Below are 55,325 nucleotides of genomic sequence, written 5' to 3'. Positions count from 1 at the left end.
GCCGAGTTCGCGGCCGAGCAGATCAAAGCCGTCGAGCAGCGCCGTCACCAGGCGTTCGGACAGCGGCGCGGTGTCGGCCGCGGGCCAGGCCAGCGGTTGGATCGGGTTCGTCGTCGTCATGCTCGTCTCCACAGCCCAATCAGCCCAGCGCGATCGGATCGACCAGCGCATCCAGGTCGAGCAGGGTCAACAGCGAATCGTCGAATGCGACGTGGCCGGTGACGGCCTCGTCGACGCCGGGCGCGGCGACGCGCGGCGGCGGTTTGATGTGCTCGCCTTCCAGCGAATACAGCTGGCCGATGCGGTCCACGCGTAGCGCCAGCGGCTCGCCGGCGGACTCGACCACGATCAGGCAATGACCGTCGCCGCTGCCGGCGTCGCGCGGCGGTGGCTCGATCTGCAGGCGGCCGTGCAGGTCGAGCACCGAGACGATGCGGCCGCGCAGCGCGGCCACGCCGAGTACCAGTCGCGGCGCCCCTGGCACCGGGTCGACACTCGCCGACAAGACCACCTCGCGGACGCAGCCGATGCGCAACGCGAATGCCTGGCTGGCGATCTCGAACCCGACCCAACGGCTCGTCGGCAGCGGCTGGCCGCCGCGTCCCGTCGTGCTGATTGCCGGTTCCATCACGCCCATCGTCTCGCCACTCCCGTTGACCCGCGTCGCTCTACGTCGGTTAACGGTCACGGCGGTCGATTCTTGAGCCGCTTTAGTCGGCCGCTTGTCAGAAAGCGCTTACATCGCCGCTGCCCTCGAAGCGCTATCGGCCGCTGCCGGCATGAATTGACATTCCATATTTCCGATTTCCCGGGCTGGCCCGTTATAGCCATGAGCAAGGCCCACGGGGCTGCGCGACATACGAGCTAAACAGCCATTGGGAGTCGTCGGTGAACAACGTGAATGCGGTACGGGTCGGGGTGTTGGAAATGCGTCAGGCGGTCCGCGAGACTTTCGGGACTCGTCGTTTCAGAGCACTGGCCTGCGCGCCGCTGCTGGCGGGTGCCGGCATGGCGCTGATGGCGTCGGCGCCGGCACGCGCGGCGGACGAGGCGCCGGTCGAAGTGGCTGCCGCATCGCCGGAAGTCGCGGCCGCCGGCGATGTCGCGACCCTGGACGAGGTCATCGTCACCGGCACACGTCGCGCCGGCGGCCTGCAGGTGTCGGAAAGCCCGGCGCCGATCCAGGTGCTCAGCGCGGACACCTTGAAGAGCGCCGGTGCGCCGGACCTGATCGCGTCGATCGCGCAGCTGGTGCCCTCGTTCACCGCCCAGGCTTTCGGCGGTGACCAGGCCAACCAGACGCTGTCGGCCAAGCTGCGTGGCCTGTCGCCCAACCACGCGCTGGTACTGGTCAACGGCAAGCGCCGTCACACCACCGCCAACCTCGCGGTGCTCGGCGGCCCGTACCAGGGCGGCGCCTCGGCCGATCTCAACTTCATCCCGGCCTCGGCGATCGAGCGTATCGAAGTGCTCACCGACGGCGCCGCCGCGCAGTACGGCACCGACGCGATCGCCGGCGTCATCAACATCATCCTGAAGAACGGTGCCGAAGGCGGCTTGCTCGACAGCACTTACGGCAAGTACTACGACGGTGGCGGCGACACCATCGCCCACTCCGGCAACATCGGCTTCGGCAGCGGCCCGGAGGCTTTCGCCAACCTGACCGTCGAAGTGCGCAACAAGCAGCGCAGCGACCGCGGCAACCCGGATCCGCGTGCCACCGATCCGGAAACGATCGCGAGCTATCCCAACAGCAATGTCACGCTCGATCCGAACTACCCCTACGTCAACCACATCCAGGGCGACCCGGAGATCCACACCCAGGTGGGCACCTTCAACGCCGGCTACACCGCCGGGCCGGTGGAGCTGTACAGCTTCGGCAGCTACGGCCGCAAGAAGGCCAACTCCTTCGAGAACTACCGCATGCCGAGCCGCGCCTCGTATACCGACGGTGACGGCAAGACCAGCTACTACTATCCGTTCGGCTTCAACCCGCGCGAAGCCACCGACGAAACCGATCTGGCTTTCACCGGCGGCGCACGCGGCACCGTCAGCGCCTGGAACTGGGACCTGAGCAGCACCTACGGCAAGGACACCGCCAAGATCGCGACGATCAACTCGCTGAACACCGATCTGTATGCCGACACCGGCGCCTCGCCCGAAGACTTCGACGATGGCGCCTATGTCTCCAGCCAGTGGACGACGAGCCTGGACCTGAGCCGCGAATACGAGGTCGGCATGGCCGGCCCGCTGACCACCGCCTTCGGCCTCGAACAGCGCCACGAAATCTACGAGCTGCAACAGGGTGACCCGGCCTCGACCTACAAGTCCGGTGCCTCGTCGTTCCCCGGCATCCAGGCGAGCGACGCCAGCAAGAACTCGCGCGACAACTTCGCCGTGTATGCCGATTTCTCGATCACGCCGGTCGAGAAACTGCTGCTCGACGCCGCTGTTCGCTACGAGCATTTCAGCGACTTCGGCAGCACCACGATCGGCAAGCTGACCGGCCGCTACGACTTCAGCCCGGCGTTCGCGCTGCGCGGCACCGTCAGCACCGGCTTTCGGGCGCCGACGCTGGCCGAGGAGTACTACACCGCGACCAACGTCGGACCGAGTTCCGCCTTCGTGCAGCTCGCACCGAATGCGCCGGCGGCCTCGCTGCTCGGCCTCGGCGACGGCCTGAAAGCCGAGAAGTCGACCAACTTCAGCTTCGGCATGGTGATGCACCCGACGGAGAAGATGACTGCAACGCTGGACGCCTACCAGATCGAAATCCGCGACCGCATCGTCGGCTCCGGCTCGCTGTATAGCGTGTTCCAGGGTACGGACGTGGAAGGCGCCGAGTCGATCTCGGCGGCGATCATCGCCAACGGCAATACGCTGGACCCGACGATCAAGGAAGGCGGCGGCGACATCGGTATCGCGATCTTCGCCAACGGCCTGACCACGCGTACCCGCGGCGCCGATCTCGTGATCAGCTATCCGGGCACCTACGACTTCGGCCGTATCGACTGGAGCGCCTCGGCGAACTACAACCAAACCAAGATCACCAAGATCAACGACAGCCCGGCGGAACTCGGCGGACAGGCGCTGTACAACGAAACCGCGCAGTCCGACATCACCGACGCCTCGCCGAAATTCCGCGTCAACTTCAGCGCCGTGTACAACTTCGACGCGAAGTTCTTCATCACCTTGCGTGAGACGATCTACGGCAAGTCTTCGGAACAGGTCATCGGCGACGACGGCAACTACTACAAGAACCAGATCGACGTGACGCCGATCACCGACCTGGAACTCGCGTTCAAGCCGACACCGGCGCTCAAGCTCAGCATCGGCGCCAACAACCTGTTCAATGTCTATCCGGACAAGCTCAACCCGGATCTGATTCAGACCTACATCGACGCGGTCGACAACGCCGCCGTCACCAAGTACCCGTCGTTCTCACCGTTCGGCTTCAACGGCGGCTACTACTACGGCAAGGTCGCGTATACGTTCTGAGCCCTCGCTGAGGCTGCCCCTGTAGGAGCGGGCTTGCCCGCGATTGAGACTTGAAACGTCACAGTCGCGGGCAAGCCCGCTCCTACAACTGCAGTCCCGGACTGACGAACACGCTGACGGCAAGGTCGCTTATACGATCTAAGCCCTTGCCGATGCTGCTCCAGTAGGAGCGGGCTTGCCCGCGACTGAGGCTTCAAGGTCACCGTCGCGGGCAAGCCCGCTCCTACAACTGCAGTCCCAAACTGACGAACACGCTGCGCGAAATACCCAGGTTGTAAACACCGCTGTCTTCGCCCGGCACCAGCATGCCGTAGTAAGGATGGTCGAGCAGGTTGTAGACGTTGGCCTGCAAGCTGATGCGGCCGCGGCCGAAGTCGGCACTGCGGCCGGTGCCGAGGTTGATCACGCTGTAACCGCCGACGCGTTCGCTGTTGCGGGTGCTGCCATAACGCGGGCCGGTGTATTTGGCATCGACGCTGGCGTAGCCGTCGGCGTTGCGCCACGACAACTCCACCGTCGCCATCCGCTGCGGCGTCGCCGGCACGTCGTTACCGGCGCTTTCGACGGTGCGGCTGCCATGCTGCGCGTCGTAGACCTGATAGTCGTCGAGAAATCGCGAACGATTCAGTGACAGCGTGCTGCCGATGCGCCAGTGCACGGCGGGATTCCAGTACAGCGAGGTCTCGACGCCGATCGTGCGGATCGCGCCGACGTTTTCGTAAGTGTCGACACCGACGATGTCCGGGTCGGTGGCCTGCAGCTCGAGCACGCGGTTGCGATAGTCGATGTGATAAACCGACACCGCCAGCGCCGAATGCGCAGCACGGTAGCGCGCACCCAGATCGATGTTGCTCGATGTCTCCGGTTTCAGGCTCGCATTGAAATTGGACGCAACGAAGGCCAGCCGCGGTGTCGCGCTGAAGTTCTCGGCGTAATTGGCGAACAGCTCGCTGCTGCCGCTGGCGCGCCAGACCAGGCCCACCTGCGGCTGCAACAGATCCTCGTCGCGCTTGCGCCGTGTCTCGCGCCGCTGCAGGTTGAAGTCGCCGTTGTTCAGATAACCGCTGGCCCGGCGATCGACGATCAGGCCCTTGCTGCCGATCGCCAGCGTCGCACGGTCGTCTAGCAAGCCGATGCTGTCCTTTACGTAGAACTGGCGCGTGGTCGTGCGAATGTCGCGGTCGTAGTAGATCGTGATCGGCAGCGCCTCGCGATGCAGATCGCCGTCGCTGTCCATGTCGTACAGCGGCCGGGTCTGGCTGAAGTCGTATTGCTGCAACCAGCCGCCAACGCTGAACTGGTGCGCGCCGATGCTCTGCGAGTAACTCAGCGTGAGGCCGCGACGATTGCCCTGCAGCTGTTCGAGCCGGCCGCTGGCAGCGCTGTCGCTGGACGGCGGCTGTACGTCGCCGCGTTGCGGATCGTCGGCGACTGCCGCGTCGTAGAGCATCTGCGCGGCGGCCGGCGTAATGCCGGCGGTGCCGTAACCGCGCTTGATTTCGTAGTACGGCTGGATCTGCAGATGCGCTTCGCCGGCATGGCCGATGTCGGCGCGCAGCATCAGCAGGTTGTCGGTGCGGCCGTTGCGCCAGTAATCGTAGTAGCGCGCGTCGGCGCTGCCATTGCCGGTCAGCGCCGGTGTGTAGATCAGATCCGGCGTGCCGTCGATTTGGTAGCTGTCGACGTCGTGATCGTCTCGCTTGCCGTACAGCCAGCCGAACATCAGCCGGCCGAAGGAAAGATTCTGCACCGCCTTGAACTGCGCATGCTCGGTCTGCATCGAGGCCAGATCGTTCTGCTGCTGAAAGGCGCGCAGCTTCGACGCGCTGAACATCGCAACCGGCCCGCCGCTCCACAACGGCGCCGTGTCGACCCGACCGTAGACGCGGCTCGTCTGCTCGCTGCCGCCGGAAAAGGAGGCGGCGCTCTGCCAGATGCCGGCCGGGTCCTGCGTCGAATAACGCAGCGAGCCGCCGAGCGCATGAAACGACGGCGTGTCGACATCCGCCGAGCCCTGCGCGACCGCGAGTTCGTCGAGGTTCTCGTTGTCGACGTAACGGTTCGGCGGCGAGTCGCCGCGCGTGTCCGGGGTTTCTTCCAGCGGCACGCCGTCGAGCGTGATCGCGAGCTGGTCGGCAGTGAAGCCGCGAATGCGCAGGCTGGTGCCGAATTCGTAAAGCCCGAAGGGATCGGTGCTCTGCATGTCGACGCCGGGCAGCAGGTTCAGAAAAGCCTGCGGCGCGAAGCCCGGCACCTGCGCGCGAAACCGCGGCTGCGTCAGCTCGTTGGCAGCGCGCACCTGCCCTGCACCATAAACCGACATCGCCAGCAGTTCGATCGGCGTCGTGCTGCCCGCTGTTTCCGTTTCGGTCGGGCGCGGCCCGCGCGTGCTGCGCGTCGTGGTGGCCGGCGCCGGCGGCTCCTCCGCCGCAGACAGCACCAAGGTGTCGCTGCCGATCACGCGCAGATCCAGCGGCGCATCGGCGATCAGCCGGTTCAGCGCCTCGGTGACGGTGTAACGGCCGAGCAGCCTGGGCGCCTGCAAGCGGTTCAAGCTCGCCGCTGGCGCGACGATCTGGACCTGCGCCTGCTGCGACAGCTGGGTCAGCGCGGTGCTCAGCGGCTGCGCCGGAATATCGAAGCTCAGGCGCTGGTCGAGATTGGCCGCATCGGCGCGGCCGCTCAGGCCGCAGCCGATCCACGCGGCGAGCAAGCCCGCCAGCATTCGATTCCACTGCACCACGTACTGGCCTCTGCCGCTCTACGTTCCAGGGCTGGAGCAAGAAGCGTGCAGGTGCGGTGTTGCCCTCACCTTCCGGGAGAGGGTGGCCCAAAGGGCCGGGTCAGGGACTCGACTTTGGCGCCTAACGGAAACGCCCTCACCCGAAGGTGCGAGCCAACCTCTCCCGGAGGGATAGGCAAGATCCGCTTACGGCTTCTTCGGCGGACGCAGCGCGGCGACTTCGGCCGGCGTCAGCTTGTCGGTATACGCGTTGCCGAAATGGCTGCGAATGTAGTTGACGACGTTGGCGACCTGCTCGTCGTCCATGACATCGCCGAACACCGGCATCGCGCCCTGGCCTTTGAGCACCAGCATCGCCGGATACATTTTCGCAGCGAGCCGCGGATCGGCCACCAGCGACGGATAGGTTCCGGCGCCGGTGGCGCCCTTGGCGTCGGCCATGTGGCAGCCCTGGCAGACGTTCTCGTAAATCGACTGGCCGCTGCGCTCCTCGAAGGTATAACCGCGGCTGAAGGAGACGTCGCCGGCAAAGGCACTGCCGCTGGCGATCAGCAAGGCGGCGGACACCAACAGCGGATTGAGTTTGATCATGTCGGGCTCCTCAATGCGTCTGCACGTGCTGGTGCAGGCGCTCGATCGCATTCAGCGACGACAGCAGCGCGCCTTCCTGCCAGGCGTTGACATACGAGGCATGTTCGCCGGCGAGCAGGATGCGGCCGTCGAGCTGGCACAGGTTGTCGTAATGCGCGGCGCGGGTTTCTTCGGTCCAGCTGCCGGCGCAGCCCAGGGTCCAGGGCACGCGATGCCAGCCGACGGCGATGCCGTTATCGAATTCCTTCTTGTACTGCGTGTGGATTTTCGAGCCGTATTCGACGGCCTGCTTGACCCGGTCGGCCGGCGACATGGCGGTGAATTCGTAGGCATTGGGGCCGAACATGTAGCCGCCGAGCAGCACGCCCTTGCCGCTGTTGTGATAGCCGGTGTTCGGATAACCGATCAGCCGGATCGGCATGTCGGTGTAGCTGGTGCCGCCGTAGATGTGGTCGTCTTCTTCCCAGAAACGGCGCTTGAACTGCAGGCCGATCTTGACCGACGCCTCGTAAGGCACCGCCCGGATCGCGGCCGCCATCTTGGCGCCGACCTTGATCTCGATCTGGCTCAGCACCGACAACGGAATCGTGCACAGGCAATAGTCGGCCGTCGCCGTCATCGGCGTGCCGCCGGTCTTGGAATCGACGTAGGTCACGGTGACACCCTTGTCGCTCTGATCGATCTTGGTGACCTTGCTGCGAAAGCGCACCAGATCGCCGATCTCGCGCTGAAACGCCTTGGCGACGCCGTCCATGCCGCCGACCGGCTGGAACAAGGTGGTCTGGAATTCGACCTGCTGGCCGATCGCCAGGTGCTGCCACAGGCGCGAGCGCACCACGTCGCTCGCCGTCATCGGCGTCGACGGAACCGGCGCGCCGCCGATGCCGCCGCCGGGCGGCTTCTCCCAGCCACGGCGCTCGCTGCTTTCCGGGCCGCGCTCGTAGCGATAATCCTTGTCCAGCGCGCCCCAGGTCTTCAGCGCTTCCAGCAGGATTTCCGTGTCTTCCTTGCTGACCGTGTCGTCGAGCTTTTTCTGGCTCGTGCACTTGGCCAGCAGTTCGGCGACATGGCCGTTGAAGTCCGCGTGAATGTTGCGATAGCGCTGCGGCTTGCCGCCGAAGGCATCGGTGCCGTGCAGGTAGGCGTTGTAGTTGACCTGCACGAAGGGCTCGAGCGCGACACCGAACAGCTTGCAGTACGACAGCAGCGCGCGGTGATGGAATGGAATGCGCCACGGACCCGGATTGACGTACAGGCCCGGGTCGAAGCCGCAGGTCTGGGTGGCGCCACCGAGTTCGGTGAAGGTGTCGCCGCCGCGCAGGGTCCAGCAACGGCCACCGACGCGCTCGTTGTACTCGAGGATCTGCACCTTGTAGCCGGCCTTGCGCAGTTCATACGCGGCGACCGAGCCGGCGTGGCCGGCGCCGAGGATCAGCACCGACTTGCCCTTGGCGCCGCCGTCGAGCTTGATCGGCCCCTTGTAGGTGGACTCGGCGACCAGGCCCATGCTGGCCATCGCGCGGTAGCTGGCGCCGCTGCCGGCGACCAGGCCGATCATCGCCAGCAGGTCGCGGCGGCTCATGTTGCTCGGGATCAAAGACTCGCTCATAGGTCGGTTTTTCTGCGCATCCTGGCGTCTGGCTGTTGGAGCGTTAAACGGGCGACGGCTCTAAAACGGAAATGCGACGGCTTCCCTCCCCCGCCTGCGAGGGAGGGCCAGCGTGGGGGCGGAAGTCACGGCGCAACTCTTTAACGACTCGCCCCCATCCCGGCCTTCCCCCGCAAGCGGGGGAAGGAGACAAGCCTATCTCTGCGACAACAGCACGCGGCCGCGATCGTCGCGTAGCGCGCGTACCGGGAACACCGCCTCGATCGCGCGCACCCAGTCGTCCTCGCGCCCCTGCACGACGCTGCCGGTGTAGCGCAGCTTGCCGAGCGCCGGATCGACCAGCACCACCGGATGCTCGGCGTAGCGATTGAGATGGGAGACCACCAGCGCCAGGTCTTCGTCGACGAAGGCCATGCTGCCGCTGCGCCAGGACAGCGCCTGATTCGGATCGGCTGCTCGCACCGCCCAGGCGCCGGCGCCCGCCGCGATCTGGTGGCCGGCCTCGACACGCAGCTGCTGCCTCGCCTGCGCATCATCGGCACCGGCATCGACTTCGCGCACGTCGACGATGCCGTGCACCACCGCGACCTCGACCTGATCGCCACTGCGGCGGATGTTGAACGCGGTGCCGACCGCGGTGACGCGCAGCGGGCCAACCTGCACCACGAACGGCCGCGACGGGTTCGGCGCGACCGTGAAATAGGCTTCGCCGGCGTCCAGCGCCAGGCGGCGTGCCGCTTCGCTGTAGGAAACCGAGACCGAGGACATCGCGCCGAGCGCCAGTTGCGAGCCGTCGTCGAGCTTGAAGTCCTGCTGCTCGGCACGCGCGGTCTGGTAGACACGGGCCGGCGGCGCGGCGGCGCGATTCATCCACCACAGCGAGCCGGCGACCACCAGGCTGGCGGCCAGCGACATCGGCAGCATCCAGCGGCGCGAACGACGCCTCGACGGATCGGCGGAGGCGGCCGGCGCCGGCTCGTCCAGCAGCTCGCGGGTCAGTGCGGCCCGGGTCTCGGCGTCCAGCGTCTGCAAGCGGCCGCCGAGGTTCTCGATGTTTTCAAAGGCTTCTAGATTGGCCGGATCGCTCTGGCACCAGTCCAGCCATTGCGCGATTTCCTCGGGCGCGATGTCGGCTTCGCGCAGCCGCACCCACCACAGGCCGGCCTGCTCGGTACGCGATAAGCGGGTTTGGTCGTTGGTCATCGTCGGCTCCCCCGACGATTGTCCCGCATTTCAGGCCTTGGCGCTCTCGTCCATTCGTTGGTGGCAGGTGGCCATCGCCCGCGCGATGTAGTGGCGGATCATGCGGTCGGTCAGGTTCATCGCCTTGGCGATCTCCTGCACGCTCTGTTCACCGAAGACATGCAGCGCGAACACCCGCCGGCATTTCTCCGGCAGCTCGCGCAGCGCGTCCTTGATCACGCCCAGCTCCTGCTGAGCCAGCACCGCGCGCTCCGGACCGGGCCGGGTCAGCAGGTCCTCGAAGAAACTCTGCGGCGAGTTGCGGTTGAGTACCTGGCGATGACGCAGGCGGTCGATGGCCAGGTTGGACGCGATCGAAAAAAGATGGGCGCGCATGAAGCTCACCGCCGAGGGTTGTTCAAGCTGCAGCAGTCGCACATAGGCTTCCTGCGCCACGTCGTGCGCCTCGGCCTCGGACTGCAGCCGCGCCGCCAGAAAGCCGATCAGCGCGCGGTTGTGTTGTTCGAACAGGCGACGCACCAGCTCGCCCCTTTCGTGATACTCGACGCGCGGCCCGACATGAGCATCGTCAACAGCCTCGCTTGCCTGCTCGCGTAACGCGCAGGCGACATTCATTTGCATGGGTCAGCGCCATCGTTAGCGGATACCTGCACAGGCTCTACGCAAGAACAGCGCCAGCGGCGTGTACGAAAATCCTGCGTTACGTATCCTGAAACGCGGCAGACGAACCTGGTCGTTCCCGCGGGAATGACCAGGTTATCGGCGCCTACGGCGTCGGTGCGGGCGTGCCGGCCGCGGCGACATCCGGCGGGGTGCCGGCCTGCGCCGCGGTTGCGGGTGGCGCGGTTGCGGGTGGCGCGGTTGTGGGTGGCGCGGTTGTGGGCACCGCAGTTGCGGACGCTTCGGCTGCGGGCTTTGCGGCCGGCTTGGCCTCGGCCGCGCCGGCTTCGCTACCGTCGCCGATTTGCTTCAGCGCGTCGCTGTCGCGCGCCAGCACGACGACGACGACGCGGCGATTGCGGTTGCGACCCTCCAGCGTCGCGTTGTCGCCGGCCGGGCGGAATTCGCCGAAGCCGGCGACGCTGAGCTGCGTCGGTTCGATGCCCTGCTTGACGAACAGGTGCACGACGCTGGCCGCGCGCGCCGACGACAGCTCCCAGTTGCTCGGGAACACCGCGTTGCTGATCGGCAGCGAATCGGTGTGACCTTCGACCCGCATCGGGTTCGGAAATTTTTTCAGGATGTCGGCGACCTTGCCGAGCACCGGCCTTGCCTGGTCCGCCAGCTGCGACGAGCCGCTCGGGAACAGGATGTCGGCGCGTATTTCCACTTCCAGCGTCTGCTCGCTGGCGCGCACGCGCACCATGTTCTGCTTGACCAGCGTGCCGAGTGCGTCTTCGATTTCCGCGCCCATTTTCTGCAGCGCGCGACGCTCGTCGGCCGTGCGCCCGGCGCCGCCGCCGGCACTGGCACCGACAGGCTTGGCGTCGGTGATGCCCGGATGCACCGGCATCGGCAGCCGCGCCGGGATCGTCTCGGCTACGGCGACCTTGCGCGGCATCGGCCCGCCGGCGGTCTGCGCCGCACGCTGGCGCATCATGCTCGACCGGCTGTCGGCCTCGTTACCGGTCTGCTTGCCGCCGATCTGCAAGGGCGCGATCGATCGCGGCGCACCGCTGAATTCGGCATTGAGCGAATCGGCGAGCACGCGGTACTTGCCTTCGTTGACCGAGGACACCGCATACATCACCACGAACAAGGCGAGCAGCAGCACCAGCATGTCGCCATAGGGGATCGCCCAGGCTTCATGGTTGACGTGGTCTTCGTGGGGTTTCTTACGGGCCATGGCCTAACTGCCCTCTCCCGCGTGCGGGAGCGGGTGGCGCGCGGCGCCGGGAGAGGGGATGTAAATTGCGGTCCGGCAAGACATCAGTGCAAATAACCCTGCAGCCGCACCTCGATATTGCGCGGGTTGTCGCCCTGGCTGATGCCGATCAGGCCTTCGATGATCATTTCGCGCACGCGGGTCTGGTCACCGATCACCGACTTGAGCTTGGCCGCCATCGGCAGGAAGAACATGTTGGCCGAGCCGATGCCGTAGATCGTCGCGACGAAAGCCGCGGCGATGCCGTGGCCGAGCTTGGTCGGATCGGCCAGGTTGGCCATCACCGCCATCAGGCCCATCACCGCGCCGATGATGCCCAGCGTCGGCGCGTAGATGCCGAAGGCTTCGAACACCTTGGCTCCGGCCAGATCGTGGTGCTCGGAGACCGACAGCTCGACTTCCAGCGTGCCGCGGATGACTTCCGGCTCGGCGCCGTCGACCAGCATCTGCAGGCCCTTCTTGATGAAATGATCGGTCTCGCCTTCGACGCTGGATTCCAGCGCGAGCAGGCCCTGCTTGCGCGCGGCGTTGCTCCACTCGACGATCTTGGCGATCAGCTCGGCGCCGTTGTGTGTCGGCGGCTTGAAGATCCATTTGCCGAGCTTGAGCCCGTGGATGAAGGTCTTCATCGGCATCTGCATCATCACCGACGACGTGGTGCCGATGATGACGATCACGAACGCCGCCGGCGACAGCAGCGCCATCGGGTTCGCGCCTTTCAGGATCGTGCCGACGATCAGCACGACGAAGGCCAGGATCGCCGAAACGATACTCAGAATATCCATCAGCGCAGTCCTGCCGTATGAGCGCGTTCGTAGGCCGAGACCAGGCCCGGCAGTTCCAGGATCAGGGCGATGCGGCCGTCACTGGTGACGGTGCCGCCGGCAACCCCGGCCAGGCCCTTGAGCAAGCGCCCCAGCGATTTGACGACGATTTCCTCGCGGCCCCGCACGCTGCCGACGATCAGGCCGTAGCGTTCGTTGTCGACGTTGACCACGACCACATGACGCGCCATTTCGTCGCCGAGATCTTCCAGCCCCAGCCAACTCGACAGGCGTATCAGGCGCAGCCGTCCGTCGCGATACGCCGAGGTTTCCCAGCCGCTGCCATTGATTTGCACGGCGTCGCGATTCAGGCAGAACACGTCCTCCACCGCCTGCAGCGGGATCGCGAACAGCCGCACTCCGCGCTGCACCATCAGCACCGGCTGGATCGCCAGCGTCAGCGGCAGGCGCATGCGGATCGTGCTGCCCTTGCCCGGCTCGGATTCGATCGACACCACGCCGTTGAGTGCGTGGATGTTGGAGCGCACCACGTCCATGCCGACGCCGCGTCCGCTCAGGTCGGTGACCTGGTCCTTGGTCGAGAAGCCGGCCATGAAGATCAGCTGCAGGCATTCGTCGCGGCTCATGCGCGCGGCATCGGCGGCGTTGATCAGGCCTTTTTCCAGCGCTTTTTCACGCAGCCTGTCGGGATTCATGCCGGCGCCGTCGTCACTGATGGTGACGACGATCTGCCCGCCCATCTGCTCGGCCGACAGCAGCACGCGGCCGGCGGCCGGCTTGCCGGCCTTGAGCCGCAGCTCGGGCATTTCCAGGCCGTGGTCGATGGCATTGCGCACCATATGCATCAGCGGATCGCCAAGCGCTTCGATCAGGGACTTGTCGAGTTCGGTGTCTTCGCCAAAGCGCTCGACCTCGACCTGCTTGCCCAGCTTGCGTGCGGTGTCGCGCGCCAGCTTCGGGAAACGCGAGAACAGTTTGCGGATCGGCTGCATACGCATCCGCGTGACCTGGTTCTGCAGGCCCGAGGTGGTCACGTCGAGTTCGGAGAATGCCTTGCGCAACTCGGCGCTGACGCCGACCGCGCCCAGCGTCTTGATGCGGTTGCGCACCAGCACCAGTTCGCCGAGCAGATCCATGACCTGGTCGAGGCGCTGGGTGTCGACACGGATCGAGGTCTGTTCCGGGTCGGCTTCCGGGCTCCTTCCCCCGCTTGCGGGGGAAGGCTGGGATGGGGGCGTCTGCAACGGCAGCGCCGTGACTTCCGCCCCCACCCCGGCCCCTCCCCCGCACGCGGGGGAGGGAGTTTTCGGTTGTGACTGCAACTGATCCAGCAGCTTCTCGAACTCGTCGTCGCTGAAAGGATCCGCCGGAATACCCGCAGAGGTGACTTCCACCGGTGCGGCATCCACCACGGCCTCGCCGTCGCCCGCCGCCAGAAACTGCAGCACTTCGATCAGCTCGGCGTTGGCCTCGGCCGGTTCGCGGCCGGCGGCGACGGCGCCGAGCATCTCGCGCAGGCCGTCGAGTGCTTCGAGCACCGCATCGAGCACCGAGGGGTCGAGCTTGCAACGGCCGGCGCGCAGCAGGCCGAAGATTTCCTCCGCCGCATGCGCCAGCCTGACCACCGAGTTCAGCTCGAAAAAGCCGGCGCTGCCCTTGATCGTGTGGAAGCCGCGGAACACCGCGTTGAGCAGTTCGCGATCGTCCGGGCTGCGTTCCAGATCGACCAGCTGCTCGGCGAGGCGCGACAGCAGCTCGCGGCTTTCGGTCAGAAAGTCGTCACGCAATTCGCTGTCGAGTTCGATGCCCATTTTTGGTGTCAGCGTTGTTGTCTAGAAACCGAGATCCGCCAACAACGCGTCGGCGTCCTGCTGGCTGGCGGAGACCGCCGCGGCGGGGCCCTTGAGGTCGGCGCGTGCTGACGACGTATCTACCGGCGTTATCGGCGCCCGCGCCTGATTCTTGAGCGACGGACGCGCCAGGTGCACCAGATCGCCGAGTGCGTTTTCGACCTGGCGCACCAGCGCGATGACGCGGCGGATCAGCTGCCCGGACAGGTCCTGATATTCCTGTGCCATCGCCAGCGACATCATGTTGTCGCGCAGCCCGGCGAGTTCGGGGGCGGCGCCGCGGAACTCCGGCATCACGGCGAGCGCGTCGATCACACGGCGGCTGTCATCGACCAGATCCAGCGTGCGATGCGCCGCGTCTTCGGTCATCCGCACGACGTGATCCAGGTGAGTGCAGGCATCCTTGATCTCGCCTTCGGCCAGGCCGACGATGCGGCTGTCCAGATCGAGTCCGCGCAGGGTCTCGCGAAAATCGCGCGCGAGTCGCGCCACGCCCAGCGCCAGCGGCGCCTGGGTGCTGCGCAGCACGCCGGCAACGGCTTCGTCCAGCAGATCGTCGTCACTCGCCTTGATCGCGTCCAGCGCATCCTGCAGGCGCAACGCCAGCTCGGCGCGTTGCGCCGCCTTGTCGGCATGGCTCATCGCAATCTCCTTATGCGGCAGCGGCGGCGCGCTGAAAGATCTTGTCGATCTTCTCTTTCAGCGTGACGGCGGTGAAGGGCTTGATGATGTAACCGTTCACGCCGGCCTGCGCGGCCTCGATGATCTGGTCACGCTGTGCCTCGGCCGTCACCATCAACACCGGCGTTTTCGCCAGGCGCGCGTCGCCGCGGATGTTCTTGAGCAGGTCGATGCCGGTCATGCCCGGCATGTTCCAGTCGGTGACGACGAACTCGAAGTCGCCGGCCTGCAGCAGCGGCCAGGCACTGCGGCCATCGTCGGCCTCGGTGGTATTGGTATATCCGAGGTCGTGCAGCAGGTTCTTCACGATGCGGCGCATCGTGGAGTAGTCGTCGACGATCAGAATTTTGGCGTTTTTGTCCATGGTTTTATGGGCTATCGAGCTGGAGGTTGAGTCAGGGGATCAGGCGGCGCGCGCCTGCTGCGAAGCAAAACTGCCGGCCGCTTGAGACTTGGCGGGCGGGCGTCCGGCACCCGGCTTGTCGCCATTCCTGTCGGCCGATTTTTTCTTCTTCTCGGTGCGGGCGACGCCAGCCCAGTCCTGCAGCTGCGCGCGCACCCGCAGCAGCGCCTGGCCATGGATCTGGCAGACGCGGCTTTCGGAGACGTCGAGCACCGCGCCGATTTCGCGCAGGTTCATTTCGTCGTCGTAGTACAGCGACAGCACCATTTTCTCGCGTTCCGGCAGGGCCGCGATCGCGCGCGCCAGATTACCCTGGAGCTCGTCGCGCTCCAGCGACTGCAGCGGATTCTCGTTGGGGTCGGCGGCTTCGAAAGGATCGTCGCTGCCCTCGGGCGGCTCATCCAGCGACAGCACCTGGCACTGCACCGCGTCCTGCAGCGCGGCGCGGTAGGCCTCCGGCGTCAGGTTCAGTTCGGCGATGACTTCGCTTTCGGTGGCCTCGCGGCCGTTGCGCTGCTCGATGGTCTTCATCGCGCCGGAAATCTCGCGATGGCGGCGATGCACCGAGCGCGGCGCCCAGTCGCCGCGACGCAGCTCGTCCATCATCGCGCCGCGGATGCGGATGCCGGCATAGGTTTCGAAAGACGCGCCGCGCTCGCCGTTGTAATGACGCGCCGCCTCGATCAGGCCGATGACGCCGGCCTGGATCAGATCCTCGACATCGACGCTGGCCGGAAGCCGCGCGGCGACGTGGAAGGCGATGCGTTTCACCAGCTCGGCGTGCTGCTGCACCATGCCGGCCTCGGAAGTCGGATCGAGGTTGCGAGTGGTCGCGGTATAGGAAGTTCTTGCGTTCATCCGGCGGTCCTCTGGACGAGTCTCTCTACGAAGAATTCGAGATGGCCGCGCGCGCCGGTCGGCGAGCCGAAGGACAGCGCCTTCTTGGCCAGGTTGTGAAACGCGGCCGAAGCCGGGCAATTGGGATACGCGTCGACGACGGCGCGCTGGCGGCGTACCGCGCGGCGCAGCCACTCGTCCTGCGGTACCGAGCCGAGATAGCTCAGCGTCACGTCGAGAAAGCGCTCGGCGACCCGGCGCAGGCTTTCGAAAATCTCCTGCGCCTCGGCCTCGTTGGCGACCATGTTCGCGAGCACCTGCACGCGATGCACTCCGTGGCCCTTGTTGAGCACCTTGATCAGCGCGTAGGCGTCGGTTATCGACGAAGGGTCTTGCGTGACGACGACGATCACCTGCTGCGCCGCCTGGCTCAGCGTGATCACCGAATCGGCGATGCCGGCCGCGGTATCGACCACCAGCACGTCGAGCGGGCGGCGCAGATCGGAAAACGCCTGGACGATGCCGGCGTGCTGCATCGAGGTCAGCTCGGCCATGTGGCGCTTGCCGCTGGAGGCCGGCACCACGCACAGGCCGTGCGCGGTTTCGAGCAGCGTGTCGTCCAGCGTGCATTCGCCGGCCAGCACGTTGGCCATGTTGTAGCTGGGCTGCAGGCCGAGCATCACGTCGACATTGGCCAGGCCCAGATCGCCGTCGAGCAGCACGACTTTCTTGCCGGCCATGGCCATGGCCATCGACAGGTTCACCGACACGCTGGTCTTGCCGACGCCGCCCTTGCCGCTGCTGACCGCGAGCACCTGCACCGGCCGCAACGGCCGCAGGCGCCGCAGGCCGGCGGCCTGGTCATCGAACGTATTGTCGTGCACCGCGAGAGAGCTAGACATTGGCGTGATTCGCGGCGCTGTTGCCGGTGGCGGAAGAAAAGCCCGCGATCAGCAGGGATTCGTCGATGGTCGCCGCCGACTGGCGGGCCAGCTGCGTGGCGTGCAGCACCAGGCGGTCGGCACGCGCGGCGTGCAGGTCTTCCGGCACGCGCTGGCCGTCGCACAGATAGGTGACGCGCAGGTTGGCGCGCATCACCACCGACAACGCGCCGCCGATGCGATGCGCCTCGTCGATCTTGCTGAGCACGCAGCCGTCGAGACCGACCTGGCCGAAGCGCTGCACGGTTTCGGCCTGCGCGCCGGGCTGCGCATTGCCGGCGATCACCAGCCAGGTCTTGAGCTGCGGACCGCAGAGCTTGAGCTGCTCGATCTGGCCGGCGAGCAGGCCGTCGTGCTGTGACAGGCCGGCGCTGTCGACCAGCACCAGCTTGCGGTCGGACAGCCGCGACAGCAGTTGCGGCAGGTTGTCCTTCGGGCCGATCGCATGCACCGGCACGCCGAGCAGCCGCGCATAGGTGTAGAGCTGCTCCTGCGCGCCGATGCGATAGTGGTCGGCAGTGACCAGCGCGATGTCGCGCACGCCATGCGCGGCGGCATAACGCGCGGCGAGCTTGGCGATGGTCGTGGTCTTGCCGACACCGGTGGGCCCGACCAGCGCGATCACGCCGCCTTCAAGAATCGGATCGGTTGCGTTGATCGGCAGCCGCCGCGACAGCAGGCCCAGCGGCAAAAAACGCGCACGCTCCGGGTCGGAGGATTCCGGCAGTTCTTCGGCGATGCTGCGCGCCAGATCGGGTTCGATGCCGAGGTTGGCCAGTGCCCGCAACGCAGCGGCCTGCCGCGGCCGGTGCTTCTGCATGTCGCCCCAGCGCAGGCCGGCGAGCTGTTCTTCGAGCAGCGCGCGCAGCGTCTGTATTTCGCGATTGAGCTGCTCGGTGCCGATCACCGACGCGGCGGCCACCACCGACAGCGGCTCGGGCTGCGGCACCGACACCGGCATGTTGCCGGCCGGTTGACGCGGTGGGCTCGGCGGCGTGTCGAACGTGCGCCTGGCCTCGATGCGCTCGCTGGCGGCGATGCGATCCTCGACCTTGGCTGCCGGCTGACTCGGCGCGGGCGCGGTTTCGGCCGCATGCGCGCTGCGCTGCGCGGCGCTCTGGATCAGCGCCGCGTCGTAGTCGGTCGCCGCCACCACCTCGACCCCGCCTGGAATGCGCCGGTTGGACAGGATGACCGCATCGGCCCCCTGCTCTTCTCGCACGAGGCGGATCGCCTCGCGCATCGTGTTCGCCTGGAATCGTTTTATCTTCATCGGGCTGCCGGCGGTTTCGGTTGGAGTTCGGTGCCGCGGAAGTCCCGTCGGCAAGCCCTAAGTGCAACCGCTGTTCCAGCCCCCTGCGCCTGCCGAAGACGGTGTTTTGCGCAGGTTTTTCGTCACCCGACGCAAGCCGTCACCGGCTTTTGCAGCAAGGCGTCAACAAACCGGCGAGGCATGAAAAAGGCCGGCGCTGAGGCCGGCCTGTCGTTGCCCTCTCCCTCCGGGAGAGGGTGGCCCGAAGGGCCGGGTGAGGGACTCGAAGATTGCACCACGCTGCAACGCCCTCACCCGGCGCTACGCACCGGCCTCTCCCGAAGGGAGAGGCAAGCAAAAGACTCAGCCCATCGCGCCAAGCAAGCGCACGCGCTTGGTTTCCGGCACCTCGTTGTAGGCCAGCACATGCAGGTCCGGCACCGTCTGGCGGACGAAACGCGCCAGCAGCGGCCGCAGCGGGCCCGGCACCAGCAGCACCGCCGGCTGGCCGATCGCGGCCTGGCGCTGCACGCCGTCGGCGATCGACTGCTGCATGCGTTCGGCCAGGCCCGGCTCCAGCGCGACACTGCCGGTGGCGAGGCTGTCCTGCAGCACGCGCTCCAGCGCCGGCGCCAGCGTGTACGCCGGCAGCTCGGCGTCCATGCCGTTGATGTCCTGCACGATCTGGCGGCCGAGCGCGACGCGCACCGCCGAGGCCAGCACCACCGGGTCCTGCGACTTGGGCGCGACTTCGGCGAGCGCTTCGGCGATCGAGCGGAACGCGCGGATCGGCACGCGATCGGCGAGTAGGCTCTTCAGCACCTTGACGAAGATCGCCATGCTCATCGCCTTCGGCACCAGGTCTTCGCTGAGCTTGGGCGAGGTCTTGGCGAGATTCGCGAGCAGCGCCTGCGCCTCGTCGTGGCCGAACAGTTCGGCGGCGTGGCTGCCGACCAAGTGCGACAGATGCGTGGCGATCACCGTCGCCGGATCGACCACCGTATAACCCAGCGACTGCGCGTGATCGCGGCCGCCGCGTTCGATCCAGGTCGCGTCCAGGCCGAAGGTCGGGTCCTTGCCGGCGATGCCGACGACGGGGCCGAGCGCTCGGCCGGAATCCAGTGCCATGAACTTGTCGGCGTGCACCGAGCCGGTGGCCAAAGGCACGCCGTTGAGCGTCACGCGGTAGCCGTTGGGTGCCAGTTCGAGGTTGTCGCGGATGTGCACCGGCGCGATCAGAAAGCCCAGGTCCTGCGTGAGTTTCTTGCGCACGCCCTTGATCCGCGCCATCAGCTCGCCGCCCTGCTTGGCGTCGACCAGCGGGATCAGCCGGTAGCCGACCTCCAGGCCCAGCGAATCTTCGGCGGCGACGTCTTCCCAGGTGAGCTCGGCCGGCTTGTTCGGCGCGGCCGGCGGCGGCGCGGCTTCGGCGGCGGCGGCCATCGAATCGGCGCGGCCCTTGCTCATGCGCCAGGCCAGATAGGCGCAGCCGGCCGACAGGCCCAGGAACACGAAATTGGGCATGCCGGGGATCATGCCGAGCAGACCCATGACCACCGCGGCGATGCCCAGCGCACGCGCCTGGCCGAAGATCTGGCCGGCGAGCTGCTTGCTCATGTCCTGGCTCTTGGACATGCGCGTCACCAGCATCGCCACCGCCGTGCTCAGCAGCAGCGACGGCACCTGCGCGACCAGGCCGTCGCCGATCGCCAGCAGCGTGTAATTCTTGGCGGCCTCGCCGATCGCCATGCCGTGCTCCAGCGTGCCGATCAGCAGGCCGCCGATGATGTTGATGCCCAGCACCAGCAGGCCGGCGACGGCGTCGCCGCGCACGAACTTGGACGCGCCATCCATGGAGCCGTAGAAGTCGGCCTCCTCGCGAACCTCGTCGCGACGCGCCTTGGCTTCGTCGCGCGTCAACAAACCGGCGTTCATGTCGGCGTCGATCGCCATCTGTTTGCCGGGCAGAGCGTCAAGAACAAATCGCGCGCTGACCTCGGAGACACGCTCGGCGCCCTTGGTGACGACGACGAAGTTGATGATGGTCAGGATCATGAAGACGATGAAACCGACCGTGTAATGCCCGCCGATGACGAAGTTGCCGAAGGCCTCGATCACCTTGCCGGCCGCGTGCGTGCCCTCGTGGCCGTGCAGCAGCACGACGCGCGTCGAGGCCACGTTCAGCGCCAGGCGCAGCAGCGTCGCCATCAGCAGCACCGTCGGGAACGACGAGAACTCCATCGGCCGCAGCACGTAGATCACCGCGAGCACGATGACGATCGACAGCGCCAGGTTGAAGGTGAACAGCAGATCGAGGATGAACAGTGGCAGCGGCACCACCATCATCGCCAGGATCGCCAGCAACACGATGGGCGCACCCAGGCCACTGGAGGCCCCGGCACGGAACATTTGGAAGACGGAGGGTTTGTTGTTCACGCCCGGCTCTTACAAGCCGTGTTCCAGGGGCGGCGCCTTTCACTATCCAGCAGCGCCTGTTGCCCCTCTCCCGCGTGCGGGAGAGGGTGGCGCGAAGCGCCGGGAGAGGGCTCGCTCCCGCACAAGCGCTCCGTGCGCCGATTCACAACGCCCGCCCCCAGCGCACGGCAAGTTCTCCGCCATCCCCTGACGCCGGCAAATGTAAGCCCATGAAAACCCGCCTGACCCTGCGCCCCGGCGACAACGGCACCAAGAAGCTGCTGGCCAAATACGGCGAGCGCTTGCTGGCGGTGCGCTACCGCTACGACCCGGACAGCCACCGCCGGTTCAAGACCGTCGAGCTGGTGGAAGAAGAACTGCCGTGGGACCCCGGCCCGCCCGCCACGATGAAAGCCAGCCAGGCCGTGCTGGTCCGCATCGACTACGCCGAGACCGAACTCCGGCAACAGGCAAAGGCCGCGGGTGCCCTCTGGCAGCAACAGCGAAAGCTATGGCAGATGAGCTACGCTTCGGCGAGGGCGCTGGGACTCGAAGGCCGCATCGTCAGCTAACCCGCACATCTATATACCCGTCACCGGAGTACCAGCATATGCAGATAGGAATCTATCCGGGTGGCGAATATATTGTTCCAACTAATTGGCGTTGGGCCCAAGAGAACAGATGAGCGATATCAGCGAACGCGCACTGGATAGCGAAGAACTCTCTGAGTTCACGAGCTTCAATCGGATGGGACTTCAACTGTTGGGGCTTCCAGAGGCCGTCGAGCCAAAGGACCTCGTCAAAGCCATCGACGTTTATGTCGACGCGTGGCAAAACAAACGTCGCGGGCTACTCGCCAAGTTAATGCCCAAGACGCAAGACCCCGTTGAGGTTGCTCTAGCCCTCGGCATCGTCTGGGGCAACCAAATTGTCAAAGCATTTGGCTGGTCGTGGGTCTGTGTGGTTTCAGAGGGCTCCGAGCGTTATGCCGTAGTTTCAGCAGACCGCTCTCTTGCTATCTATGCAACTTACTTCATCAAAGAGTGCTTAGATCACACAACAGCGGATTGCACCGTCATGCTTGCATTCAACATGCAGGCCGCGGGAACGTTATCAGAGGAGTCTCCATATGCTTACGCCAGCGTTATGCGTAGCGTTCGCCGCATCGTTCCCAAGCGCTAGGCCCAACAATGCGCTCCAGGCGACGTATTTGCCTTCGCTTCGCTACGGCAAATCCGCGCCTGAGCTAGAGCGTTGAGGCTGTAGAAAAACCCTAAATCTGGCACACATCCCGCTGCTTCTTTCGCGACGAAAGGAGAGCGGAGATGGCACGCTACAAGCCGGTTGATCAACACCTCTCGAAGCTGCTGCCGGTGAGCTTTGCCGAGCAGATTGTTCCCGGCACTTTCGAGTACGCGCTGAACTGGCTGGTCGATCACGAGATCGATCTGACGGTCTTCGATGCGCGTTACTGCAACGATGAGGTCGGCGCAGCGGCGTATCACCCGGGTGTGCTGTTGAAGATCGTATTGTTCGGCTACGCCCGCGGCCTGACATCGAGCCGCGACATCGAGCGGGCCTGCCGCGAGAACGTGGTGTTCATGGCGCTGTCGGGCGACACACAGCCGCACTTCACGACCATCGCCTCATTCGTGGCGAAGCTGCCGGGCGAGATCACCTCCGTGTTCCGCAACGTGCTGCTGGTGTGTGACGAACAGGGGCTGATCGGCAAAGCGTTGTTTGCCGTCGATGGTTGCAAGCTGCCGTCGAACGCCTCTCGCAGCCTGAGCGGCACGCGGGCCGACATGGCGAAGAAAATCGAAAAGATCGACCGTGCCATCGCGCACATGCTCGACACGCATCGCCGCCAGGATGCCGGCCAGAACACCGACACGCTGACCCAGCGCGAACAGCAGCAGATCGAAACCCTGACGCGCAACAGCAACAAGCTGCGTGAGTGGCTGGCGACTCATCCGGAGAAGACCAATCGCAAGGGTGAACCGCTGAAGTCGAACATCACCGACAACGACTCGGCGACGATGAAGACCAGTCACGGCGTCGTGCAGGGCTATACCGGCGTCGCCGCCGTCGATGCCAAGGCACAGGTCATCGTGCAGGCCAGTGCCTTCGGAATCGGCCAGGAGAATGGACTATTGCCGGAGGTGCTGCAGGCGCTGCGCAGCGACTTCAGCGCGATCGGGAGCGCTGATCCCCTGGCGGATGCGACGGTGCTGACCGACTCCGGCTATCACTCCGAAGCCACGCTGCAGCGATTGGCCGACGATCAGGTCGACGCGCTGATCGCCGATACCGGCTTCCGTTCACGCGATCCGCGTTTCGCGGAAGCCTGGCAGCACAAGCCGATCGAGAAGCAGCGCCAGCCCGGCGAGCATCGATCGAAGTGGTTTGGTCGAGCCGATTTTATCTATGACGCCAATCGGCAGACTTGCATCTGTCCGAATGGAAAGCTGCTGAAACTGAGCACTGCGAACGCGGTGATCAAGGGGCGCCGTGGCGTCAACTTCGAGGGCACGCGTGCGATGTGTCAGGCCTGTCCGCTGAAGGCGAAGTGCATGCGCAAGCCAGACGTGAGTCCGTATCGCCAGATCACCTTCTTCGATGGCAGCAAGGTGAAGGAGATTCATCCGCAGACCAAGGCAATGCGCGCTCGGATCGACACTCGCGAGGGACGGCTGCTCTATAGCCGTCGGCTCGGCATCGTCGAGCCGGTCTTCGGCAACCTGCACACCAAGGGCCTGCGACGATTCACACTTCGATCCCGACGCAAGGTGGATGCGCAATGGAAACTCTTCGCCATCGTCCACAACGTCGAGAAGCTCAGAGGCAAAGCGCCTTGAATGGCTCTTGGAAAGCCTGCCGACTCGCAGTATCGTCAGCACAGACCCTCCACACCCCAGGCGACGGCTCGTGACGCTGCAGCGTTTTCTATCCACGAACAGCTCAGGCAGTCGTCGGCTTGCACAGCCGAGACGGTCACGGCTGTTTTTCTACAGCCTCGTTAGGGCTCAAAAATGCCTTTCATTAAGGAACCGCTGTCGATATCACCGCGCGAGTTCGAACTGGCGGTAAAAGGCATCCTCGACGCCTCTGGAGCTTCCATTCCAAGCTATGAGTCGAGTCACCTTGAACCAGTTATCGGTTTCGGCGGCGAGTACATCATCGATGTGGTCGCTAGGTTCAGAGCTTTGGGCGCTGACTTTGTTGTTCTCATTGAGTGCAAGCATCACAAGCGGAAGGTTGAGCGCCAAGATGTGCAGGTTCTACACTCCAAAGTATCCTCAACAGGGGCACATAAGGGCATGTTGTTCTCGGTGTCGGGATTTCAATCTGGCGCCATTGAGTACGCGGATGCCCACGGTATAGCGCTTATACAACTAGCCGCCGGTAGCAGTTCTTGGTTTACCAAGAGCGCTGGTCCTGAAACACCGCCGCCGCCATTCGCCAATATTCCTGAGTATGTTGGCTGGTGGCACCATGACACGCATATGAGCTTGGTGTCCGAACGATTCGGTGAGTACACATTGAAAGCGCTTGGGCTTGCGAGCAATGAGCCCTAACCAGGCGCTCAACGCGACGGGCCATAAAGCCGGCCCGCGCGTTAGCTACGTGCGTTGGACCTGAAAAATGGAAAGCGACTCACAACCTGATCGGCCACTCTCGACCGAAGAGAAAGAGAGAGTAGCTGCTTTAAGCTCGGAGCAAGTCGCCAGCATCGATGCGGAGCTGATGGTCCATGCTTCGCCCATGTGGCGAAAGGTCGCTTATCTGGTGGGCATGAGCATGTCCACCCAAAAAGATCGCGTTCGCGGCATTCCCGATCTCTACTATGCGGAGCGCGTAAGAATCCTGGTAGGTAAAGGCACACTTGAGGCAACGGGCAACTTGGAGTCCATGCGGTGGAGTGAAGTGAGGCGAGGCAAAGCATGATCAAACCAAGCAACAGCATGAGAAACAGCAGCAAAGAAGCGGCGCTTGCTTTCCATGCTTGGCTCTTCATCAACCAGAGCGCGGTCCAACTAGGCGCTGCACCGGAAGTCGGCTACGCCGCCTCCGGTGAGCTGGGGCGTTGAGGCTGTAGAAAAACGCTAAATCTGGCACATATTCCGCTGTTTCTTTTGCAACGAAAGGAGAGCGGAAATGGCGCGCTACAAGCCGGTTGATCAACATCTCTCGAAGATGCTGCCAGTGAATTTTGCCGAGCAGATTGTCCCCGGCACCTTCGAGTACGCGCTGAACTGGTTAGTCGAAAACCAGATCGATCTCTCTGTCTTCGATGCGCGCTACTGCAACGATGAAGTCGGCGCCGCGGCGTATCACCCAGGCGTGCTGCTGAAGATCGTGTTGTTCGGCTATGCCCGAGGTCTGACATCGAGCCGCGACATCGAGCGGGCCTGCCGCGAGAACGTCGTCTTCATGGCATTGTCAGGCGACACGCAGCCACACTTCACGACGATCGCCGCGTTTGTGTCGAAGCTGCCGGGTGAGATCACGTCGGTGTTCCGCAACGTGCTGCTGGTTTGCGACGAACAAGGACTTATCGGCAAGGAGTTGTTTGCCGTCGATGGGTGCAAGCTTCCGTCGAATGCTTCCCGCAGCTTGAGCGGCACGCGGGCCGACATGGCCAGGAAGATCGACAAAATCGACCGCGCCATCGCCCACATGCTCGATACACACCGTCGCCAGGACGCCGGCCAGAACACCGACACGCTGACCCAGCGTGAACAGCAGCAGATCGAAACCCTGACGCGCAACAGCAACAAGCTGCGCGAATGGCTGGCGACCCATCCGGAGAAGACCAATCGCAAGGGTGAGCCGCTGAAGTCGAACATCACCGACAACGACTCGGCCACGATGAAAACCAGTCACGGTGTCGTGCAGGGCTATACCGGCGTCGCCGCCGTCGATGCCAAGGCACAGGTCATCGTGCAGGCCAGTGCCTTCGGAATCGGCCAGGAGAACGGACTATTGCCGGATGTGCTGCAGGCGCTGCGCAGCGACTTCAGCGCGATCGGGAGCGCTGATCCCCTGGCGGATGCGACGGTGCTGACCGACTCCGGCTATCACTCCGAAGCCACGCTGCAGCGACTGGCCGACGATCAGGTCGACGCGCTGATCGCCGATACCGGCTTCCGGTCACGCGATCCGCGTTTCGCGGAAGCCTGGCAGCACAAGCCGATCGAGAAACAGCGCAAGCCCGGCGAGCATCGATCGAAGTGGTTTGGTCGAGCCGATTTTATCTATGACGCCAATCGGCGGACTTGCATCTGTCCGAATGGAAAGCAGCTCAAACTGAAGACGGTCAATATCGTGATCAGGGGCCGTCGCGGTGTCGGCTTCGAAGGCACGCGCGCGATGTGCCAGGCCTGCTCTCTAAAAGCGAAGTGCATGCGCAAGCCGGATGTGAGCCCATGTCGTCAGATCACCTTCTTCGACGGCAGCAAGGTGACGGAGACGCACCCGCAGACCAAGGCGATGAAGGCCCGAATCGACACGCGTGAAGGCCGGCTGCTGTACAGCCGTCGGCTCGGCATCGTCGAGCCGGTCTTCGGCAACCTGCACACCAAGGGCCTACGGCGATTCACACTTCGATCCCGGCGCAAGGTGGATGCGCAATGGAAACTCTTTGCCATCGTCCACAACGTCGAGAAGCTCAGAGGCAAAGCGCCTTGAACGGCACTTGGAAAGCCTGCCAACTCGCAGTATCGTCAGCACAGACCTCCCACACCCCAGGCGACGGCTCGTGACGCTGCAGCGCTTTCTATCCACGAACAGCTCAGGCAAATCGTCGGCTTGCTCAGTCGAGGCGGTCTCGGCTGTTTTTCTACAGCCTCGTTAGCCCTATGAAAGACGTAGGCATCGAGCTGGCCCAAGAAGTCGCCGCAATACTGGAAGGCGGTTTAATAATTACGTTCTGGCACAAAGAATACTGTGGCGTTGGTCTTCGCTTCCACGAAGGCATCTATATTTACGATGAATCTATGGACTCAACAATTGGCACCGATCAAGAGCTTGTGTCGTGGGGTTGGAAACCATCGGTCCAGAGGCGTACTTTCTCAACGCGTCAACTGTTTGTATCTTGGCTCGCGCGTCAATCGAATGAATCATTGTCAGGTGCGGAGCTTGAAAACTGGCTCAAGAATAATCAGCGACTAACCGTCGAGAGGTTGAAAAAGGCCGTGAAGTTCGCTCGCAACAACCCCACCACTCGTTGGAATGAGTATGCGGGCTAACACGGCGTTCAACGCGACGGCCCGTAAACGGGCCGCGCGTTAACTATGCGTTAGCGCATGGAAACGGCAATTCGCTTCTTGGCTGCAGCGGAACTCATAGTGCTGATGCTGCCGCCGGTTCAAGCCTTGGTTACCGTTTGGTGGTGGGGAGGTTCCCCCAAGGCCATCGTCATATTCGGTGCCATTGGCACACTGAGCATCTTCGCGTTCTGGGTGGCATTCGCACTCATCGCATTGCTCGTCATGTATTGGGCATTTCCTGCCGGCGGGTACTTGATCACCCGCGCGGAGAACGCATCTTCCAATAAAGGGCATCCTTATCTCGTCGGTCTAGTGTTGCTTGCTTGCTATGTGGCCGTAAATTTTTCTGTTCTTCTGGCTTCAAGAAAATGGATCCGTCAGTGGGTGGGCAGTGAGCGCTAACCAGAGCTTCAACCCGACGTCCACGCCTCCGCTGCGCTCCGGCGCGGCCGCGGGTTAAGCTCGGCGTTGAGGCTGTAGAAAAACCCTAAATCTGGCACACATCCCGCTGCGTCTTTCGCGACGAAAGGAGAGCGGAAATGGCACGCTACAAGCCGGTTGATCAACACCTCTCGAAGCTGCTGCCGGTGAGCTTTGCCGAGCAGATTGTTCCCGGCACTTTCGAGTACGCGCTGAACTGGCTGGTCGATCACGAGATCGATCTGACGGTCTTCGATGCGCGTTACTGCAACGATGAGGTCGGCGCCGCGGCGTATCACCCGGGTGTGCTGTTGAAGATCGTGTTGTTCGGCTATGCCCGCGGGCTGACATCGAGCCGCGACATCGAGCGGGCCTGTCGCGAGAACGTGGTCTTCATGGCGCTGTCAGGCGACACACAGCCGCACTTCACGACCATCGCCTCCTTCGTGGCGAAGCTGCCGGACGAGATCACCTCGGTGTTCCGCAACGTGCTGCTGGTGTGTGACGAGCAGGGCCTGATCGGCAAAGCGTTGTTTGCCGTCGATGGTTGCAAGCTTCCGTCGAACGCCTCTCGCAGCCTGAGCGGCACGCGGGCCGACATGGCGAAGAAAATCGAAAAGATCGACCGTGCCATCGCGCACATGCTCGACACGCATCGCCGCCAGGATGCCGGCCAGAACACCGACACGCTGACCCAGCGCGAACAGCAGCAGATCGAAACCCTGACGCGCAACAGCAACAAGCTGCGTGAGTGGCTGGCGACTCATCCGGAGAAGACCAATCGCAAGGGTGAACCGCTGAAGTCGAACATCACCGACAACGACTCGGCGACGATGAAGACCAGTCACGGCGTCGTGCAGGGCTATACCGGCGTCGCCGCCGTCGATGCCAAGGCACAGGTCATCGTGCAGGCCAGTGCCTTCGGAATCGGCCAGGAGAATGGACTATTGCCGGAGGTGCTGCAGGCGCTGCGCAGCGACTTCAGCGCGATCGGGAGCGCTGATCCCCTGGCGGATGCGACGGTGCTGACCGACTCCGGCTATCACTCCGAAGCCACGCTGCAGCGACTGGCCGACGATCAGGTCGACGCGCTGATCGCCGATACCGGCTTCCGGTCACGCGATCCGCGTTTCGCGGAAGCCTGGCAGCACAAGCCGATCGAGAAACAGCGCCAGCCCGGCGAGCATCGATCGAAGTGGTTTGGTCGAGCCGATTTTATCTATGACGCCAATCGGCAGACTTGCATCTGTCCGAATGGAAAGCAGCTCAAACTGAAGACGGTCAATATCGTGATCAGGGGCCGTCGCGGTGTCGGCTTCGAAGGCACGCGCGCGATGTGCCAGGCCTGCTCTTTAAAAGCGAAGTGCATGCGCAAGCCGGATGTGAGTCCGTGTCGTCAGATCACCTTCTTCGACGGCAGCAAAGTGAAAGAGACGCACCCGCAGACCAAGGCGATGAAGGCCCGAATCGATACGCGTGAAGGCCGGCTGCTGTACAGCCGTCGGCTCGGCATCGTCGAGCCGGTCTTCGGCAACCTGCACACCAAGGGCCTACGTCGATTCACACTTCGATCCAGGCGCAAGGTGGATGCGCAATGGAAACTCTTCGCCATCGTCCACAACGTCGAGAAGCTCAGAGGCAAAGCGCCTTGAATGGCTCTTGGAAAGCCTGCCAACTCGCAGTATCGTCAGCACAGACCCTCCACACCCCAGGCGACGGCTCGTGACGCTGCAGCGTTTTCTATCCACGAACAGCTCAGGCAAGTCGTCGGCTTGCACAGCCGAGTCGGTCTCGGCTGTTTTTCTACAGCCTCGTTAGGCGTCACAAATGCCTCATACCGTCTATTGCTGGCGCTGCCGCATGGAAATTCCGATGCTCACGGAAGAAGAGTGGGCGCAGATGTCGCCGCACTTAACGGGTGCCATTGAGCAGATCAAGCGGTATCGCGAAGAAAATAATTCCTCACTAGCAGAAGCCAACTCAAAAGGCTTTGGTCGAGAGGCTTTGCGTGTGTACGCTGAGCTTACGGGCTTCCAAGAGACAAATGCCAATGCACTCTTTCATCATCGCCTCAGCTTGTATGGTCCGCCTTGCCGTAGCTGCGGCAAGCCACTGCGCACTCCCATTGCCTCGTACTGCCCAATGTGCGGGACAGAGCGTGTCGCGATCGACAGCACAAATGAAGAGCCATACGGAGGGCCCGCGAATGGCGACGCCTAACCCTTCCTTCAAGCGGACCCGCCTGCGGCGGTCCGCTTAAGTCAAACGTTGAGGCTGTACAAAAATGAAATCGGGCACTGAAAATCGAGCGAAAAACCAAGCCGGCGCGAGTTCTGATCGGCTCGTTGAAGTCGAGTACGCCGGAATTTAACGTAGGGTATTGGCGTATAGGTTTCCGCTTTTCTGGCAGTTCGGGCGCGCACTCGAACGTTTTTTTACAGCCCCGTTGGGCCTAAAAAGCACCTCAGACGGTCGCGTCCCGATATGCCTTTAGCACTGCATTCATTCGCGTCTGCCAGCCGGCACCGAGTCCGCGATACCAAGCGAGCACATCAGCATCAAGGCGCAGCGCAATCTGCACTTTGCGCTCGTCTTCGGCTTTCGACGGGCGTCCGCGCTTGGCCCGCAGTTCGGCTACGCCACGGTGAGCTGTCGCGCTATCCCAGTACGACAGGACGGCAGCTTTGTCCTTTGCGTCATAAGGCACGTCAGCCTGGGGGGTACGCTCGAAAGTACGCTTTTTGCTCATGGGGTTCTGCCTCTCTGCATGAAATCATTCGGGGCCCGTCATCTCGGTCGGTCCATACCAGCAGTACAACCCGCCCCCTCAACCAGCCCAAGCTCACCAGGCGTTGCTCGCCGTACTCTTCGCGAGTGTCTTCACGGGTGAGCATCGGCTCGTCGAAAACGGGTTCACACTCAGCCAAGTCAATTTCGTGCTTGCGCTGGTTCTTCTTCCGCTTGGCGGGATCGTAAGCCATGCCATTTATCGTATATGCGTTTATTCTGGCAGACAACTCTTGTAATGGCCAGCGCAGGCCTAACCAGGCGCTGAGCCCGACGTATCTGCCTCCGCCTGCTGCGGCAAATCCGCGGCTGAAGCTTGGCGTTGAGGCTGTACAAAAAAATGAAATCGGGCACTGAAAATCAGGCGAGAAACCAGGCCTGCGCGAGTTCCGATCGGCTCGTTGAAGTCGAGCGCGCCAGAATTGATGTAAGCGTATGGGCTTCGGCTTTTCTGTCAGTTCGGGCGGGCGCTCGAACGTTTTTCTAAAAGCCGGCCAGAGCTGGAAGCGATGCGAACGCCTGCGTTCAGAGGAAAACTCAGCTGCACGACAGCTGCCTTGATCGGGTGCGTTGCTCTTGCATGGACCATCTGGGAAACGGAGACAGCCGTGCCGTCAGCTTTTTTTTGCAGCCTGCCTACTTCGCCACCGGTGAGCTAATCGGTAGCCCTCGCAGGGCACCGCCCCCCCGTCAACGACAAAATTCAGAGGCCAAGCTTTTGGAATATGCAGTCGGAGCCGTCATCGCCCTGGTCGTCGGGCTGTTCGCCACCTTGGTTGGCTTCGACAAGGACCGGGCCTTTTACCCGACGGTGATGGTCGTCATCGCCTCCTATTACGCGTTGTTCGCCGTCGTCGGAGGCTCCATCCACTCGCTGTTGCTTGAGTCCGCCGTTATGGCGGTATTCCTTGGCTTGTCCGTGGCTGGTTTCAAAGGCTCGCTGTGGCTCGTGGTTGCGGCGTTGTTCCTGCACGGGATTTTCGATTTCGCGCATGGCGCCTTCATCTCGAATCCGGGTGTGCCCGGCTGGTGGCCGGCCTTCTGTCTTTCTTACGATGGGGTCGCCGCAGGCTACCTTGCCTGGCGGCTCACACGATCGAAGGTTCTGGCGACATCCCGGCCTGCGGATCAGAAGTAGAAGCCGAGCCGCGCACCGACGCGGCGGCCGTCGCCGACGATGCCGAGGTTGTTGGCCACGCCCGGGATCAGGGCGATGGGGCCCAGCGCGTCTTGGAGCAGGGACTTGTCGATGTAGGTCTGGAAGTAGTCCTCGTCGGTCAGGTTGCTGCCGTAGATCGCGAACTCCCAGTTCGCCGCGCGATACGTCAGCGAGGCATTGAGCAGCTGATAGGCCTGCAGCCGCGGGATCGAATCCGGATCGGTGGTGCTGCCGTTGCGCTTGCCCTTGTAGGTCAGGCCGATGTCCGCAACCAGGCGGTTGCCGAACAGCTCCCACCAGTAGCTGGTGCTGGTGTAGCCGCTCCAGTCGGGCAGGAACAGGATGCGGTTGGACGGCAGCGGCTTGCCGACCACCTCCTCGTAGCCCGAGCCATCGGTGACGCGCGCGTGGATGTACGACCCGCCCAGCGTCGCCGACCACCGCTTGGTCAGGCGCGCATTCATGGCGGCTTCGACGCCCGGGCTGCTCACCTTGCCGGTGTTGAGGTTGATGGCGATCACGCCGACCCCGCCGGGCCCCGGGGCGAGCGCGTTCTGGCCGATGTAATTGTCGTAGTCGTTGTAGAACGCGGCAGCGTCGAGCACCAGGCGCTGATCGAACAGCGCCAGCTTGGTGCCGATCTCGTAAGTCCACACCGAGTCACCGACGTAGGTGGGGTTGGGCGCGCCCGGCGGATTGGCGCCGCCGCCGCGGAATCCGCGCGAGATCGAGGCGTAGGTCATCACCTCGCCCGTCCACTTCTTGCTCAGCGTGACTCTCGGCTCCCACTCCGTGGCCTTGATCTGGCCCTCGATGTCGCCGGTCGCGACGACCTTCTGGTAGTCGTAGCGCATGCCGGCGGTGGCCTCGATGGTCTCGCTGAGGTTCCAGAACGCGGTGCCGTAGACGGCGAACACCTCGGTCTGGTTGCGCGCGTCGGCCGCCACCGGCACCGGCACGCCCGGAATCAGCGAGACGTTGCTGACGCCGACGCCCTGGTAGACGTTGCGGTTGGCGAACACGCCGAACAGCGATGACCAGGTATCGCTCCAGGCGGTGTCGAAGCGCACTTCCGCGGTTCGGGTGCGGAACGTGGTGTCGAGTGACGCGGTGCGGAACAGGTCCACCGGGCCGAAGTCGCCATCGCCGGACTGCTCGCCGTCGCGCGTGTCGTAGGCGGTGATCAGGGTCATGGTGGTGTTGATGGGCTTAACGTCGACCTCGCTCTTGAGGCTGGCGCCGGCGTATTCCAGGGTGGCCAGGCTCCGCTCGTTGGTCCTCACCTCACGCGTGTAGTCGCGCGGGCCGTCGACGATCGAATACGGCACGTTGCCGCCAGACACGCGGTTGAAGTAGGCGTTGAGGGTGAAGCGCGCGATCTCGGCGGGCTCGTAGCCGAGCGAGCCGTTCACCGTCTCCTGCTTGAGCGGGTTGGCGTAGCCGCCGGCCAGGGTGTTGACCAGGAATCCATCCTGCTTTTGATACGCCGCTCCCAGGCGGCCGCGCAGCACGCCTTCGACCAGCGGGCCGCTCACACTCAGGGCGTAGTTCTGGTAGTGATCGCCGTCGGCGCCGGCGGCGCTGAGCTTGCCGGCGAATTCATCGGTCGGCTGCTTGGTCAGGATGTTGATCGCGCCGCCCAGCGTGTTCTGCCCGAACAGCGTGCCCTGCGGACCCCGCAGCACCTCGATGCGCTCCACGTCCACCAGCGGGCTGTTGAGGTACGAGGTGTTCGGCACGTAGACGCCGTCGATGAAGATGCCCACACCCGGCTGGACCGAGTCGATCAGCGTGGTGCCGACGCCGCGGATGTCGATGAAGGAGCGCGACACCGAGTCCGAGGTGATGTTGAGGCTGGGCACGATCGCGGCGATGTCCTTGGCCTGCGTGATCTGCTTTTCTTCCAGCGTCTGGCCGCTGATGGCGCTCACCGACACCGGCACGTCCTGCAGGCGCTCCTCGCGCTTGCGCGCGGTCACGACCACCTCCTGCAAGGGCTCGTCGGGCGTCTCTTGGGCAGGCACTGCCTCGGGCTCGCGCGGCGGCAGCGGGATGGTGTCGTAGCTCGCGACCGCCTCGGGCGATTGGGGTGATGCGGGCGCAGCGTCCTCGGCGCGGGCGGCAGGCAGCAGCGCGCCGGCCAGCAGAGCGGAAATCAGCAGAACTTGTTTCATCGTTGAATTCTCCTTGCGAATACGGGTGACCTGGCACTGCCGGTCACCTCTCGGTTGTGTCAGCGGACAGCGGTCATCCAGCGCGCTCGTCGCGCGGGTAGAGCGTGAGCAGGGCATTGGCGCAGGCGAGCGGGAACACGCTCGAGTGCGTCTCGTCGGCGAAGCAGGCCGTGCTGACCTTGATCGCCGGGTTCAGCGCCACGCGCGCGGCGAATGCCTCGGTGTTCGGGATACCGGCACAGAGGTTGAAGGCGTTGGTTTTCTCCGCCTCGCCCAGCACCGCCACGAGTTGCGAGGGCGGGATCTGCGGATCGCGCCAGTCCTGCTGCAGCAGCCAGTCGCCGCTGATGGCAACGCCCGGGCTGATCGAGGCATAGCGGCGAAACGGCGAGTGCGGCTGGCGCAGCGCGTAGCCGGTGAAGGTGCCCGCGGCCGAGTGGCCGAGCAGGCCCAGGCGCTCCGGGTCCACCGGCAGCTTGAGAGCGAGCGCGGGCAGCAGATCCTGGGTGATGAAGTCGAAGAATGCCGGCGCCCTGCCGAGGCGCTCGGCTGCCTCGCGCCCGCGCATCGCGTACAGCGCACGGAAGACGCGGCCTAGCGAATCCTGCAAGCGGTAGGTGCCGAGCGGTGGCGAGAGTTCCTCGAAGCGCCGGTAGCCGAATGCGACATGGCCCTCGGCGCGCGGCGTGCCGATGCCGACCACGATCAGATCCTGCACCTGCCCTGCCCGCGCCAGGCGCGCGGCGGTCTCGGCGACGGTGGCGAACTCGATATTGGCGTCCAGTGCCACCAGCAGCGGGTAGCGGCGCGAACCATCGGTGACCAGTTCCGGCGGCAGCGAGATGAACACCTCGAAGTCGCGCTCCATGCGTTCGGCTCGCCACAGGTAGCGAGTGTCCACGCGCGGCGCCGGCGCCGGGGCGAAGCGCCGAAGCAACGGGACCAGCAACTCCAGCGTGCGCACCAGCAAGGGCTGGCCCAGCACGGTGATGCCCTGGGCGTATTCCTTGCCGGTGGGCAGCGCCTTGAACAGGCCAAAAGCGAGCGCCGGCACAACGGCGCCAGCGGCGGACACGCTGTCGAAACCCTGGACGTTCACCCGTAGCGAGCTCCCGAACGCCCGGCCAATGCGCTCGGCCAGGTCGAGCGGTGCGGCGCCGGCGCCGGACAGAGACAGGCTGCGTTTTGCCGTGCTGCGGGCCTGCGCGGGCGTGGTGTCCAGCAGGGTTCGGGCAAAGACGCCATCCGGATTGCCGACGATGTAGTGGTCGATGCCCGGCGGTGACTGCATCAGCAGCAGCAAGGCGGCGCGGCCCTCCAGCGCGGTGTCGCTGAGAGCGACCGCGCCATCTGCCACGCGGTAGCGCTGGCGCAGCGCGGGCAGCAGGGTGTCGGCCAGGAAGCGCGCGAACGCGGGCACGTCCAGGCGGTCGGCCTGTTCGACGCGCAGGCCCACCACCAGGCTGTCGCGCACCTCGCCGGTGTCGGTCATCAGGCGGGCGATCTCGATGGCCGAGCCGATGGCGCCGTCGGCGTCCAGCGTCAGGACCAGGGGGAAGCTCCGGCGCGGTTTGCGTGCATAGGCGGCGGGCATGGCCACCAGGCAGCGCCGGCCCGCGACCATCACCGCCTCGGTGCGGTCGAGACGCAACACCGCTTCATCAGCGTAGACCACGCCCGCCGGCAGCGTCGGTCGTGCAAGCGCAGAGGCTTCGGGGGACTGCAGCGTTCGGGCGGCGGCGGCGTGCATGGGGTCTCGGCTCGGTGTTTTATAGTTATACCGTACATATATACGTGATGTATATATGTGGTCACTGTACACTGACGGCGAACCCGGGCAATAGTAGGAAGGAACCTCACGATGAAGGCCGGCGCAAAATCTGCAAAACCCCGCTCGCCGCGCCTGTCGCGCGAGGCGCAGCGCGAGCTCAAGACCGAGGCGATCCTGGAAGGCGCCTGGGTCACCTTCTGCAAGAAGGGCTACGAGTCTCTGACCTTGGACGAGGTAGCGGAATACGCCGGGGTCTCACGCATGCCGGTGTACTGGCTGTTCGGCGACAAGCAGAACCTGTTCTTCGAACTGTGGAAGAAAGTCATCGCCGATCTGCTGCAGCAGATCGGGGCCCGCATGACGTCCGGTGCGCCGTTGCGCCGTAACCTGGAGACGCTGGCCCGGCTCACGGCCGAGGGCCAGGCTCCGGACAAGCCTCGCTACGCCGAGGGTCTGTTCTTCGTGGTCCAGACCATTGCCTTGAGCCGGCCGGATATCGAGGAGAAGCTGTTGCAGGTCTCAAATGAAGTGGTGGAGCGGTTTGCCGGATTCGTGCGCGACTCGGTGCTGGAAGAAGGCCAGCAGCTGCGCGGCCCCGCCACCACCGTGGCGGCGCACCTCGTGGCGCAGATCAACGGCCTGTCGACGGTTCAGTTCCAGACCCACCGTCAATTTGTGAAAGCGCGTGATCTGATGGAAATATTCACCGCCATCGCGCTCAAAAGCCCGGCCGGCTGAGCTGACGCTGGTCCGCACACCGTCACCGATCGTGAACCACACAGCAGTGTCGACATGAGCACCACCCGGTTCATCTCCGCAACGCCGGTTCTGGCCTCGCTCGACATCGAACGAAGTGCGGAGTTCTTCGCCTCGAAGCTGGGTTTCGGCAAAGTACATGTCGCCCAGGGTGAGTACGGCATCGTCTCCAACGGGCCCGTAGAAATTCACTTCTGGGCCTGCACGCAGCGGCGCATTGCAGAGGCAACGAGCTGCAGGATTGAAGTCCAGGCAATCGAAGCCCTACATACCCAATGCGCGAGCCACGGCATCGTGCATGCGAATGCGCCGTTGACGAGCAAGCCATGGGGAACCAAGGAGTTCGCGATCCTCGACCCCGATGGAAACCTGGTGACGTTCTATGAAAACACCGACGCCTGAGGTTTCCATACAGAGGGGTGTGCGAAGACTCGCGCCTTTGGACCGTTGGGCCGTACGACTCAAGCAACGAGGATGAACTGCGCCGAGGAAGTCCAGATGCCGGAACAAAGCCTATACGAGCTGCTCGGCGGCGCCGCTGCGGTGTTGAAGCTGGCTCACGCATGGCACGAGCGCGTGCTGGCCGACGAGATCGTGGCGCATGCCTTCAGCCACGGATTTCATCCGCAGCACACCGAGCGGCTGGCCGCCTATTGGGCCGAGGCCTGGGGCGGCCCTTCTACCTACAGCCAGCAGTATGGCTCCGAGTCATCCGTCGTTCGAATGCACAGCGGTCACGGGCCACACGAGGAGATGGATCGACGCGCTATCCGTTGCTTCGACAGCGCGATGAGCGATGTCGCAATTGAAGACCTCGCGCTGCGACGCGCACTGCACGACTACTTTGCGTGGGCCACGACGGCGAGCATGGCTGGCTATCCGCGATCCGCCGACGATGTGCCGGACAAGCTGCGCATTCCCCGCTGGTCGTTGAACGGGCCGATGGAGTGAACGCCGACGGTCGGGTCAGCCAAGATCAGGGAGCACTGCGCCCCGGCAAGCACTTCCGGCCCGGCATCCATCGAGAGCGCGGCGCCAAGGAACGCAGCGGGGGCTCAGCCGACGCCGTCGCGCTTCCAGCTGCGCTTGAGCCTGCGGGCGAGTGACACGAACTCGATCTGCGTGCGTGATTCCAGGATCTCGGCGCGGCGTTTGATGCCGTCCCAGTCCGGGTCGAAGTCGGGCTCGTTGAACGCGAACAGCAGCTGGTTGCCGCCTTTGACTTTCAGGCTCAGGCAATGGCCGTCGAAGGCGCGCGACACCATGCGCTGCATCAGCTCCACGCGATCCTCGATGCCGATCAGGTTGATAACGGCGACGCCGCGCGGGCTCAGGCGCTCGCGCAGCTGGCGGTAGAACGCCGGCTTGCAGAACGCCGGCGCAACGCCCTTGGCGTCGCAGGCGTCGATCAGCACCACGTCGGCGAACTCGTCGGTGGTGGCGAAATACTCGACCGCGTCGGCACGCAACAGCAGGTTGCGACGGTCCGGCGGCGGCAGCTCGAACATCTCGCACAGCGCGATCACGTGCTCGTCGATCTCGATGGTGGTGATGCGCGCACGCGGCAGTTGCTTGTAGCAATAGCGCGTCAGCGAGCCGCCGCCGAGGCCGACGACGACGACATGCCGCGGGCTCGGCGCGAACAGCAGGAAGGCCATCATGCTCTGCGTGTACGCGAACAGCAGCTCGTCGGGCTGCTTGATCGTCATCGCGCTCTGCACGTAGCGCAGGTCGAAATGCAGCCGCCGGGTTTCGCCGTCGTCGACGACGAAGGGCTTGGTATAGGTTTTTTCGCGAAAGCTTTCGAGCAATGAACCCAGATCCACGTCGGAGGATTCGAGCACACGGATCACGCCGTTCTCGCCGAAGTACTCGCCGGGAATCTCGAACCAGTCCTTGTGTCTGCCGGCGGATTTGCGCCGCGCGCGCGGCACCGGCGCGGTAGCCTCGGCTTCGGCGGCAGCCGGCTTCCTGTTGGCGATGAGTTTTTTGACCACGGCGGGGATCATGCGATTTCGGCGCGAAGCATAGCAGCGCGGCATCTTCAGGTTGGCTTGGTGCAAGGGCGGTCCGCTCCCTCGATACGCGGGCAAGCCCGCTACTCGGGACGAACGGAGGGTCGTGGACAACGAAATCGCGACAAAAAGCCCGTTCCTCCCGAGTAGCCGCTTGCGGCGTATCGAGGGACGCAGCCGCGGGTCAGGGCTTGCGGTACTGGAAGACCTGCTCCAGCGGCTGGCCGAACGCCGCCGCGATACGAAACGCCAGCTCCAGCGACGGCGCGTACTTGTCGCCCTCCAGCGCGATGATGGTCTGGCGCGTGACGCCGACCTGGTCGGCGAGTTGCTGCTGGGTGAGTTCGCCGTTCTCGAAGCGCAGGCGACGGATCTGGTTGCGGATGGTCGGGGCTTTGGGCGCGGCCATCAGCTCAGCTGCCGAGCCGGTAGCCGACGACGCGCGTCGCGAACTTGGCGGCTTCGGCGGCGCAGAAACACAGCAGCAGCAACTCGGTTTTCAATGCCAGCGCCAGCGACGCCGGCCACCAGAACATCGGCGTGAAGATCACCACGGCCAGCGAGATCAGCAGCAGGTGGTAGGCGTAGCGGAACGAGCGTGATTCGATCGCGACATCGCGCTCGTCCTTGGGCTCGCGCCGCGCCTTGGCCGCCGTCAGCATCGCGTAGAAGCCATTCACCAGCACGCTCAAGGCGACCGCGCCGATGAACACCGGCAAGGTACCCGTGGTCTCGTAGCGGCCGTCGGCGACCAGGTGAAAAACGTAGACGAAGTACGCGCCCCAGACGAACACCGTGTCGAGCAGACACATCCAGGCGGCTTTTTCGCGGAACGACATGGCGGGTACTCGCAATCGCCGGATTCGGCAGCGAGCTGAATGTACGTTTTACATTACATCACGTCAACTTCAGCAGACATCGATACGACGCGTGCCGATCCGCGTCAGATGCGTCTTGCCGCCGCCACCGCGCGCCGGTGCTGCTGGAACACGTAGCGCTCCAGCGACAGCTGTGCGGCTTCGTTGGTGGACAGGAAATGTGCTTCGGCCTCCGTGGCATCGCCGGCCAGCATCCGCGCCGGCCAGCGCAGCGGCTGCAGCACGATCGGGTGCAGATGCAGCTCGATCCAGCCCTGCCCGCCTTCTGCAGCAGTGTCGGCATCGCGCGGCCAGCGCAGGCCGCTCCACGACAGGCGCAGCGGCTTGCGCGGCGGCCGATCAAGAAAGCGCGGCGCGAGTTCGGCGAGCGCCGACAGCAGCAGGTCGAGCTTGGCATGCAGGCGCTGGATCTCGACGTCCTGCGGCGTCGGCTGGTCGATGGTCGCGCCGCGCTCTTCGAACTGCGCGATCTGCGCCAGCACGCGCTGGTTCATTTCGGCGGCGTGTTCGAGTTCCGCGGCATTGAAGTCGCCGGCCACCGGCAACCAGCGGATCGGCGCCTCCACGCGATAACTCAGCGTGGCATCGCTTGTGTCGGACATCGCGTGGTGCTCCTGGGCCGGGGCCGTCATTGTAGGCGCGATGCCGGCGTGCTCAGTGCGCCGGGCCGATCTGGTCCCAGCCGCTCTTGATGGTCATCACCAGGCCGGAGACCTCGGCCAGTGCATCGGCGTCGTTGACGGCGTTGGCCTGGGTCATGCGGCGCAGCATGTAATCGTAGAGCGCGTCGAGACGCTCGGCGAGACTGCCGCCGGCCTTGTGATCCAGCACCACGCGCAGATGCTCGATGATCTGCATCGCGCCATTGATCGAGCGCAGCTTGGTGACGACGTCGTGGCGCGCGATCGCCGCGCGTGCGATGGCCAGGCGTTCGAGCACGCCGTCGTAGAGCATCGAGATCAGGCGGTGCGGGCTGGCCTCGTCGGCGATCGAAGCCGAAGCGGTGTCGTTGTAGTAGCGCATGCGCGCCGCCGATGCGTAGGAAGAAGCCATTTCGATGGACCTGGTGGTGCGTCGTTGATGACTTAAACATCGGCGCAAAGCGGCAAAACTGTAGGGTTTTTCTACGCGTTTCGTATCGCTTTGAATCAGCCTCGCGATGCGCGACGGCTCAGCTGTTGGACTTCTGGTTGTAGCGCTCGTTGTCCATCTGGTCCAGATACGAAGCCACGTTCTTGTACTTGCTGACGATGGAATCCAGCGAGTTGAACTGGCTGCGGTACAGGTCTTCCTTCTTGGTCATTTTCTCGTCGAGCGCGGTGCGGTCGTCGGCGATCTTGGTGATGGTCTTGTCCAGCGCGTCGAGCCGCGATGCGATCGGGCCGCTGGTATCCAGATAGCCCTGCACGGTCTTGTTCATCGTCGTCGCCAGACCGGTGGTGGAACCAAACAGGTTGGCCACCGAATCGGTATCGGTGACCAGGGCATCGGCCAGCGTGACGGCGTTCAGCGTCAGCTTGCCGGTGACATCGGTGGTCACGCCGATCGAGTTCAGCGATCGATAGGTGCCGGTGTCGCTGTTGATGCTGAGCATCGTGCGCATCTGCTGCATCAGCGAGCGCACGCTGGCATCGCCCATCAGCGCGCCGCCGGTTTCGGTGGAGGCGTTGTAGGCGGTCAGCGTCGCGTAAGTGCTTTGCAGCGTGTTGTAGGCGTCGACGAAATTGCTCACGGCACTGGCCGCCGCGCTGTTGTCGTTGCTGACGCTGAGCGTGACCTTGGTGCCGACCGCGGCCGACACCAGGTCGATGCTGACGCCGTCGGTGACGTTGGCGATGTGGTTGTAGGCGCTGGTGCGGGTGTAGCCGTCGACCTTGATCTGCGAATCGGTGGCGCCCTGCAGTTCGCTGAAACTGGTCAGCGAGGTGTTCACGGTGACCGCATTGGCGGTGCCGGTATTGGCGGCGGTCAGCACCATGCGCACGCCGGTGTCGTCGGCGACCAGGTTGGCGCTGACGCCGACATTGTCGGTGGCCTTGTTGATCGCGTCGCGCAGCTGCGACACCGTGGTCGTCGCGGTCGCCGACACGGTGAAGGATTTGCTTCCGACGGTAAACGACATGTCGCCGGCGCCGACCAGCGCGCTGCTGGAGGCAAACGAATCCGAGCCCAGCTTCTGCGCACGCGCCAGCGACAGCACCTCGATCTGCGTGCTGCCCGCATGCGCGGTCTTGGCCGCGGTCGCGGTCAATATGCCGGTCGCCGAACTGCTCACCGAGCGCTTGCTCAGGTCTCCGCCGGAGGTCAGCGCGGTCAGCGCGGTCTGCAGCGTACCCATTGCCGACTGCAGCGAGCCCAGCGCCGAAATCTGCGTATTGGTCTTGGTCTCCAGCGTGGTCAGGCGCGTGTCCTGCACGCTGCGCTCGGAGGAGATCAGCTTGGTGACGAGCGCGTCGACGTCCAGGCCGGAGCCGAGACCGGATGAGGTGATGGTGCTGGTTGCCATGGCGGTCTTTGGGTCCGTTGCGCTCGCGCTCAGGCGGTTTGCCGGAGCAAGGCGGGTTCCTTGAGCTCGTGCTGCAAGGCCTGTGCTAGACGTAGCGCCTCTTCGCTCGGCAGCTGACGGATCAGCGTGCCGTCGCGGGCATCGAGAATGGTGACGACGAGGCGATGGCTCTCGTCGTCGACGTGAAAATGCAGCTCCGCCTTGCGGAGCATGTAGTGTTCGTTGAGCGTATCGGCCGCGGCCTGCAGCGTCTCGCGGTCCGCCGCCGATGGTTCCCTGGCGCCGGATTCCTGGCGCTGCTGCTGTGCGCTGCCGTCGTCGATGGCGCCGACTTTATGTGTCGCCGCCACCGGCGCAACGACGCGCGCCCCGGCATCGACGGGCGTCGATGCCGGGGCGGCGATGGGATTGACGAGCATGGCTGCGCGTCCCTGTTCGGCTGTTCAGAACCAGGTCGGTGACCCGGCGGCGGCGAGAGACCGGGCTGGCCAGCCCCTCGTCGCCGTCGTGTCGTTCGACCTTAGCCCTGCAGCAGCTTCAGCACACCCTGGGCCGAGCTGTTGGCCTGCGACAGCATCGAGATACCAGCCTGCTGCAGCACCTGGGCGCGGCTCAGGTTCGCGGTTTCCTGCGCGAAGTCCGTGTCCTGGATGCGGCTGCGTGAGGCCGACAGGTTCTCCGCCGTGGTGTCAACCGACGAGACCACCGAGCTGAACCGGTTCTGCACCGCGCCGAGGCTGGCACGAGCGGTGTTGACCTGGCCCAGCGCGCTGTCGATCTGCTTGATCGCCAGCTGCGAACCGGCGTAGCTGGACACGTCGAGCGTGGTCAGGCCGGTGGTGTTGGTCGCGGTGGCGGTGACGCCGGTGGCGCCGTCGAAGCCGGTCAGCGTGCCGTCGTCGGTGCCGCCGACAGTGATCGTCGACTCCGAGGTCAGCGTGATCTTGTTGGTCGTGCTGTCGATGTAGGCGTTGACGCCGGTGGTGGTGGAGACGTTGTTGATCGCGTTGACCAGCTGAGCGCCACGCTCGGCCGAGGTGCCTGCAGCGGCCAGTGCGCCGATGTCGGTGCCATTGATGGTCAGCGAACCCGCGGCAGCGGCGGTGCTGGTCAGGGCGGCAACAGCCGAAGACTGCGTGGACGCGGTGCTGACGCTGCTCAGAGCGGCCAGGTTGGCGTCGGCGATGCTGCTGACGGTGATCGTTTCGCCGGCGTTGGCGCCGACCTGGAACACCGCGCCGTTGAAGCTGCCGTCCAGCACCTTGACGCCGTTGAAGGCCGTGGTGTTGGCAACGCGCTCGACTTCCGACTTGAGGCTGGTGACTTCGGTCTGCAGCGCGTCGCGGTCGCTCTGCGAGTTGGTGGCGTTGGAGCTCTGCACGGCCAGTTCGCGGATACGCTGCAGGTTGTTGGTGACTTCCACCAGCGCGCCTTCAGCGGTCTGCGCCAGCGAGATGCCGTCGTTGGCATTGCGCGAGGCCTGGTTCAGACCCTTGATCTGCGAGGTGAAGCGCTGGCTGATCGCCAGGCCCGCGGCGTCGTCCTTGGCGCTGTTGATGCGCAGGCCCGAGGACAGGCGCTGCATCGCCATGTTCAGTGCCGACTGCGAGTTGTTGACGTTGCGCTGTGCATTGAGCGACGCCACGTTGGTGTTGATGGTTTGTGCCATGACTGTGACTCCTTGAGTTAGTGGGTTCCCGGCGTGGCGATCGAACATCCTGCTGGGATGCTTCGGCTTCGCCCTGGAATGGTGTGGCTCGCCGCTGCTAATGGAGTTAACGGATCGTCCTGGGAAAACTTTAATCAGGACCAGCCAGCGCTCTCGAAGGGGGTATCGGCGACGCGGCGGGAACGTGAAGGGCCTTGAGTAAAAAACCCGTTCGTCCCGCGAGTAGCCGCTCGCGGCATATCGAGGGATCGCACTGCGGTCGGCTCCCTCGATACGCGCCTTCGGCGCTACTCGGGACGAACGGAGCTTTGTCGTGTGGTTGCCGGCAGGCAAAAAAAACCGGCCATGACGACCGGTTGGGAAAACCAGCAATGAGCCGCGTCAGTCGCGTGCCGGCGGCGCCAGGCAATTGACCCACAGCCAGGCCACGGTCAGCAGCGCGCCCAGCCAGATCAGCAGCGCCGGCCAGGCACCGGAGGCGATCAGCAGCGGCGCCGGCAGCAAGGCGATCAGCGTGGCGTTGCGGCGCTGCTTGCGCGTCCACGCTGCCGCGCGGCGGCTGTCATGGCCCGGCCCGCGCGGCAGGCTGCGCAAGCGCTTGGGATCGCGCAGCGCGATCAGCGACAGCAGCAGCAGGCTCGGCAGCAGCGCCGCCAGCGCGGCGATCATCGTGCTCATGCCCGCGTCGCCTCGGCGCGGCCGGATGCGCGCAAGCCGCGCGGCGAAGTGCTGGCCGCCGGCTTGCGCCGCAGCGCCCACAGGCACAACGAGCCGGACAGCAGCAGCGCGAGGTCGATCGAGATCACGCCGTCGTAGCCGGTCGCCAGTGCCTGCGTCCACGACGGGCCGCCGCTCCACCAGCGCAGCAGCGGCAGTCCGGCGAGCGCGACGCCGGTCGAGGCCAGCAGCACGCGGCGCAGCAGCGGCGGATTCAACACGATCGCCAGCACGCCGATGACCGCGGCCAGCGCCAGGAACAGGTTCATCATCGCGCCGTTGATGTCGCCGCCGGCGCTGCGCAGCGGAAAATAGGCGTAGCCGACCGCGATCAGCGACAGCGGCAGGCCGTAGCCGACCCAGGCCACGGCGCGGCCGAAACCGCGCCACAGGCGCTGGTCGATACGCCGCTGCGTCCACAGCAGCATGCCGGTGAAGGTCACGTAGGCGCCGGCAAAACCCAGCGCGAACCACACGCCCTTGGACAGCACGCCGGCGAAGTTGCCGAAGTGCAGCGGTGCCATCAGCGCCGACAAGCTGCCGCCGGCCGAAGGCACTTTGCCCAACGTCGGCTTTTCGCTGAGCCAGGCGCCGGTGGTGCCGTTGTAGGTGTAGCTGGTGCCCAGCAGACGGCCTTCGGCCGGCTCCATGAACACGCTCATGTGCGCGTCGGCGCGGCCCCAGTGTTCCATCGAGATGAACGAGACTTCGGCGCCGGCACGACGCTGCGCATCGGCCAGCATCGCGTCGATGTCGCCGACGGCGGCCGGCGTCGCATCGCTGGCCGGCGGATTGCCGACGACGGCTTCGATCGCCTTGTCCTGGTCGCCGCCGAACGCAATCATCGCCATCACCGGAATGCCGATCGAGCTGCTGAAGCTGTAGAAGCTGCCGGTGAACGCGAGGATGAAAGCGAACGGCAGGTTCCAGGTGCCGGCGACGACGTGGACGTCGCGCATCGACAGCAGTTTTTCCTTGTGCCGACGCAAGGTGAACAGCTCCTTGATCAGGTGCCGGTGGATCATGAAGCCGGTGACCGCGGCGACCATCATCGCCAGGCCGAGCGCGCCGGTCAGCAGCAGGCCCCATGGGTCCGGCACGTGCAGGCGCACATGCATTTCGATGAAGAAATGCGCCAGCGAGTTGACGTAGTCGCGGTCCTCGACTTCCTCGCCTGTGCCTTCGACGCGGTGGATCGTCTGGCCGGTGAGCGGATCGATGTCGACCTGCACGCCGCGGATGATCGGCTTGCCGTCGGCGTCCTTCTCGTCGCGATGAAAGAACGCGTAGAGCCGGCCGCCGGCACGCGGATACGCGAACATGCCTTCCTGGAATTCCGCCGGCACGGTGTCGGCGACGCCCTTGAGCAGCGCGCCGGTGTTCGCCGGGAAACGCTCGGCCGGCCGCTGCGGCAGCGGGCTGGACCAGTCGGCGATTTCATCGGCGAACACCGAGGCGACGCCAGTGACGATCACCGCGTACAGCAACATGCCGAGCAACACGCCGGACCAGCCGTGGATCGCCAGCAGGGTCCTGGTTTCCTGCTGTGGCAGACGGATCATCGCTTCAGCTCCCGAGAAGATGCGCCGCGATCAGCGCGGCATTGATCAGCGCCGCGGCCAGCACGACGACGTAGGCGCGGCCGATGCGGCGGTCGAGACAGGCGTAGAAAAACACCACCGCCCAGATCGCCGGGAACGCGACGATCGGCAGCACCAGGTTGTCGATCCTGGCGGCACCCTCGGGCAGCCACAGCGCGCCGCCGCCCATGATCAGGCCGGCGGCGATGAAGGCCAGCGGCCCGGCCAGCAGCACGCGCGGCCACAGCCGTGGCCTGCTCGGGGCCGTCGCCGTAGCGGGGATGGAGGCTGCGGACATGGCGTCACTCAGATGCGAAGTATTCTTATTATCATCGATCTGGCCGGCTTGCGCACGCGCTGTTACCAAAAACTGGCGCGAAATCCGCTGCAGATTCGGCGTCGCAGGACGGGCATTGCGGCCGGCTTTTGGGGAGATCAGGAAATGAGCACGATGCGAATCACGCGGCGCGGCATCGCCGCTGCGGTCTGGCTGGCGTTGACAGCGGGCCTTGCCCTGCTCGCCCCGGCCCAGGCCGAAGCCGCCACGGCGGCCAAGACCCTCAAGGTCGGCACGCTGACGTTGCAGCCCTGCGTCGGCGGCAGCGCCTGGTGCGGCACGCTGGACCGGGCCATCGACCCGGCCGGCGAAGTGCCCGGCACGATTGCGATCGCCTTCGAATACCACCCGCGCAGCAACACCGCCAAGCCCTCGCTGGGCACCATCGTCGCCACTGAAGGCGGGCCGGGTTATTCCACCACCGCCAGCCGCAGCTATTACCTGGAGCTGTTCCAGCCGCTGATGGACCGGCGCGCGCTGCTGATGGTCGACAACCGCGGCACCGGCAAATCCGCCGCGATCGACTGCAAGCGGCTGCAGGTCGAGTACCCGATCACGCAGCAGGCGATCATCGAATGCGGCGCCGCGCTGGGCGACAGCAGTGATCTGTACGGCAAGGGCCTGGCCGCCGACGATCTGGCCGCGGTGCTGGACGCGCTGCAGACCGGCAAGGTCGATCTCTACGGCGACAGCTACGGCACCTATTTCAGCCAGACTTTCGCCGCGCGCCATCCGGACCGGCTGCGCTCGCTGACTTTGGATGGCGCCTACGAAGTCACCGGCCTGTCGCCCTGGTATCCGGCGAATGCGGCGACGGTGCGCTACGCCTTCGACACCGTCTGCCAGCGCGCCGCGGCGTGCCGCGACCTGCCCGGCTCGTCGCTGCAGCGGCTGACGCAGCTCGCCGCCAGCCTGCGCGCCGCGCCGCTCAGCGGCATGGCGCCGGACGGCAACGGCACGCTGATCAATGTCAGCGCCACGCCGAGCACGCTGGCGTTTTCGATGTTCACCGCCGGCTTTTCCAAGATCATCTATCGCGAACTCGATGCCGCCGCGCGCGCCTATCTGGACAACGGCGACAGCGCGCCGCTGCTGCGCATCATCGCCGAGACCAACGGCGACTATTACCCCGCGGTGGTCGACAAACAGACGCGCTCGCTGAGCACCGGCCTGTATGTGGCGGTGAGCTGCAGCGACTATCCGCAGATCTACGACATGACCGCGACACCGGCCAAGCGCGCGACTCAGCGCGACAAGGCGGTGGCGAAGAAAAACGCCGCGAATCCCGACCTGTACGCGCCGTTCACGATAGACGAATACGCCGGCATGCCGCTGGATTACAGCCTGCTCGACCTGTGCCTGAACTGGCCGATTCCGTCGGCCGCGCATCCGCCCGGCATGCCGGTGCCGGCCGATGCGACGTTCACCGCCGCACCGACGCTGGTGCTGTCCGGCGAACTCGACACCGTGACCGCGCCGCCCAGCGGCGCCGCGGCCGCCGCGCAGTTCGACAACGCGCAGCAGGTGATCGTCGCCAACAGCTTTCACGTCACCGCGCTCGGCGATCTCGACGACTGCGCCTCGGAACTGGTGCGTCGCTTCGTCAAGACGCTGTCGCCGGGCGACACGACGTGCGCGAGCAAGATCGTCGAAGTGCGCACCACGCCGGCGTTCGCGCGCAGCGTCGCCGAGGTCGCGGTGCCGAAAGCCGGCGAAGGCAACAAGGCCGGCGAGACGGCACTGCGCCAGGCTGCGGCGGCCGTACAGAGCGTCGGCGATGCGATGAACCGCTGGTGGGTGAACTACGACGGCAGCGGCGTCGGGCTGCGTGGCGGCAGCTACCGCTTCAGCTCGTCAAACAGCGTTTATCACTTCGAACTCGCCGCCTATCAATGGACATCCGACCTGCCGGTCGACGGCAGCATCGACTGGAACCGCAGCAGCGGCCTGGTCACCGCCGCGGTCACGCTAGCCAACGGCACGCTGCAGATCAGCTGGAACGACGCGCTGCCCGGCGCGATCGCCAGCGTCAGCGGCAAGCTCGACGGCAAGAAAGTGGTCGCGACCCTGCCGGCGCCGTAGTGCCCGCTCCTGCAAACGCGGCGATCACCTCAGCTGTAGGAGCGGATCCTATCCGCGACTCGACTGTTGCAGGCCGCGGTCGCGGATAGGATCCGCCCCTACAGTTCGGTGATCGCGGTCTTCGTCGGCAAAGCCCACACACTGTTCGGTTCACCATCGCGCGCACGCCGCTGCGCCGCCCGCGCCATCGCAGCGAAACCCAGCCCCATCAGCAGCGCGACCAGATCGGTTCCGAACACCGGCCACTGCCGTTGCAGCGCGCTGCGCAGCAGGTGATCGCCGGTGATCAGCGCATCGATCACCGGCAAGGCGATCATCGCGATCGCACAAGCCCACAACAGTTCAATGGCAGCTCGAATCGGCGGACGCGCCAGCGCCCACAACAAGGCGCCAAAAAATCCGGCGTAGTACGCACGCCACTCCCACGACACGTGATCCGCCAGCGACTCCGGCAACGACAGCGTCACCACGGCGGCGAGCGCGATGCCGAGCACGCAGCCCAGCGGCAGGCCGACTGCAAACCTGGCCAGCACACGATGATGTCGTGGCTGCTGCGGCTGCCGGCGTTTGCGCCGCGATTCCAGCCACAGCAGGTTGCCGCTGTAGAACAGGAAGCTGCCGGCCAGACCCAGCCCGAAGTAGACGAACTTCAATACCGCGCCGCCGTACTGGCCGTAATGAAACGCCGTCAGGCCGCCCTCGGCCGCCCAGTAAGGCTCGCGTTCGCCGGGCTTGCGCAGCTTGACGATGCGGCCGCTGCCGGCGTCCATGAACACCATCACGTCGGCGATGAAAGCGCCGGGCGCCCTGCCCTGCACGATCGCCAGCGCGCTGCTGTCGCCGTAGCGCTCCAGCCGCAGCCGCGTCGCTTGCAGCCCCGGCACGGCCGCATCGGCACGCGCCAGCAAAGCCGACACCGGCAACATCGTCGCCGGCTGATTCGCGGATTCGCGCGGAATGCTGAAGGCGGTGACGCGGCGCATCGCCGCCTCGCCCTTGCCGTCGAACACCAGGAAGTTGAAAGCGGCGAAGAACAGCAGCGCGATGCACAGCAGCGCACCGGTGAACGCGTACATCAGATGGAACGGTAGCGACAGCACACCGATGACGTTGTGCGCGTCCTGCCACAGCCGCTTCAGGTTTTTGCCGATGCGCAGCGAGAACAGGTCGCCGAACAACTGCGGCAGATGGATGATCAGGCCCGAGATCAGCGCGAGGCCGTAGATCACGCAAATGAAACCCATCAGGTACAGGCCGAACGTCGCCGGCAGGCCGAGCGTGTAGTGCAGCCGGTAGATCAGGTCCGGCAGGCCGGTGCGCGCCTGGTGCTCGCCGTCGAACGAGGCCGCGCCGGGCGCAGTCAGGTTGCGGAAGCTGGAGCGGCCATCGACTGTCTCGAACCACCAGGCGTAACTGCGCGCGGTCTCCTCGCCCTGCAGCATCAAGGTAAGGTTGCCGCGGCTCGCCGGATAGCGCGTGACCACGTCGTCGAGCAGCTGCTGCGCCTGCTCGACCGATGCCGCGCCGACATGACGCAGGCCCGGATCGGCCCACTGCTGCAGCTCGTCGTGAAACATCGTGATCGCGCCGGCGTAGAACGCGATGAACAGCGCGAAGCCGGCGAGCAGGCCCGACCAGGTGTGCACCAGGGTGTAGAGCTTCAGTGTCTTCGAGCCCAGGGCGATCATGCCGGCAGCACCGCGATGCCGGTCATGCGCAGCACCCATAACAGGCCGTAGCAGGCCAGATTCGCAAGACCGAGCAGCATCCACGCACGCACTCCGCTGCGGATGCGAAAACTCAGCAGCATGATCGCGATCCACAGCGGCATCACCAGCAGCACGCCGGTGATCAGCGCGGCATCGAATGAGGGCGGCGCCAGCAACGCATACAGGCCGCCGATGCCAGTCGACAGGCTCAGCCCGAGCAGCACGCCGGCCGTGGTCTGCCCCCAAATCATCGCCCGGCTCCGCGCCAGCGTAGCGCCGCCAGGTAAGGCAGCAGCACGAATCCGAACATCGCCAGCGACAGGGCGGTGAAGATGCCGGACGCGGTGCCCAGCGCGGCGGTCCACGCGATCAGCGCCAGCAGTTGCAGCGCAAGACCAGCGCGCAGCAAGGCTTTCGGCGAGACCACGTGGCGCCACAACTTCTGGTTCGGTGAGGCGGCGTAGCAGGCCATCGAGGCAAGCAGGCTGGTGACGGTGCAGAGCAGGATCATGGGGGAATCATCGGAGTGAACACGTCGGCCCGGTTTCGGTCAGATCCCTCGATACGCGCCATCGGCGCTACTCGGGACGAACGGAGTTTGGTTGAAATCGTCGACAACAAAAAACCGGTCCTCCCGAGTAGCCCGAAGCGCGGGCGTATCGAGGGACACAAGCGAACACAAATAAAAACTCAGCGCGGCAACTCCCACTCCATCAACGCGCCGAAGCTGCGCGGCTCGCCGTAACGCTTGGCGGTGCGCGTTTCGTCGCCGCGGGTGACGTCGAAGCGGCCCTGGACGTTGGTGTTGTTGGTCAGGTTGCGGCCGAACGCAGTCAAGGTGAAACCCCAGGGCAAGCGGTAGCCGAGCTTGGCATTGAGCAGCGCGCGCGCCGGAACGTGGGTGCTGTCGAGATTGTTCGGGTCGCTGAAGTATTCGCCGATGTAGTTCATGCTGATCTGGCCGCTGAGCGCGTGCCAGCGCTTCAGCGTCAAACCGACGCCGGCAGTCTGCGCCGGTGCCTGCGGGAACTCGTTGCCGGCGTAGCTGCTGCCCTGGTTGTCGAACTCGTCGAACTCGGTTTTCAGCAGGCCGAGGCTGGCGAAGAACTCGAAATTCCACGGCAACGCCAGCGCGGTTTCCAGCTCGCCGCCGAACAGGTGCGAGCGGCCGGCATTGGCCGTGGTGGTGTAGAAGCTGCTGGTATCGCCGAGCGTCACCTGCTGGTCGCGCCAGCGCGTGTAGAACGCGTTGGCGTTGAGGCTGAGCCTGTCCTCGAACCAGCGCGTGCGCGCGGCCAGCTCGATGGTGCGCGTGTATTCCGGATCGTATTCGCTGACTTCGCCGCCGAAGTAGCTGATGCTGGTACCGCCGGATCGATAGCCTTCCTGGTAGGTCAGCGCCAGCGTGGCATTGTCGCCGACTTTCCAGCTCAGGCCGGCTTTCGGCAGCAGATCGGTGAAGGCGCGCCGGCCGCCTTCGTCGTAATCCGGCGGCACGTAATCCGGCAGTGCCATCGACAGCGCGTCGGTGACCGCGTCGGGCAGCGGCACACCGAGCGGCAGATCGAAGCCCGGAATCGGCGCCGCCAGCGCCAGGTTCACTTCCTCCAGTACGCGCCGCGTGTTCTGCTCGTGATTCAGGCGCAGGCCCAGCGTCAGCTTCCAGCGCTCGGCAAAATCCCAGTCGCTTTCGATGAACAGCGCGCTGGTCCTCGCGACGAAATCCGTGGTCACCAGTCCGTCGAGCCGCGCCGCGCCACCGGCAACGGGGATGTCGCTGCCGGTGTCGAGTTCGTGCTTGTCATCGTCGCTGTAGTAGGCACCGATCACCGCCTGCACGCGGTCGTACCTGAAGCGCGCGCGCAGCTCCTGGCTGAACACGTCGTCCCTGATGTCGAACGTGGTCATGCCGCCGTCGGCTTCGGTGCGGTCGTAATCGCTGGCGACCTGCGACTTGCTGTCGACATAGCCGGTGATCGCCTCGACGGTCCAGTGATCGCCCAGCGCCAGCGCCTGTTCGAGGCCATAAGTGCGTGTATTGGCGTCCTCGTTGTAACGCTCGTTGCTGCTCTGCGTGCGCTCTCCGCCCGAGACTTCATCGAGCACGTCGCCGAATTCGTTGTCGGAACCGGCGACGCTCAGCAGCGCGCTGTAGCCCGGCAGGTAAGTCGGCTTGAACGCGATCTTGGCGCGCGCGTTGCGCGTCGCCTCGCGACCGGCATCGTCCTCGTTGCGCGTGACGTTGCGGATGTCGCCATTGTCGTAGCGGTCCTGCCAGGACAGGCGAAAGCTCAGGTCCTCGCCGACCGGCCCTCCAACGGCCAGCGCGTAGTCGTGACCGTCGCGCGACATCAGGCCGGCGCGCGCCTTCGCGTCCCAGTAGTCGGTGGGCTCGCGCGTGCGCATCACCAGCGAGCCGGCGAGACTGTTGCGGCCCTGGTTGGTCGACTGCGCGCCGCGCAGCACTTCCACCTGCTCGGCGTCCCACAGCGACAGCGGGCCGCCGAAGGAGGCTGCGCGGCTCGGCAGCGCGACGCCGTCCACATACACGCTGATCGTGTCGCCGTCGCCGCCGACACCGCTCTGCGGCACGCCGCGAATCGAGATCTCGCGATCGCTGTTGGCGCTGACGACGTTGCCGAAGCGCGCGGCGACGTCGTGCAGATCGGCGTCGCTGCTCTCTTCGATCGCCGCGCGCGTGGCAATGCCGACGCTGCTGCTGGTCTCGGCCAGCGAGCGGCCCAGCTTCTCGCCGAGCACGACGATCTCCTCCAGCTCCACCGCGTCGCCGGCGCGTTGCGGCTGGCTGACGTCGGCCGGCGTGTCGCCGGAGGCGATGGTCTGCGGGTAAGTCGGATCGGCGCTGTTGTTGACTTCAACCGCCCGCACCGCAAATGCGGCCAAAACCAGCGCCGCGGCTGCCGCGACACGCATCACGCGCCGTCCGTGTTCCAGAAAAGTGGCGCGCACGCGCTCCCGGTTGCCCATCCCCAGTGTCGCCCCCCGTCGAATGAATGCTGCAAGCCGGCCGCTGGCGATTGGCTGGGCCGATGTTTATTTGCAAATGATAAGTAATCGCATCTACGATCACAAGCTCAGCAACGGCCAGCCCTGACGCAAGCCACCGCCCACAGGAGGGTTGTCGTCATGAATGAACTGGTCTGGTTTCTCCTCGCCGATCTGCTCGGTTGCCTGCTGATCGCGCTGCTGCTGACCGCGCTGACCGGCGGCCGGCCGCGCGAATCGCGACGGCACAAAGCCGACGCCTCACGCAGCGCATTCAGCGCCTACGCGATCCACAAGGCATGAGGGCAGCCGAAGGCGCCGACGACACCGCAGCCGATGCCGGGCACGACGACGCGATCGCCGGCAGCGCCGAAAGCAGCCGGCCGAGAATCGTCGACGCGCGTCGCTGGATCGATCTCCAGTACACGCGGCCGCTGACGGTCACGCGCATCGCCCGCCACGTCGGTCTGCCGCCGATCCGGCTGGAGCGCGAATTCAGCGCGCTGTACGGCGAATCGCCGCGCGACCTGCTCATGCGCTGCCGCATGCAGGAAGCCGAGCGCCTGATCGGAACCGGCTGCACCATCGCCGAGATCGCGCCTAGGGTCGGCTACCACACCGAGCGGCTGTTTCTCAGCGATTTCCGCCGCTGGAATGCGCGGCCGCGCAACGCCGGCTGAAAGCTCAGCGCAGGTAGTCGAACAAACTCAGGTTCTGGATCTTCAAATAGCTCTGCTGTGCCGCCTGGAGGGTGGTCGTCGTCTGCGACAACTGCGCGGCGCTTTCGGTGTAGTCGATTTCGCGCAGGCCGGACAGGGTTTCCTTCAGCTGTACCGTGCGCGCTTCGAGTTGGCTGGTGGCGTCGTCGAGTACGTTGAGACGCGCGCCGACGCCGCCGCGAACGTCGGTGATGTGGTTGATCGCGGTGTCCAGCGACTGCAGCGCGTTGTACATCGTGGTCTGGTCCTGCGCGGTTTGCGCGCTGGTGCGGCCGTAGGCCGAGACCACGTTGATCAGGTTCTGCACCGTGGTGAACACGTCCTGCTGCTGGCTGGGGCCGACCGTGAAGCTGTCGCCGTCGGACGGCGTGCCGGTCAGCGTGATCGCGGCGCCGCGGAACTGGATCGACTGCTGATCGCTGTAGGCGCCGCTGCTGACGACGTTGCTGTCGGCGTCGAGAACGCTGTAGTTGCCGCCGCTGAAACTGATGCGATAACTGCCGCCGTCCCATTGCGAGGAGTCGTTGAAGCCCAGCGTCTGCACGGTGGCCGCGCCCTGGTTGCCGGCGCTGGCGGCGACCGCGAGCCTGCCGTCACCGGAGCCGATGCTCATGAAGACGTCGTTGCCGGCGTCGCTCATCGCGATATTGCGATTGGAGCCGATCGCCAGCTGCGACACCATCGTGTCGCCCTGGTAGCTGAAGCCGCCGCCGATTTTCGAAAAAGGCTGGGACTGCGAGCGGCTGCCGGAGAATATGTAGCCGCCCTGGCCGTCGCGGGCATTGGCCTGCGACATCAGCTCCTTGAGCCGCTCGCCCATTTCCTGGGCGATCGACTTGCGGTCGCTGTCGTTGATGGTGCCGCTGTTGGCCTGCACCGCGAGTTCGCGAATCTTGGCCAGCGCGTCGGTGGCGCCGGACAGCGCCCCTTCCTCCAGATTCAGATGATCCTGCGCGCTGCCGATGTTGCTCTTCCACTGCGCCGCATCGGCCAGCGCCTTGTCGACATTGAGCGCGCGCGCTGCCGCCACCGGATCTTCGCCGGCGCGCGTGTAGCGCATGTTGGTCGCCATCTGCGCCTGGATCTTGGCCAGCGCCTGGCTCTGCGTCTGCATCGACGCAACGCCCTGTTGGAACAGCCCCGCCGTGGTCACTCGCAAGCTCATCGTCGCTCTCCGCTATTGCTGCTTCTTTGTCGCTGCGATCAGCCGCGCACGGCCGACAGCAGCGAGTCGAACAAGGTGTTGGCCGCCGACACGATCTGCGCGGCGGCCTGGTAGGCCTGCTGGAAGCGGATCAGGTCCGCCGCTTCCTCGTCCAGATTGACGCCGGCCACCGAGTCGCGCTCGGCCTGGGTCTGCGTGCTCAGCGCGTTCTGCGCATCGAGCTGCGTGCTCGCCTGCGAAGCCTGGCTGCCGACCGAGGACACCAGCGCGCTGTTGGCCGCGGACAAGGTGTTGCGGCCCCCGGCGAGCAGGCCCTGGTTGGCGACCGCGGCCAGCGCCAGAGCATTGCTGTTGTCGCCGGAGGCACCGTCGTTCTGGCTCAGCGTGAAACTGTCACCGGCCGCCGGCACGCCGCCGACCGTGGTGCTCCAGCCATTGATCGCAATCTTGCCGTCGGCCGGCAGCGTATAGCTGCCGCTGCCGTTGATCGTGTATTCGGTGGCGGACGTGAACGCGATCGTCGTCGTCTGCAGCAGGTTGGCGTTGCTCGCATCCGTGATATCGATCGCGCCCAGGCTGGACAGGCCGCTGTTGCCGGTGCCGGCGCTGGTGCGCAGCGGGCTGGCGGCGGCGATGCGCGCCGGATCGCTGATCGCCAGCTTGATCTGCGCGGCCGCATTGCGTGTCGGCTGCACCAGAAATTTATCGCCAGCCTGCGCCGTACCGCCGAGCACCAGCTTGACGCCGTTGGCCACCAGCGGATCGCTGGCGGTGCCGCTGCCGCTCATCGCGATGGAGGCGCCGGTGACCGCGTCGTTCATCTTCCAGCTGCTGCCGTCGAAGCTCAGCGTGTAGTCCTGCGAACTCAGCGCGCCGACATCGCCGATGCTCGCGCTCAGCGTCGCCGTGC

General features: G+C 65.1%; 56 protein-coding genes (2 of these 56 only partly in view). 19 read left to right on the top strand and 37 right to left on the bottom strand.

Annotated elements, in window-relative coordinates; genetic code table 11:
- Together ACQZF9_RS06060 and ACQZF9_RS06055 are read right to left on the bottom strand one after the other, a co-directional pair.
- Positions 1–120, bottom strand: the 5' portion of a protein-coding gene (locus ACQZF9_RS06060) for a hypothetical protein (RefSeq protein ID WP_428312356.1). It extends 81 nt beyond the left edge of the window; the window shows 120 of its 201 coding nt (coding positions 1–120); its start codon is at positions 118–120; its stop codon lies beyond the left edge, outside the window.
- Between the two features lie 19 nt (positions 121–139).
- On the bottom strand, positions 140–637 hold the full coding sequence (locus ACQZF9_RS06055; protein WP_428312355.1) for a chemotaxis protein CheW: 498 nt from the start codon (positions 635–637) through the stop codon (positions 140–142).
- 251 nt (positions 638–888) lie between these two features.
- Here ACQZF9_RS06055 and ACQZF9_RS06050 point away from each other — a divergent pair, with 251 nt between their 5' ends.
- Positions 889–3,498, top strand: a complete 2,610-nt coding sequence (locus tag ACQZF9_RS06050) for a TonB-dependent receptor plug domain-containing protein (protein ID WP_428312354.1) — start codon at positions 889–891, stop codon at positions 3,496–3,498.
- Between the two features lie 223 nt (positions 3,499–3,721).
- Here ACQZF9_RS06050 and ACQZF9_RS06045 read toward each other — a convergent pair whose 3' ends face one another.
- The 14 genes from ACQZF9_RS06045 to flhA form a co-directional block, all read right to left on the bottom strand.
- Positions 3,722–6,238, bottom strand: a complete 2,517-nt coding sequence (locus ACQZF9_RS06045; protein ID WP_428312353.1) for a TonB-dependent receptor domain-containing protein — start codon at positions 6,236–6,238, stop codon at positions 3,722–3,724.
- Positions 6,239–6,427: 189 nt separating this feature from the next.
- The gene (locus ACQZF9_RS06040; RefSeq protein ID WP_428312352.1) at positions 6,428–6,832 is read right to left on the bottom strand and encodes a c-type cytochrome; all 405 of its coding nucleotides are present in this window, start codon (positions 6,830–6,832) and stop codon (positions 6,428–6,430) included.
- A gap of 10 nt (positions 6,833–6,842) precedes the next feature.
- Positions 6,843–8,414, bottom strand: coding sequence for a flavin monoamine oxidase family protein (locus ACQZF9_RS06035; protein WP_428313379.1), 1,572 nt, complete (start codon positions 8,412–8,414; stop codon positions 6,843–6,845).
- A gap of 222 nt (positions 8,415–8,636) precedes the next feature.
- The gene (locus tag ACQZF9_RS06030) at positions 8,637–9,644 is read right to left on the bottom strand and encodes a FecR family protein (RefSeq protein WP_428312351.1); all 1,008 of its coding nucleotides are present in this window, start codon (positions 9,642–9,644) and stop codon (positions 8,637–8,639) included.
- Between the two features lie 30 nt (positions 9,645–9,674).
- A complete protein-coding gene (locus ACQZF9_RS06025) occupies positions 9,675–10,265 on the bottom strand; it encodes an RNA polymerase sigma factor (protein ID WP_428312350.1) in 591 nt (196 codons plus the stop codon).
- 145 nt (positions 10,266–10,410) lie between these two features.
- Positions 10,411–11,490, bottom strand: coding sequence for a flagellar motor protein MotD (gene motD / locus ACQZF9_RS06020; RefSeq protein WP_428312349.1), 1,080 nt, complete (start codon positions 11,488–11,490; stop codon positions 10,411–10,413).
- A gap of 83 nt (positions 11,491–11,573) precedes the next feature.
- Positions 11,574–12,314: a flagellar motor protein gene (locus ACQZF9_RS06015; RefSeq protein WP_428312348.1), complete on the bottom strand. Its 741-nt coding sequence runs from the start codon at positions 12,312–12,314 to the stop codon at positions 11,574–11,576.
- Entirely contained in the window at positions 12,314–14,125 is a 1,812-nt protein-coding gene (locus ACQZF9_RS06010) for a chemotaxis protein CheA (RefSeq protein WP_428312347.1), read from the bottom strand. Before ACQZF9_RS06010 ends, ACQZF9_RS06015 begins: the two co-directional genes overlap by 1 nt.
- 21 nt (positions 14,126–14,146) lie before the next feature.
- The gene (locus ACQZF9_RS06005; RefSeq protein ID WP_428312346.1) at positions 14,147–14,806 is read right to left on the bottom strand and encodes a protein phosphatase CheZ; all 660 of its coding nucleotides are present in this window, start codon (positions 14,804–14,806) and stop codon (positions 14,147–14,149) included.
- A gap of 10 nt (positions 14,807–14,816) precedes the next feature.
- Positions 14,817–15,209 (bottom strand): chemotaxis response regulator CheY, encoded by a 393-nt coding sequence (locus ACQZF9_RS06000; RefSeq protein WP_428312345.1) that lies wholly within the window; start codon positions 15,207–15,209, stop codon positions 14,817–14,819.
- A gap of 39 nt (positions 15,210–15,248) precedes the next feature.
- Positions 15,249–16,106, bottom strand: coding sequence for an RNA polymerase sigma factor FliA (locus tag ACQZF9_RS05995; protein ID WP_428312344.1), 858 nt, complete (start codon positions 16,104–16,106; stop codon positions 15,249–15,251).
- The gene (locus ACQZF9_RS05990; protein ID WP_428312343.1) at positions 16,103–16,987 is read right to left on the bottom strand and encodes a MinD/ParA family protein; all 885 of its coding nucleotides are present in this window, start codon (positions 16,985–16,987) and stop codon (positions 16,103–16,105) included. Before ACQZF9_RS05990 ends, ACQZF9_RS05995 begins: the two co-directional genes overlap by 4 nt.
- Positions 16,980–18,299 carry a flagellar biosynthesis protein FlhF gene (flhF, locus tag ACQZF9_RS05985; RefSeq protein WP_428312342.1) on the bottom strand — a complete coding sequence of 440 codons (1,320 nt, stop codon included), beginning with the start codon at positions 18,297–18,299 and terminating at the stop codon, positions 16,980–16,982. Before flhF ends, ACQZF9_RS05990 begins: the two co-directional genes overlap by 8 nt.
- Before the next feature lie 342 nt (positions 18,300–18,641).
- Complete coding sequence (flhA, locus tag ACQZF9_RS05980) at positions 18,642–20,687, bottom strand: flagellar biosynthesis protein FlhA (protein ID WP_428313378.1); 2,046 nt, start codon at positions 20,685–20,687, stop codon at positions 18,642–18,644.
- Between the two features lie 236 nt (positions 20,688–20,923).
- Here flhA and ACQZF9_RS05975 point away from each other — a divergent pair, with 236 nt between their 5' ends.
- The 11 genes from ACQZF9_RS05975 to ACQZF9_RS05925 all read left to right on the top strand — a co-directional run bounded on the left by ACQZF9_RS05975 (position 20,924) and on the right by ACQZF9_RS05925 (position 29,605).
- Positions 20,924–21,265, top strand: coding sequence for a hypothetical protein (locus tag ACQZF9_RS05975; RefSeq protein ID WP_428312341.1), 342 nt, complete (start codon positions 20,924–20,926; stop codon positions 21,263–21,265).
- A gap of 109 nt (positions 21,266–21,374) precedes the next feature.
- Positions 21,375–21,875 (top strand): hypothetical protein, encoded by a 501-nt coding sequence (locus ACQZF9_RS05970; RefSeq protein WP_428312340.1) that lies wholly within the window; start codon positions 21,375–21,377, stop codon positions 21,873–21,875.
- Positions 21,876–22,018: 143 nt separating this feature from the next.
- Positions 22,019–23,551 carry a transposase gene (locus ACQZF9_RS05965; RefSeq protein WP_428312339.1) on the top strand — a complete coding sequence of 511 codons (1,533 nt, stop codon included), beginning with the start codon at positions 22,019–22,021 and terminating at the stop codon, positions 23,549–23,551.
- Positions 23,552–23,725: 174 nt separating this feature from the next.
- Positions 23,726–24,271, top strand: a complete 546-nt coding sequence (locus ACQZF9_RS05960) for a restriction endonuclease (RefSeq protein WP_428312338.1) — start codon at positions 23,726–23,728, stop codon at positions 24,269–24,271.
- A gap of 67 nt (positions 24,272–24,338) precedes the next feature.
- Positions 24,339–24,641 (top strand): DUF3658 domain-containing protein, encoded by a 303-nt coding sequence (locus ACQZF9_RS05955; protein WP_428312337.1) that lies wholly within the window; start codon positions 24,339–24,341, stop codon positions 24,639–24,641.
- Positions 24,638–24,784, top strand: coding sequence for a hypothetical protein (locus tag ACQZF9_RS05950; RefSeq protein ID WP_428312336.1), 147 nt, complete (start codon positions 24,638–24,640; stop codon positions 24,782–24,784). Before ACQZF9_RS05955 ends, ACQZF9_RS05950 begins: the two co-directional genes overlap by 4 nt.
- Positions 24,785–24,851: 67 nt before the next feature.
- Positions 24,852–26,384 carry a transposase gene (locus ACQZF9_RS05945; protein ID WP_428312335.1) on the top strand — a complete coding sequence of 511 codons (1,533 nt, stop codon included), beginning with the start codon at positions 24,852–24,854 and terminating at the stop codon, positions 26,382–26,384.
- Between the two features lie 170 nt (positions 26,385–26,554).
- On the top strand, positions 26,555–26,944 hold the full coding sequence (locus tag ACQZF9_RS05940) for a hypothetical protein (RefSeq protein WP_428312334.1): 390 nt from the start codon (positions 26,555–26,557) through the stop codon (positions 26,942–26,944).
- A 57-nt stretch (positions 26,945–27,001) separates the two neighbouring features.
- Entirely contained in the window at positions 27,002–27,367 is a 366-nt protein-coding gene (locus ACQZF9_RS05935) for a hypothetical protein (protein WP_428312333.1), read from the top strand.
- Between the two features lie 137 nt (positions 27,368–27,504).
- The gene (locus ACQZF9_RS05930; RefSeq protein WP_428309586.1) at positions 27,505–29,037 is read left to right on the top strand and encodes a transposase; all 1,533 of its coding nucleotides are present in this window, start codon (positions 27,505–27,507) and stop codon (positions 29,035–29,037) included.
- 208 nt (positions 29,038–29,245) lie between these two features.
- Positions 29,246–29,605, top strand: a complete 360-nt coding sequence (locus tag ACQZF9_RS05925; RefSeq protein ID WP_428312332.1) for a hypothetical protein — start codon at positions 29,246–29,248, stop codon at positions 29,603–29,605.
- A gap of 244 nt (positions 29,606–29,849) precedes the next feature.
- Here ACQZF9_RS05925 and ACQZF9_RS05920 read toward each other — a convergent pair whose 3' ends face one another.
- Both ACQZF9_RS05920 and ACQZF9_RS05915 read right to left on the bottom strand, forming a co-directional pair.
- Positions 29,850–30,134: a BrnA antitoxin family protein gene (locus ACQZF9_RS05920; protein ID WP_428312331.1), complete on the bottom strand. Its 285-nt coding sequence runs from the start codon at positions 30,132–30,134 to the stop codon at positions 29,850–29,852.
- Positions 30,094–30,366: a BrnT family toxin gene (locus ACQZF9_RS05915; RefSeq protein WP_428312330.1), complete on the bottom strand. Its 273-nt coding sequence runs from the start codon at positions 30,364–30,366 to the stop codon at positions 30,094–30,096. Before ACQZF9_RS05915 ends, ACQZF9_RS05920 begins: the two co-directional genes overlap by 41 nt.
- Before the next feature lie 524 nt (positions 30,367–30,890).
- On the opposite strand from ACQZF9_RS05915, the gene ACQZF9_RS05910 reads away from it, so the two are divergent.
- Positions 30,891–31,310, top strand: coding sequence for a hypothetical protein (locus ACQZF9_RS05910; protein WP_428312329.1), 420 nt, complete (start codon positions 30,891–30,893; stop codon positions 31,308–31,310).
- Here ACQZF9_RS05910 and ACQZF9_RS05905 read toward each other — a convergent pair.
- Together ACQZF9_RS05905 and ACQZF9_RS05900 are read right to left on the bottom strand one after the other, a co-directional pair.
- Positions 31,301–33,505 carry a TonB-dependent receptor gene (locus ACQZF9_RS05905; RefSeq protein WP_428312328.1) on the bottom strand — a complete coding sequence of 735 codons (2,205 nt, stop codon included), beginning with the start codon at positions 33,503–33,505 and terminating at the stop codon, positions 31,301–31,303. The genes ACQZF9_RS05910 and ACQZF9_RS05905 overlap by 10 nt on opposite strands.
- Positions 33,506–33,578: 73 nt before the next feature.
- Entirely contained in the window at positions 33,579–35,255 is a 1,677-nt protein-coding gene (locus ACQZF9_RS05900; RefSeq protein WP_428312327.1) for an alpha/beta hydrolase-fold protein, read from the bottom strand.
- Between the two features lie 111 nt (positions 35,256–35,366).
- On the opposite strand from ACQZF9_RS05900, the gene ACQZF9_RS05895 reads away from it, so the two are divergent.
- The 3 genes from ACQZF9_RS05895 to ACQZF9_RS05885 all read left to right on the top strand — a co-directional run bounded on the left by ACQZF9_RS05895 (position 35,367) and on the right by ACQZF9_RS05885 (position 36,983).
- The gene (locus ACQZF9_RS05895; protein WP_428312326.1) at positions 35,367–36,014 is read left to right on the top strand and encodes a TetR/AcrR family transcriptional regulator; all 648 of its coding nucleotides are present in this window, start codon (positions 35,367–35,369) and stop codon (positions 36,012–36,014) included.
- A gap of 54 nt (positions 36,015–36,068) precedes the next feature.
- Entirely contained in the window at positions 36,069–36,434 is a 366-nt protein-coding gene (locus ACQZF9_RS05890; RefSeq protein WP_428312325.1) for a bleomycin resistance protein, read from the top strand.
- A gap of 96 nt (positions 36,435–36,530) precedes the next feature.
- Positions 36,531–36,983, top strand: a complete 453-nt coding sequence (locus ACQZF9_RS05885) for an oxidoreductase (RefSeq protein ID WP_428312324.1) — start codon at positions 36,531–36,533, stop codon at positions 36,981–36,983.
- 104 nt (positions 36,984–37,087) lie between these two features.
- Here the strand turns inward: ACQZF9_RS05885 and ACQZF9_RS05880 are convergent, their stop codons facing one another.
- The 11 genes from ACQZF9_RS05880 to ACQZF9_RS05830 form a co-directional block, all read right to left on the bottom strand.
- A complete protein-coding gene (locus ACQZF9_RS05880) occupies positions 37,088–38,041 on the bottom strand; it encodes a spermidine synthase (protein ID WP_428312323.1) in 954 nt (317 codons plus the stop codon).
- Between the two features lie 190 nt (positions 38,042–38,231).
- Positions 38,232–38,456 carry a helix-turn-helix transcriptional regulator gene (locus ACQZF9_RS05875; RefSeq protein WP_428312322.1) on the bottom strand — a complete coding sequence of 75 codons (225 nt, stop codon included), beginning with the start codon at positions 38,454–38,456 and terminating at the stop codon, positions 38,232–38,234.
- 4 nt (positions 38,457–38,460) lie between these two features.
- A complete protein-coding gene (locus ACQZF9_RS05870) occupies positions 38,461–38,886 on the bottom strand; it encodes a hypothetical protein (RefSeq protein WP_428312321.1) in 426 nt (141 codons plus the stop codon).
- 104 nt (positions 38,887–38,990) lie between these two features.
- A complete protein-coding gene (locus ACQZF9_RS05865; protein ID WP_428312320.1) occupies positions 38,991–39,527 on the bottom strand; it encodes a PilZ domain-containing protein in 537 nt (178 codons plus the stop codon).
- 52 nt (positions 39,528–39,579) lie between these two features.
- Positions 39,580–39,978 (bottom strand): flagellar export chaperone FliS, encoded by a 399-nt coding sequence (fliS, locus tag ACQZF9_RS05860; protein WP_428312319.1) that lies wholly within the window; start codon positions 39,976–39,978, stop codon positions 39,580–39,582.
- Between the two features lie 118 nt (positions 39,979–40,096).
- Complete coding sequence (fliD, locus tag ACQZF9_RS05855) at positions 40,097–41,431, bottom strand: flagellar filament capping protein FliD (RefSeq protein WP_428312318.1); 1,335 nt, start codon at positions 41,429–41,431, stop codon at positions 40,097–40,099.
- Positions 41,432–41,460: 29 nt separating this feature from the next.
- Positions 41,461–41,850, bottom strand: a complete 390-nt coding sequence (locus tag ACQZF9_RS05850) for a flagellar protein FlaG (protein WP_428312317.1) — start codon at positions 41,848–41,850, stop codon at positions 41,461–41,463.
- Positions 41,851–41,951: 101 nt separating this feature from the next.
- Complete coding sequence (locus tag ACQZF9_RS05845; protein ID WP_428312316.1) at positions 41,952–43,100, bottom strand: flagellin; 1,149 nt, start codon at positions 43,098–43,100, stop codon at positions 41,952–41,954.
- A 381-nt stretch (positions 43,101–43,481) separates the two neighbouring features.
- Positions 43,482–43,778 (bottom strand): hypothetical protein, encoded by a 297-nt coding sequence (locus ACQZF9_RS05840; protein WP_428312315.1) that lies wholly within the window; start codon positions 43,776–43,778, stop codon positions 43,482–43,484.
- Positions 43,775–45,379: a PepSY-associated TM helix domain-containing protein gene (locus ACQZF9_RS05835; RefSeq protein WP_428312314.1), complete on the bottom strand. Its 1,605-nt coding sequence runs from the start codon at positions 45,377–45,379 to the stop codon at positions 43,775–43,777. Before ACQZF9_RS05835 ends, ACQZF9_RS05840 begins: the two co-directional genes overlap by 4 nt.
- Before the next feature lie 4 nt (positions 45,380–45,383).
- A complete protein-coding gene (locus ACQZF9_RS05830) occupies positions 45,384–45,695 on the bottom strand; it encodes a hypothetical protein (RefSeq protein ID WP_428312313.1) in 312 nt (103 codons plus the stop codon).
- Positions 45,696–45,839: 144 nt separating this feature from the next.
- Between ACQZF9_RS05830 and ACQZF9_RS05825 the strand changes: the two genes are divergently transcribed.
- A complete protein-coding gene (locus ACQZF9_RS05825; protein ID WP_428312312.1) occupies positions 45,840–47,816 on the top strand; it encodes an alpha/beta fold hydrolase in 1,977 nt (658 codons plus the stop codon).
- Positions 47,817–47,914: 98 nt separating this feature from the next.
- Here the strand turns inward: ACQZF9_RS05825 and ACQZF9_RS05820 are convergent, their stop codons facing one another.
- The 4 genes from ACQZF9_RS05820 to ACQZF9_RS05805 form a co-directional block, all read right to left on the bottom strand.
- Positions 47,915–49,504 carry a PepSY-associated TM helix domain-containing protein gene (locus ACQZF9_RS05820; protein WP_428312311.1) on the bottom strand — a complete coding sequence of 530 codons (1,590 nt, stop codon included), beginning with the start codon at positions 49,502–49,504 and terminating at the stop codon, positions 47,915–47,917.
- The gene (locus ACQZF9_RS05815) at positions 49,501–49,776 is read right to left on the bottom strand and encodes a hypothetical protein (RefSeq protein ID WP_428312310.1); all 276 of its coding nucleotides are present in this window, start codon (positions 49,774–49,776) and stop codon (positions 49,501–49,503) included. Before ACQZF9_RS05815 ends, ACQZF9_RS05820 begins: the two co-directional genes overlap by 4 nt.
- Positions 49,773–50,036 (bottom strand): hypothetical protein, encoded by a 264-nt coding sequence (locus ACQZF9_RS05810; protein ID WP_428312309.1) that lies wholly within the window; start codon positions 50,034–50,036, stop codon positions 49,773–49,775. Before ACQZF9_RS05810 ends, ACQZF9_RS05815 begins: the two co-directional genes overlap by 4 nt.
- A 179-nt stretch (positions 50,037–50,215) precedes the next feature.
- Positions 50,216–52,513 carry a TonB-dependent receptor gene (locus tag ACQZF9_RS05805; protein ID WP_428312308.1) on the bottom strand — a complete coding sequence of 766 codons (2,298 nt, stop codon included), beginning with the start codon at positions 52,511–52,513 and terminating at the stop codon, positions 50,216–50,218.
- Between the two features lie 159 nt (positions 52,514–52,672).
- Between ACQZF9_RS05805 and ACQZF9_RS05800 the strand changes: the two genes are divergently transcribed.
- Both ACQZF9_RS05800 and ACQZF9_RS05795 read left to right on the top strand, forming a co-directional pair.
- Positions 52,673–52,834 (top strand): hypothetical protein, encoded by a 162-nt coding sequence (locus tag ACQZF9_RS05800; protein ID WP_428312307.1) that lies wholly within the window; start codon positions 52,673–52,675, stop codon positions 52,832–52,834.
- Positions 52,831–53,211, top strand: a complete 381-nt coding sequence (locus tag ACQZF9_RS05795) for a helix-turn-helix transcriptional regulator (protein WP_428312306.1) — start codon at positions 52,831–52,833, stop codon at positions 53,209–53,211. Before ACQZF9_RS05800 ends, ACQZF9_RS05795 begins: the two co-directional genes overlap by 4 nt.
- Before the next feature lie 4 nt (positions 53,212–53,215).
- Here ACQZF9_RS05795 and flgL read toward each other — a convergent pair whose 3' ends face one another.
- A complete protein-coding gene (flgL, locus tag ACQZF9_RS05790; RefSeq protein ID WP_428312305.1) occupies positions 53,216–54,415 on the bottom strand; it encodes a flagellar hook-associated protein FlgL in 1,200 nt (399 codons plus the stop codon).
- Between the two features lie 38 nt (positions 54,416–54,453).
- Positions 54,454–55,325, bottom strand: partial view of a flagellar hook-associated protein FlgK gene (flgK, locus tag ACQZF9_RS05785; protein ID WP_428312304.1) — the 3' end only. Its footprint extends 1,015 nt past the window's final position; 872 of the gene's 1,887 nt are visible here — the last part of the coding sequence; its start codon lies off the right edge, out of view; it ends in the stop codon at positions 54,454–54,456.

Origin of the sequence: Hydrocarboniphaga sp., assembly GCF_965279055.1 — a bacterium.
In the GTDB taxonomy this organism is placed as follows: Bacteria; Pseudomonadota; Gammaproteobacteria; order Nevskiales; family Nevskiaceae; genus Hydrocarboniphaga.
This window is presented reverse-complemented; position numbering and strand designations above follow the sequence as displayed.

Bases quoted from the DNA above. Each gene is read 5' to 3' on its own strand.
- ACQZF9_RS06055 (WP_428312355.1), bottom strand. From the start codon at position 637: ATGGGCGTGATGGAACCGGCAATCAGCACGACGGGACGCGGCGGCCAG.
- ACQZF9_RS06040 (WP_428312352.1), bottom strand. From the start codon at position 6,832: ATGATCAAACTCAATCCGCTGTTGGTGTCCGCCGCCTTGCTGATCGCC.
- ACQZF9_RS06035 (WP_428313379.1), bottom strand. From the start codon at position 8,414: ATGAGCCGCCGCGACCTGCTGGCGATGATCGGCCTGGTCGCCGGCAGC.
- ACQZF9_RS06030 (WP_428312351.1), bottom strand. From the start codon at position 9,644: ATGACCAACGACCAAACCCGCTTATCGCGTACCGAGCAGGCCGGCCTG.
- ACQZF9_RS06025 (WP_428312350.1), bottom strand. From the start codon at position 10,265: ATGCAAATGAATGTCGCCTGCGCGTTACGCGAGCAGGCAAGCGAGGCT.
- motD (WP_428312349.1), bottom strand. From the start codon at position 11,490: ATGGCCCGTAAGAAACCCCACGAAGACCACGTCAACCATGAAGCCTGG.
- ACQZF9_RS06015 (WP_428312348.1), bottom strand. From the start codon at position 12,314: ATGGATATTCTGAGTATCGTTTCGGCGATCCTGGCCTTCGTCGTGCTG.
- ACQZF9_RS06010 (WP_428312347.1), bottom strand. From the start codon at position 14,125: ATGGGCATCGAACTCGACAGCGAATTGCGTGACGACTTTCTGACCGAA.
- ACQZF9_RS06005 (WP_428312346.1), bottom strand. From the start codon at position 14,806: ATGAGCCATGCCGACAAGGCGGCGCAACGCGCCGAGCTGGCGTTGCGC.
- ACQZF9_RS06000 (WP_428312345.1), bottom strand. From the start codon at position 15,209: ATGGACAAAAACGCCAAAATTCTGATCGTCGACGACTACTCCACGATG.
- ACQZF9_RS05995 (WP_428312344.1), bottom strand. From the start codon at position 16,106: ATGAACGCAAGAACTTCCTATACCGCGACCACTCGCAACCTCGATCCG.
- ACQZF9_RS05990 (WP_428312343.1), bottom strand. From the start codon at position 16,987: ATGTCTAGCTCTCTCGCGGTGCACGACAATACGTTCGATGACCAGGCC.
- flhF (WP_428312342.1), bottom strand. From the start codon at position 18,299: ATGAAGATAAAACGATTCCAGGCGAACACGATGCGCGAGGCGATCCGC.
- flhA (WP_428313378.1), bottom strand. From the start codon at position 20,687: ATGTTCCGTGCCGGGGCCTCCAGTGGCCTGGGTGCGCCCATCGTGTTG.
- ACQZF9_RS05975 (WP_428312341.1), top strand. From the start codon at position 20,924: ATGAAAACCCGCCTGACCCTGCGCCCCGGCGACAACGGCACCAAGAAG.
- ACQZF9_RS05970 (WP_428312340.1), top strand. From the start codon at position 21,375: ATGAGCGATATCAGCGAACGCGCACTGGATAGCGAAGAACTCTCTGAG.
- ACQZF9_RS05965 (WP_428312339.1), top strand. From the start codon at position 22,019: ATGGCACGCTACAAGCCGGTTGATCAACACCTCTCGAAGCTGCTGCCG.
- ACQZF9_RS05960 (WP_428312338.1), top strand. From the start codon at position 23,726: ATGCCTTTCATTAAGGAACCGCTGTCGATATCACCGCGCGAGTTCGAA.
- ACQZF9_RS05955 (WP_428312337.1), top strand. From the start codon at position 24,339: ATGGAAAGCGACTCACAACCTGATCGGCCACTCTCGACCGAAGAGAAA.
- ACQZF9_RS05950 (WP_428312336.1), top strand. From the start codon at position 24,638: ATGATCAAACCAAGCAACAGCATGAGAAACAGCAGCAAAGAAGCGGCG.
- ACQZF9_RS05945 (WP_428312335.1), top strand. From the start codon at position 24,852: ATGGCGCGCTACAAGCCGGTTGATCAACATCTCTCGAAGATGCTGCCA.
- ACQZF9_RS05940 (WP_428312334.1), top strand. From the start codon at position 26,555: ATGAAAGACGTAGGCATCGAGCTGGCCCAAGAAGTCGCCGCAATACTG.
- ACQZF9_RS05935 (WP_428312333.1), top strand. From the start codon at position 27,002: ATGGAAACGGCAATTCGCTTCTTGGCTGCAGCGGAACTCATAGTGCTG.
- ACQZF9_RS05930 (WP_428309586.1), top strand. From the start codon at position 27,505: ATGGCACGCTACAAGCCGGTTGATCAACACCTCTCGAAGCTGCTGCCG.
- ACQZF9_RS05925 (WP_428312332.1), top strand. From the start codon at position 29,246: ATGGAAATTCCGATGCTCACGGAAGAAGAGTGGGCGCAGATGTCGCCG.
- ACQZF9_RS05920 (WP_428312331.1), bottom strand. From the start codon at position 30,134: ATGAGCAAAAAGCGTACTTTCGAGCGTACCCCCCAGGCTGACGTGCCT.
- ACQZF9_RS05915 (WP_428312330.1), bottom strand. From the start codon at position 30,366: ATGGCTTACGATCCCGCCAAGCGGAAGAAGAACCAGCGCAAGCACGAA.
- ACQZF9_RS05905 (WP_428312328.1), bottom strand. From the start codon at position 33,505: ATGAAACAAGTTCTGCTGATTTCCGCTCTGCTGGCCGGCGCGCTGCTG.
- ACQZF9_RS05900 (WP_428312327.1), bottom strand. From the start codon at position 35,255: ATGCACGCCGCCGCCGCCCGAACGCTGCAGTCCCCCGAAGCCTCTGCG.
- ACQZF9_RS05895 (WP_428312326.1), top strand. From the start codon at position 35,367: ATGAAGGCCGGCGCAAAATCTGCAAAACCCCGCTCGCCGCGCCTGTCG.
- ACQZF9_RS05890 (WP_428312325.1), top strand. From the start codon at position 36,069: ATGAGCACCACCCGGTTCATCTCCGCAACGCCGGTTCTGGCCTCGCTC.
- ACQZF9_RS05885 (WP_428312324.1), top strand. From the start codon at position 36,531: ATGCCGGAACAAAGCCTATACGAGCTGCTCGGCGGCGCCGCTGCGGTG.
- ACQZF9_RS05880 (WP_428312323.1), bottom strand. From the start codon at position 38,041: ATGATCCCCGCCGTGGTCAAAAAACTCATCGCCAACAGGAAGCCGGCT.
- ACQZF9_RS05875 (WP_428312322.1), bottom strand. From the start codon at position 38,456: ATGGCCGCGCCCAAAGCCCCGACCATCCGCAACCAGATCCGTCGCCTG.
- ACQZF9_RS05870 (WP_428312321.1), bottom strand. From the start codon at position 38,886: ATGTCGTTCCGCGAAAAAGCCGCCTGGATGTGTCTGCTCGACACGGTG.
- ACQZF9_RS05865 (WP_428312320.1), bottom strand. From the start codon at position 39,527: ATGTCCGACACAAGCGATGCCACGCTGAGTTATCGCGTGGAGGCGCCG.
- fliS (WP_428312319.1), bottom strand. From the start codon at position 39,978: ATGGCTTCTTCCTACGCATCGGCGGCGCGCATGCGCTACTACAACGAC.
- fliD (WP_428312318.1), bottom strand. From the start codon at position 41,431: ATGGCAACCAGCACCATCACCTCATCCGGTCTCGGCTCCGGCCTGGAC.
- ACQZF9_RS05850 (WP_428312317.1), bottom strand. From the start codon at position 41,850: ATGCTCGTCAATCCCATCGCCGCCCCGGCATCGACGCCCGTCGATGCC.
- ACQZF9_RS05845 (WP_428312316.1), bottom strand. From the start codon at position 43,100: ATGGCACAAACCATCAACACCAACGTGGCGTCGCTCAATGCACAGCGC.
- ACQZF9_RS05840 (WP_428312315.1), bottom strand. From the start codon at position 43,778: ATGAGCACGATGATCGCCGCGCTGGCGGCGCTGCTGCCGAGCCTGCTG.
- ACQZF9_RS05835 (WP_428312314.1), bottom strand. From the start codon at position 45,379: ATGATCCGTCTGCCACAGCAGGAAACCAGGACCCTGCTGGCGATCCAC.
- ACQZF9_RS05830 (WP_428312313.1), bottom strand. From the start codon at position 45,695: ATGTCCGCAGCCTCCATCCCCGCTACGGCGACGGCCCCGAGCAGGCCA.
- ACQZF9_RS05825 (WP_428312312.1), top strand. From the start codon at position 45,840: ATGAGCACGATGCGAATCACGCGGCGCGGCATCGCCGCTGCGGTCTGG.
- ACQZF9_RS05820 (WP_428312311.1), bottom strand. From the start codon at position 49,504: ATGATCGCCCTGGGCTCGAAGACACTGAAGCTCTACACCCTGGTGCAC.
- ACQZF9_RS05815 (WP_428312310.1), bottom strand. From the start codon at position 49,776: ATGATTTGGGGGCAGACCACGGCCGGCGTGCTGCTCGGGCTGAGCCTG.
- ACQZF9_RS05810 (WP_428312309.1), bottom strand. From the start codon at position 50,036: ATGATCCTGCTCTGCACCGTCACCAGCCTGCTTGCCTCGATGGCCTGC.
- ACQZF9_RS05805 (WP_428312308.1), bottom strand. From the start codon at position 52,513: ATGGGCAACCGGGAGCGCGTGCGCGCCACTTTTCTGGAACACGGACGG.
- ACQZF9_RS05800 (WP_428312307.1), top strand. From the start codon at position 52,673: ATGAATGAACTGGTCTGGTTTCTCCTCGCCGATCTGCTCGGTTGCCTG.
- ACQZF9_RS05795 (WP_428312306.1), top strand. From the start codon at position 52,831: ATGAGGGCAGCCGAAGGCGCCGACGACACCGCAGCCGATGCCGGGCAC.
- flgL (WP_428312305.1), bottom strand. From the start codon at position 54,415: ATGAGCTTGCGAGTGACCACGGCGGGGCTGTTCCAACAGGGCGTTGCG.